Origin of the sequence: Clostridium sp. (genome assembly GCF_050717635.1) — a bacterium.
Lineage (GTDB): Bacteria > Bacillota > Clostridia > Clostridiales > Clostridiaceae > Clostridium_AD.
Genome location: NZ_JBOITO010000041.1, coordinates 1 through 57,671 on the forward strand (window position 1 = coordinate 1; position 57,671 = coordinate 57,671).

Genomic DNA, 57,671 nt, shown 5'->3' on the forward strand with positions numbered 1-57,671 from the left:
TTGATATTTTTTGTATTTGTCATTACTTACATTATATCATTTTTAGGAGGATTTTTCTACTTATTAATGCTTTTAAACGTTGATATATCAAAGGTTTATCTATATTTTACATGTGCGAAGTTTGAGTAATAGATAAATCTCATATTTTAGGTTCCATTGAAGAATTCCAAAATATGCACAATCTTTATAAGAAAAAAATCTTAGAAATGTATAAAAACAGGCTGTATATAGTAGATCTAAAAGGCACTAAAGTAGGTCAAATTAATGGCTTATCTGTAATCGATACGGGAGATTGTACTGTTGGACAACAACACAAAATTACCGTAGCCACCTATGCTGGCAAAAAAGGTATTATTAATATTGAAAGAGAAGCAAATATGAGTGGTAGTATTCACAGTAAAGGAATTCTCATTCTATCTGGTTTTGTGGGAGAATTATTAGGACAAACTATTCCACTATCATTTAATGCAAGTATTGTATTTGAACAATTATATTCTGGTATTGAAGGAGATAGTGCCTCTGGTGCTGAACTTATTGCATTATTGTCTAGTCTCTCTGATATTAAAATAAAACAAAGCCTAGCAATTACAGGTTCCATAAATCAAAAGGGTGAAATCCAACCTATTGGTGGTGTAAATGAAAAGATTGAAGGCTTCTTTGACATATGTGATCTATTTGGTTTAGATGGAACTCACGGAGTAATTATTCCCTATAGCAATGTTAATGATTTAATTTTAGATAAAAAAATATTAACTGCCATTGACAATAACTTGTTTCACATTTACGCAGTTAAAACACTAGAAGATTGCATCGATATTCTGTACGATTTCGACTTTCATAAAAATGACAGTACCTCCATCATGGATACTATTAAACAGCGTATAATAGCAAAATTACAAAAATATAATAAAATCATTTTAGAAGAAAAATGAAGTTCTAACTTGCCGACTTTCTTTAATAGATAGTCGGTTTTTATATTTATAATCCACATTATCACTGAGTGAAATATTATTATGAATTATCAGATTTGATGTTATAATAAAATTGTAGAATATAAAGATAAATTTATAAATTATAATTTTATAGGTAGGTGTTTATTTTGATGAAAGAAATAATAATTAAAAAAAGAATTTCAGAAAAGACAATAGCACATCTTCAGCTTTTACTTGTAGCCCTAGGTTGGGCAACGAGCACCATTCTAATTAAATTATATATGACTGGATTACCATCCTTCCATTTCATGATGGCCCGTTTTTTTCTAGCCACAGTATTTATTTTAATGACTTCTTTTAATAAGGTTAAAAAAATTCAAATGAAGGATATAAAAATTGGTTCCTATTTAGGTATACTTACCTTTATCGCTTATTCCTTTGGCGTTATATGTCTTAAATACACCAGCGCTTCAAAATCCGGATTTTTAGTAGCACTCCCTGTGCTTTTTATTCCGATTATAGAAAGCGCAATCAGAAAAAAGACGCCTTCTAAGTATACAGTAATTAGCGTCATTCTTTCCTTAATTGGACTTAGACTTATTTCAGGAATAAATGGAACTGGCTTTAATCTAGGTGATGGACTTGCCCTTGGCGTTGCAATCACCTATACCCTATATATTATACTATTAGATCGTTTTGGAGACGATAGAGATGCCTTTGTTTTAACCTTTGTTCAATTATCAGTAGTTACCATTGCAAGTTCTATAGGAGCATGTTTTGAAGGCTTCAACCTTTCACTCCTTTATCCAAATTTTGCACCCATTTTATTTATCGGCATTTTTTCCACAGGTATTTCATTACTTTTACAAACTAAGGCACAAAAGGTTGCCAGTTCAGAAAGTGTAGGAATTATATTACTTGGGGAACCTCTATTTACATTACTTATGGCCTTTTTTATTCTACAAGAAAAAATTCTTTTGGGTGGTTTAATTGGGACAATTCTTCTACTTTTTTCTTTAGTAATTGCAATTATTAAGAAAATATAAAACTCTTTTTTTATTAGCGAAGTGAATTCTCTTATGATATAATATTGCGAAACAAAAATATATTTGTACAAACATCAAAGGAGAACATATATGGATTCAGCAAACAATAGTCGTAATAATAGTCGATGGGTAATTTTATTTATAGTAGTAATGGTAACTTTTATGGCTACCCTAGACAGTAGCATTGTAAACGTAGCATTACCTGTCATGGCTAACTCTTTGAATGTAACATCAGGTGGTATTCAATTGGTAGTGACAAGTTATTTAATTATAATTTCAGCAACTATATTGATTTTTGGAAGACTTGGAGATATGGCTGGTAAGACAAAGGTATTTAAGTTTGGATTAGCTTTATTTACGCTAGGTTCTTTGTTTTGTGGAATAACAAACTCATTTTCAAGTTTAATTTTAGCTAGAGTAATACAGGCAATAGGTGCTTCAGCTGTTATGGCAAACAGTCAGGGGATTATCACAGAAACATTTCCAGCAAATGAAAGAGGTAGAGCACTAGGAATAACAGGAACCTTCGTTGCTCTAGGAGCCTTGGTAGGACCAGCACTAGGAGGATTTATAGTAGACAGCATTAGTTGGAAATACATATTTTTAATAAATATACCCATAGGTATATTAACTTTTTTTTATGCTTTTAAATTACTTCCTAAAGGTCACAAGAAAGTAAAGGGAAAAATGGATGGAGTCGGAGCATTACTTTTTATGTTTGCTGTAGTTCCTTTATTTGCAGCTCTAGGTAAAGGCCAAGAGGTTGGATTTACCCAGCCAATAATTTTACTAGGATTTTTAATAGCGATTATCTCCTTTATTGCATTTATTATGGTAGAAAAGAGAATCGAAAATCCTTTACTGCAACTACAAATATTTGAAAATAAATTGTTTTCACTCAGCATATTTTGTGGGTTTATCTCATTTTTAGCTATATTTTGTTCTATTATTATTCAACCCTTTTATCTCCAGAATGTGATGAAGTTCTCACCTGGATTCACTGGATTAATACTTATGATTTATCCCTTGATTTTGTCTGTAGTGTCACCAGTTAGTGGTCATTTGTCTGATAAAATAGGTTCAGAGATTCTAACATTTATAGGGCTTATGTTTACAAGTTTTGGGCTACTATTAATGTCAACTTTAAATGAGCAGTCTTCGGTAATGAGTATGGTATTTTTTATAGGAGCTATGTCTATAGGTAATGGTTTATTTCAATCCCCTAATAATTCCCTTATAATGTCCACAGTACCAAGGGATAAGCTAGGCGTTGCAGGAAGTATAAATGGTCTCGTAAGAAACTTAGGAATGGTGTGTGGAATAGCCTTATCTACTACGCTACTATATAACCGAATGAGTTATAAAATTGGTCATCATGTAACTGATTATGTAGTTGGGCGTAGTGATGCATTTGTTTACGGTATGAAAACTGTATATATAACTGCAGCTGCTATTTGCATGATTGGAGCCATTTTAACCTTTTTAAGATTATATAGAAAAAAGGTATAGCAAAATTCTGCTATACCTTTACATTTCTATGTCCTTCCAACACACCTTAAAACTAATTTTCCAAAGGATCACATTAAGTATTAAAAGCACTCCAGCATAAACACAAATAAATGTGGCATTATTTCTAATAGCTATATGAATTGAAGCAAATATTCCAATTACCACAATTGTAACTATGGCAGGCACTATAAGCTTACCACTATCTGTAGTAGCAAACTTAACACTAAACGGCAATGACTTATTTGATACTTTAAAATACAGTAAAGCTACTATTAAAAGAACTAAAAACATTACTATTAAGTCTATAATTATTGACGGCCCTTTTAGTATTAAAAACACTACTGCCTCTAATATATAAAGTGGTATTATTAACTTAAATATTGTTCCTTTTATCGCACCTTTTAATATTACTCCTGGATTTTCTACTGGCAATACCTTGTATATAAAGGCGCCTTTATAATTATCACTATTATTTAAGAATGCTGTACAAAAACACAGTAAGTATATACTTATATACATTAATAAATGAATTTTTGAGCCATAGCCTGTTTGAATATTATCCATAATGGATTTACCAGTTCCTCTATCCATAAATATAAACAAAACCGGTAAAAATACAGCCATTGCAAGTGATGGGTAAATCTTAAGCTTTAAGTTTCTTTCTGTAGCTATCATATTTTGAGTGAATTTAAACATGCTCTTTTCAATATTGTCTTTGCAAACAAGGCTAGCTATAAATTCTTTTCTATTTTCACTTTTTTTTGTTACGATTCCTCCATTTTCATTTAACTTTTGAAGATTCTTTTCAAAATAAGGGACTACTCTTTTAACATAAAATATAATCAAAATAACTGGTCCTATTATTGCTAGCAAAAATAAAAACTTTAAGAAAGGTTCTTTATTCCCATCGACTAAAATCCCAAAGGGCGAAGCAAACCACATAGATGGAAGTAGTGCATGCCAAAATTTAGGTACATATACAATATTCATATTTGTAGCATCAAAAACTCTTAAAGCTAGCTGATACCCAAATGCAAATATAAAAGCTAATAGTATTTGAAAATAATTTATTATGTCCTTTAGCTTTTCTCCATCAAAAAATTTTAAAACTAAAGTATACAATAATGCTGTTACCGATATAACTAATAAAACAGCAAGTATGCACTCTACACTAAATATTACAAAAAATAAAGCTCCATATTTTAGCGAACCAATAGCTAGTGGAATTAAATTTAATGACAATGATAAACCCATTAAATATATACATATATGAGTGGTCTTTGCCGCATTGAATGTCTTATTATCTATAGGCTTTGGCAATAATATATTCTTCTCCACAACATCTAAAAGTACTGCTGAAAAGTCAGATATCATAAGTGATACCATCATAAATAGATTTACGCCTATTACAATATTTGTAGTTATAATAGATGACTCTCCAATGGTCATTATAAATCCAATAAAACAGCTTATAACTAAATTAAATAACAATAAGTTTATATAATTATTTTTGTCACGACTTTCATCTACCTTTTTATTATTTCCAATGACAGTACTTACTCTACGAGCATCCATGGTTAATTTAATCTGTAAAATCATTCTCATAGTCTTATAGTTAACACCAAATTTTTTATATAACAATTGAAATTTATCTAATATTTTGAGTACGGTGAAATTTTTCATAATTACACCTCTTCAATTAAAGAAACAAATTCTTTAGCAATCTCTGCATGTTCATTAAAGCCTGTTAGTTGATTAAATATTTCTTCCAGTGAACCTTCCTGCTTATTCTTAAGCTCCTCAAAACTTCCATCTGCCACTATTTGTCCATTGTTTAAAAGTATTATTCTATCGCTTACTTTTTCAACTACATCCATTATATGTGAAGAGTAAAATATAGTCTTTCCTTCTTTTGCAAGGCTCTTCATTATCTCTTTGAATACCATTACACTATTTGCATCTAAACCATTTAAAGGCTCATCGAAAAATAATATATCTGGGTTATGAATTAAACTACATATTATAAGTAGCTTTTGCTTCATGCCTTTTGAATATGAGGATATTCTAAAATTTATAACGTCTTCCATTCCAAATAAACCCATTAGCTTCTTTACTCTTTCAATAAGATTTTTCTCATCTAATTCATATATCCCGCCTAAAAAGCTAATATACTCATAAGCAGTTAAGCTTTCATATATATCTGCAAGCTCTGGAACATACCCTATTTTCTTCTTATACTCTATACTTCCACTACTTATATCTTGTCCTAGTATTTCTACCTTTCCCTGATAGCCATCTAATATCCCAAGCATTATTTTTATAGTTGTACTTTTACCAGCACCATTAGTCCCTATGTATCCTATAATCTGCCCTCTAGGAATCTCTAAATTTATTCCATTAAGCACCCTTTTACTTCCATAGCTCATTTGCAAATCCACAATTGATATTATGCTTTCTAAATTCTCCACCATACCATCCCCTTGAACGTATATTAAATTGCTTATCTTATCTATTATACAACTTAATTGGGTTGATTGGGAAATTTTGAATATAGTAATGTAGTTTGTTTAATACGAATTGTATCTTTAAGATTAGTAAAGCGATGTATATATTATCATACTAACTATTTGTAAATTACATTAATATTGTATATAATTTAATAAGAACAAAATAGTATAATGGTAAAAGGTACAATAATAAAGGAAAGTTTAAAGTGGTGATGAAATGGAAAAAACAAAAAAATTCACTAGGTATAATTCACTAATTATAATTATGGTAATTATATTTTCAGTAATACTTGCAAAGTTATATTATTTGCAAGTATACAAGGGACAATATTACAAGGATAAAGCAACTATTGCTTCTAATACTCATAAGATTACAATAGAGGCGCCAAGAGGACTAATACTAGACAAAAATGGAATAACCCTTGCAAAAGAAGTGCCAGGTTATAATCTTTCATACACTGATACATCTAAATCAAATAAACAGTTATTTACAACACTTCAGAAAGTATTTAAAATATTGGATGAAAATGGAGAAGTTCAGACAGATAGTTTCGCCTTGAAAATTAATCCATACAGGTTTGAATTTAATTCAAGTGATCCTAAGTCCATACAAATCCTATTATTAAGATTTATAAAAGATAGGGGTCTTCAAGGAGATATTTTAAAAACCAAATTTAAAAATAAAAAAGAAACTGATTTAACTCCATCTGAAGTTACTGAATTTAATAATGCTCTCTTAAAATTTACTCCTAAGCAGATATACAATCAGCTTCTTAAGAATTATGGCGTTATAGAAGGAATATCAAGTTTACATATCGATGCTTACCCAGCTCTAATAAGAAGATATTTAGTTGTAAACGACGATATTAAAATGAATTATTTTACTCAATATAAACCCATTAGCATAGCTACTAATTTAAAGAAAGATACTTCGTTTATAATCGATCAAATTCTTTCAGAATTACCTGGAATTAAAGTAGATTATCACCCTATGAGACAATATCCATATGGTCAGCTTGCTTCTTCAGTTTTAGGATATATAAGCAAAATAAGTCCTACTGCTTCGGCGAAATATACTGCAAAGGGTTATGACACAAGTGTAGATTATGTGGGAACTTCTGGAATTGAAGCTGCAATGGAGAGTAGTCTTAAAGGCGTTAACGGCCAAGAAGAGATAATTGTTGATAATCAGGCTAGTGTAAAGAAAGGATCTTCACTCAAAAAAGCAACTCCAGGAAACAACGTTCAGATTACAATAGATGCAAATTTACAATATGCCACAGCAAGCACTTTGAATAGTGAGATGACGAGATTACAACGTCAAGGAGGTTCTAAGGGTGACTTAGATGTATCAAATGCTACAAGAGGTGCAGCTGTTGTAGAAGATATTCACACCGGTGACATATTAGCACTTGTTAGCTTGCCAGGTTACGATCCAAATGATTTTTCTACTTCTCAAGGATTAACACAGGCTAAATCAGAAAAATATTTTAATCCGGACTATGAAAAGTTAGCAAAAGCTAATGGAATACCACAAAGTTTAATTAATTTTATGTTCCCAATAGATAAGAATATTAAGGGAAATACTACAATTAGAAATGACAAGTACGACTACTTTCCGAAATACTTATATAATTATGCAACTATGTCACTAATTCCTTCAGGTTCTACTTTGAAGCCAATGACTGCAATTGTAGGTCTTCAAACAGGGGTTATAGATGGTAATTCTACCTATGATGATAAAGGTGGATATGACATGGGAGGCGAAAATAAAATAGGAGGACCAAATTGGAATAGGTTCGAATCAGATGGTTCAAATGGTGTTGTAAACGTAGTAAGGGCAATAGAAAAATCCAGCAACCCGTTTTTTATGAATGTAGGTCAGAAATTAAGGGAAAAATTTGGTGATGATATTTTAGCTAAATATGCATGGATGTTTGGACTAGGGGCAAATCCTAAAGCAGTAAACCCTGGTACTGGAATAGAAATAAGCGAAAATTTTGGGCAAATATACAATACGGTTTCCCAGAAAAATCTCTCTGCAACGCAATATCTTTATAACATTGAGGAAAGTTTAACTCTTGGGGTTAGTGTTGGAGGAGTCAAATCCCCTTCAATAGATTTGTATGATAGAGAAAATGATAAGCTTATTGAATCAAGTGGTAAAAAACTTTCAGAAATAAAAACCGAGATTAAAAATGCTATAAAAAGCTCTGTAAAAAATGGAACTTATTCTAAAAGTAACTACCAAAAGTTATTTAAAGAATTAATTTCTGCGGATCCTAAGTATAAAAAAATAAAGTTTACTGATGCAAATATAAAAGCAATTTTAGACAAGATATATTTCCTAGCAGTTGATGAAGGACATCGTTCTTTAAGTAGACCATATAATATGTTTATTGCATCTATTGGTCAAGGCATGGATAATTTTACACCTCTTCAGATGGTAAATTATATAGCGACCCTAGCAAATGGTGGAACAAGATATAAACTTAATTTGGTTGATAACGTAACAGATTATAGTGGAAAATTAGTATCACAAACAAAACCTGTAGTTTTAAATAAAGCGGATTTGAGTGCAACAACTAGAAACCTAGTTATGCAAGGAATGAACAATGTTACAGGTCCTGGAGGTAATACTGATGGTACTGCGTCCGAAGCACTTCGTGATTTCCCTATACCTACAGGTGGTAAAACAGGTACAGCACAGTTTAATAATCCTGAACTTCAAAATAAGATTGGTAGATCGGATTATGCGTGGTATGTGGGCTACGCACCAGCACAAAATCCTGAAATTGCAATATCTGTAGTTATATTTGATGGAGGTTATGGTTCCGATGCTGCAAATGTTGCTAGAGGTATATACGAGAGTTATTTTAAAAATGATCCTCGAATGGCAAAGTATAAAAACAAGTATGACATAGAATTGAAGTCAATGGACGATTACAGCGAATATTAATAAAATACTAAATAATTAAAAGCTAATTGGTTTCTAATTGGAATTTTAGAACCAATTAGCTTATTAAAATGATTAATCTCAATAGAAAACCCCCAATATTTTTAATTGTATGAATATTCACAAAAACAGATTGATTTTATATGAGAAATGATGTAATATTACTAAAAGGTGAAAATTAAAAAGAGAAATTTATGAAGGATTAAAAAAAATACCGCAGACAGAATTTATCTGAATTAAAATTTAAAAAGGAGGGTGCTTTTAACGAAGGCAACTAAAAATATAGCAAGTACTATTAACATTTAAATTGAATAGAGGGGGAATTAATAATGAAAAAGAGATTAGGAAGTTTAATTATTTCACTTACACTAGTTATGTCTTTAGTGTTGGTAGGATGTGCTAGCGCCCCAAAAACAGAAGCACCTGCTCCCGAAACACCTACTACTGAAACTAAACCATTATCCATAGGGTTTATATATGTAGGACCTGTAGGTGACGAAGGATGGACTTACGCTCATGACGTAGCTAGAAAAGACTTAGAAAAACAATTGGGTGTAACGACAATGCTTAGAGAATCAGTAAAAGAAGATTTAGCAGAAGTAGAAAAAGTATGCGAAGATATGATTAATCAAGGAGCTAACGTTATTATAGGAACAAGTTTTGGATTCATGGATGGCATGGAAGCATCAGCATTAAAACATCCTGATGTTAAATATCTACATGCATCTGGATACAAAACTTCAGAAAATATGTCAAACTACTTTGGACGTATGTACCAAGCAAGATACCTTTCAGGGATAGTTGCAGGAATGAAAACTAAAACTAACACAATAGGATATGTAGCAGCTTTCCCAATTCCAGAAGTTATAAGAGGTATAAATGCCTTTACTTTAGGAGTACAATCTGCAAATCCAAAAGCAATAGTAAAAGTAAAATGGACAAATACTTGGTATGACCCAACTAGAGAAAAAGAAGCAGGAAAAGCTCTAATATCTGAAGGGGTAGACGTACTTTCTCAACATCAAGATACCGCAGGGCCACTACAAGCAGCTGAAGAAGCAGGTATATTTGCTATTGGTTACAATACAATTATGGAAGCTAAAGCACCTAAAGCTTATATGACATCACCAATTTGGGATTGGACACCATATTATGTTGCACAAGTAAAAGCTATTCAAGATGACACTTGGAAATCAGGAAGTTATTGGGGAGGTTTAGATGACAAAATAGTTAAACTTGCACCATTAACAGCTAATGCACCAGAAGGGGCACAAGGGGCAGTAGATAAAGCAACTGCAGCAATTTTATCAGGGGAAAACAAAATATTTGTAGGACCTTTAATGGATCAAACTGGAAAAGTTAAAATTGAAAAAGGTGTAGAAATGACAGACAAAGAAATGCTACAAATTGATTGGTTTGTTAAAGGAGTAGAAGGACAAATCGCAAAGTAAAATAATATTAGCTTTAAAACATATATTATTAACCTATAAGTATTTGAAATATAGTAAGTATGAAATTTATACTTACTATATTTCATGTTTTATGTATCCAGAAAACTAAAAAATATGAAGGGCAGGGAATATGAATATGGATAAAATCCCTTATGTATCTATAGAGAACATCAGTAAAACCTTCGGAAAAGTTATTGCTAATAGAAATATGAATTTAACTGTACATGGAGGGGAAATCCATGCATTACTAGGTGAAAATGGAGCAGGTAAAAGCACTCTTATGAATATGTTATCTGGAGTATACACACCGGATTGTGGTACTATTTCTATTCATGGAAAGAATATGAATTTCACATCTCCAAAGGATGCTATAAAGGTTGGAGTTGGAATGATATATCAACATTTTAAATTAGTAGAGGAAATGACTGCAAAGCAAAACATATTACTAGGCCAGAGCAGTGGAATATTTTTTAATAATAAATTAGAAGTAAAAAAAATCAATGATATATGTGAAAAGTTTCAATTAGAGGTGAATATAAATAAATATGTTTGCGATATGGCCGTAGGTGAGAGGCAAAACCTTGAAATACTTAAGGTACTCTATAGAGGTGCCGATATTTTAGTGTTAGATGAACCTACTACAGTATTTACAGATAGTGAGATCCAGAAATTATTTAAAATAATGTTAAAAATGAAAGAGCAAGGATGCGCAATTATATTTATAAGTCATAAAATGGACGAAGTAATGGAAATATGTGATAAAATTACTGTTCTAAGAAAAGGTGAAGCTGTTAAAACTGTGGAAAAAGCAAATACTACTCCAAAACTTTTAACAGAACTTATGATGGGACGAAAGGCAGATTTATCTATAAATAGAGTAGATAGAGAGGCAGGAGAAGTAGTTCTAGCAGTAAAGGATCTGAGAGTGTTAAATGCTGAAAAAGCAGAGGTAATTAAAAGCATTAGTTTTTATTTGAGACAAGGAGAAGTTCTTGGAATAGCTGGAATAGCTGGAAGTGGTCAAAAGGAATTGTGTGAAGCTATTGCAGGAATTCAGAAGGTTGCAGGTGGTGAGATAGTACTCGAGGGGGAAAACCTAGTTGGAAAATCACCAAGGGATATTATAAGTAAGGGCATAAGCATGAGCTTTATACCAGAGGATAGATTAGGAATGGGACTAGTTGCATCTATGGGCATGGTGGATAACCTTTTACTAAAGGATTATCATAAACAAAAAGGGATATTTATAGATAGGAAACCAGTCATTGAAAAGGCAAAAAAAATGGTGGATCAATTTGAAATTAAAACACCAGACATATATCATCCAATAAAATATTTATCCGGTGGGAATATTCAAAAAATATTAGTTGGAAGAGAACTTAGCATGTATCCGAAAATTCTTATTATGGCTTATGCAGTTAGAGGACTAGATGTTAATACATGTTATACAATTTACGATCTTATAAGTAAAGAAAAGGAAAAAGGTACAGCTATATTATTCATTGGAGAAGATTTAGATGTATTAATGCAATTATGTGATAAGATTATGGTAATTTGTCATGGAGAAGTTACTGGAATTGTCGATGCAAAGTTGGCTTCAAGAGAAAAAATTGGCATGATGATGGTAGGGAATTCAGTAGATGAGGGGGCAATATAGATGAGATTTGTTAAAAGAGCAGAAATCAGTAAAGCTGATAGTTTTAAAATAAGAACTATTGCAATCCTCCTATCACTTTTAGTACTAGCTATATTTCTACTAGTAATTAAACTTAATCCAATAGATGTGTACGTCGCAATTATAAAAGGAAGTTTTGGATCAGAATATACTGTCAAACAAACACTTATTAAGGCAATACCCTTAATAATTGCTTCACTTGGTATTTCTATAGCCTTCAAAATGCAATTTTGGAACATTGGTGGCGAGGGACAAATATTAATGGGCGCACTTTTTGCTAGTTATTTTGCTTTGAAATTTCCACAGATGCCTCAAATTCCACTATTGCTAATAATGTTTTCTGCAGGGATTTTAGGTGGTGGCTTGTGGGCATTAATTGCAGCAGTTCTTAAGGGGAAATGGAAGACTAATGAAACCATTGTAACCTTAATGCTAAACTACATTGCCATAAAAATCATTACTTATTTGCAATATGGACCTTGGAAAGATAAAAATGCAATGGGTTTTCCGAAAATACCAAATTTCTCTCCAAATGCAACTCTTCCACAGTTTTTCGGTATACATATGGGATGGGTAGTTGCATTAATACTTGTGATTATAGTGTACATTTTTATGAAATATACTAAAAAAGGATATGAAATATCGGTGCTTGGGGAAAGTGAAAAAACAGCTATATATTCAGGTATCAAAATTAAAAACACCATGTATGTAGCTATATTTTTAAGTGGTGCCCTATGTGGAACTGCAGGTGTAATTCAAGCTTCAGCGGTGAGTAGAACACTAACTCTACAAGTTGCAGGTGGAGCTGGATTTACAGCTATAATTATAGCTTGGCTATCTGCACTCAGTGCACCCATTATTGTAATAGTATCTATACTTTTTGCAGCACTTTTAGAGGGAGCCTCATTCATTCAAACAGCCTTTGGAATACCGGAGGCAGCTGCACAACTAATTCAAGCGGTAATACTATTTTTCGTATTGGGCAGCGAATTCTTCACTAGATATAAGGTAAGTTTTAAAGAACAATGTTATGTAAGTGAAATTAATATACCGAAGGATAATACTTATGAGATTAATGAGGAGCAAGCTAAAAAAGATGATGGCACCATAAAGGAGGAGAATGAGAATGGATAATATAATATCATTTTTGGCAGCTGCGGTTGTAGCTGGCACCCCTCTACTTTTTGCTACATTAGGTGAAATATTAACTGAAAAAGTTGGAAATCTTAATCTTGGTGTAGAAGGCATGATGCTAGTTGGTTCTGTCATCGGATTTATGGCTGGACTAAATACAGGAGATCCAATCATAGCAATGGTATCTGCAGCAATTGCTGGTGCACTTAGTGCATTAATTTATGCATTTTTAACTATAAGTCTTAGGGCTAATCAAGTTGTATGCGGTCTTACATTAACAATATTTGGAACTGGATTTTCAAGTATGGTAGGTAAAAACTTAATTGGACAGGTAACACCTGATAAAGTTAAAGCATTTTTTGCACCTGTAAGAATTCCATTAATTGGAGATATACCTATTATTGGAGATATATTTTTTAATCATGACAAATTTGTTTATTTAGGATATATTGTAACCGTACTTTTATTTTTATATCTATACAAAACTACTAAAGGATTAAACACCATGGCAGTTGGAGAAAATCCAGCAGCTGCGGATGCTGCTAGTATAAATGTTAATTTATATAAATACGTTAATACTTTAATAGGCGGTGCTCTTTGTGGTCTTGGAGGAGCATATCTATCTCTTGTTTATGTGCCAGCTTGGCAGGAAAATGTAACAGCAGGTAAAGGGTGGATTGCAGTGGCTTTAGTAATTTTTGCAACTTGGAGACCTCATAGAGCAATTCTAGGAGCATACCTTTTTGGAGGGCTTGATATTATTGGATTTAGGTTACAAGGCATACCAAATTTTCCAATCTCTCAATACCTTATCGATATGATTCCTTATGTAGCTACAATAGTTATTCTAGTAATAGTATCTAGGAAGAAATCTAGCAAGAATTCACCCCCAGCAGGACTTGGGAATCCTTATTTTAGAGAAGAAAGATAATAATACTTTTTATTGTTTTTAAAAATTTTTTTTTGACAGATATACACTTCGATCAATAATTAGAACTAGTGAAAAAAAGTTCCCTTTTACAGGCACTATTTTCCTATGCTACTTCAACTATACTAGTATCAGTAGTAACTACCTTAGCATCTTTCTTTCCAGTTGAGTTACCATTAGCTGACTCAAAGATGTTCTTTGCAATGACTAAATCCATAAGAGCGTTTACCTCAGCTTCTGTAATAATTGGAACTCCATCTCCGTCAGCCTTGATATCATCTACAGTTAACGTGAAATACTTACCTTCTGTTTCTGTTAAAAATCTCATAACTAATTTATGCATATCACTTTTTCCTCCTTTAAATTATTTGACCTGGATACTTTTAATAAGCTTATTCCATAACTAAATTGACTTGATCTTCTCTGTCTAGTCTGAATAATGGATAAGTTTTGAGACTAGAGATAGCTTCTCCTACAGCAAAAATGTCCTCGTCCACTGCTGCAACTTTTAGATTACTTAATCTCTTGGTTGCATATTTGTCTTTACCATTGATGTCAACCCCTACCTTCATAGTAAGTTTTAGCGCACTGGCTACCTTTGTTGATACAACTGCCATTTAAATCACTCCTTCCTTCATTTTGTTTTCATTGAGTATATATGACCTTCAAAAATTTTGTGCGGAAATTTATTAAAATATATAAATTTATTTATGTTCTCCAAATTTATTGACTACAAACAATTAAAAATGGTGTTTAAACAGGGTTTGAGAATAATAAATAATACAATATTTTATTCTATGTGCTATTATTAATGCTAAATTCACCAATAAATCAAATGATAATATGATTCTATTAAGTATGTGATTAATAATCAGCAAAAAAATAAAGGCGGGAAAATCATCCTTCCTTTATTTTGCAATATTATAATGTTACGTTATATATGAACATTATGGGTCAGTCTTTACTGTGGTAACTTTATAAACATTTTTTTCATCAGCCTTTACAGCAATATATAAAACTTTATATTTTCCTGTAAATCCTTTAGCACCATAAACATCATACCATTCCCCATAACTCTTGATTACTGGATTAACAATATTATCTGTTGACTGATACTTGAGTCTTATAGAGTTAGCGATAAAAGTTCCTACCTTAGAATTTATATAATTATATATCGCTTTTTCTTTATCATTATATAAGATGTGTATATTCAAAAATGTACCAGTTGAGAGAATAATAAAAATAATTGTATAAATAGCTAATTTTTTTTTCATGTCTATCCCCCCAAATAAATAGTTTCTATATTGTATTTTTTATAGTTGTTCACTAAACTATAGATTAATTTTATACTAATAATAGCATAAATTTCAAGTATAAGGAATTGAATTGCTATAGCTTTTATTTTTATATTATACCTAAAGGCGCTCTGATAATGCAACAGAAACCTGTACAAAAAAACGTACAGGCTAATCATATAATAATTTCATCTTATTCACTTCATCTTTAATCTCATTAATTAATTCCATGGGTTCTATAACCGTAGCCTCACTACCTAATTGTAATAACCATCTTATTAATCCTATTGATGACTTTGCTATAAATTTAGCTATAAAGTAGCCTTCTTTATCATTACCTTCTTAGTTCCCAACTATAATACTGCAAAGTTTTCACATAAATAGAATTTATCGTTGTTCCATTATTTTATTTCCCAAGCAATATATTAAATTTTACATTATTTTCTTAAAGACAGAGGGAACCTGCTGAAATATATATATATTTCAGCAGGTTCCCTCTGTCTTTAGCCGATTTTTTTTAAAAAATACAGCTCGTTTCTAAATTTTATTTATTAAAAGCTTTTTTAATACCTTTAAATATATACATTACAGCAACTGCTCCTGGATCAGGTGTTCCTAAAGATTTTTCCTGGTAATAAGCCGCCCTTCCATGTACAGGTTTTAAATCTTTCGTCTTTTCAACTCCATTTTGTGCTGCTTCATATGCTTTTTCAAATCCCACACTTAATGTTTTGTTTTCATCTAATGATATAGCTAGGGATTCTACTGCAGGTTGAAGGGCATCTAACATTGTTTTGTTACCTACCTTTGTTTTGCCCCTTTCAATAACTCCTTTTACAGCAGCTCTGCCCATGTTTACCGCATCTTTAAGACTTATTTCGCTAATTCCTGTTACTGCCATAGTAGACGGAACAGTTAAATTCATTTTCATGCCTAACTTCATAAATATTTTACCCATATCTTCAGTTTCAATTTTATCTAACTCATCATAAATAGATTGAAACCCCTTTGTCATTGTTATTCCAAGATCTCCATCTCCCATAGCCGCATCTAGTTGTGTCAAATAGTCTTTTTCATCCTTGAGTACATTAACTATCTCACCTAATATCACTTTCAGAAATTCTTTATTTATTTTCTCCATAAGTTCTACTCCTTTGTATTTAAATTATCTAATTTGTTGAAAAAATGGAGTATATGCTGGCTGATCTAAAAGTTCCTTAAGTTCATCATCTAACTTCAACAAAGAAATTGACATACCAGCCATTTCAAGTGAAGTAGCAAATTCTCCTATATAAGGTCTATATATTACAATACCTTTATTTTTAAGTATTTCATCAGCTTTTCTATAGGCAATGTATAGTTCCTCTAATGGAGTAGCTCCAAGTCCATTAATTAAAATGGAAACTTCATCTCCCTTATTATATGGGAGATCAGAAATTAGTCTATCCATTATATATTCTACTACTTCATCTGATTTTTTTAATTCAGTTCTCAGTATTCCAGGTTCTCCATGTATACCCATTCCTATTTCCATTTCATTTTCATCAATTGAAAAAGTAGCTTTCCCTGCTTCTGGAACAATGCAAGGCGTTAATGCAACTCCCATAGTTCTTGTATTATCAACTGATTTTTGAGCTAATCTTTTCACTTCTTTTAAAGTATTCATCTTTTCAGCAGCCGCTCCAGCTATTTTATACGCATAAAATATTCCAGCAACGCCTCTTCTTCTTTCTTCCTCTCCTTTTGGAGCAGAGGCTATATCATCTGTTACCAGTACTTCTTCAACTTCTATATCTTCAATTGAATCAAGATCTGAAGCCATTCCAAAATTCATTATATCTCCACCATAATTTCCATATAAATGAAGTACACCTGCACCTGTATTTATAGCCTTATCCACTTCATGCATACACTCAGCACTTGGAGATGCAAATACATTTCCTACACTAACTCCATCAGCTAGTCCATACCCCACATATCCAAGAAAAGTTGGAAGATGACCTGATCCTCCCCCTGTAGCTATTGCAACTTTGTTATCTTTTTTATTGTCAGCTCTAACCACACATTTAAAGTTATTATCTACTATTTTCAAATAATCATGATGAGCCGCAATTATTCCTTCTATTGTTTCTCTTGCAAAATCTTCTGGTTTATTTATTAACTTTTTCATTACAGTTATACCTCCACCTATGCTTTGCCTTAAAGTTTTACTTCAGAAGGATACTTCCACTGCTCAAGTTCCTGCGCAGAAAAAGCATCTGGTTCTCTACCACCATTCAACATAAGCGTTCTATAATATATTTCAGCTAATTCTTCTACATAATGAGCCTTTAAAAGTGCTTCTTTAAGATCTACATCTACTGCTACTACTCCATGTTTTTCTAAAAGTATCATGTCTGATTTTTTTATAGGTTCAATTACACTATCTGAAAGAGCTCTTGTTCCTGGTCTTCCATAATTAGCTACTGGAACTACTCCATCCTTTAATCCAAAATTAGCACATTCATATATTATAGCTGGTATTTCTTTTTTTATTACAGCAAAAGAAGTAGCAAAACGAGAATGTGTGTGTACCATAGCAAATATATCTGGTCTTGTTTTATATACTTCAAGATGCATTAATAGCTCACTTGATGGTCGTACGTTTGTTTCCACTTCTATAACCCTAGCCTCCAAGTCTATAACACATATATCATGATAAGTTAATTCTTCTCTATCCACACCTGATGGAGTTATTACAACATAACCTGTTTCTTTATCTCTAATACTAAAGTTCCCTGATTTATGCTTACATAACCCAGTCCTATCAGCTTCCTGTGCAATTATAACAACTTGTTTTTTTAAATTTTCTAACATATCATATCTCTCCTCTTATATTATATTTATATTCATGTTTATATTTTTGTGCTATGTTACCTTTATTTTATGAATCCAACAGATCCTGCATATCTCTTTTCTTCATATCTTTTGCATACCAAAAGAATAGACCAAAGAAACCAATTAGTGAAGCAAGACCAACTACATCTCCATGTATTATATTTAATCCATGAGCAAGTGCCCATCTCAATTCAGGCATTTCCACACCGAAGAAAGCAATAAACTGTCCTGCTGGAATTTCTATAGTTCCTACTGCTTTTGCAAGACTTGTTGTAATAGGTGCAATGCTTGTAGCAACTAATAAATACATTGGTGTTGCTATTAAACCAAGAATAATCATTCTAATTAAATTTCCACCCGTTACAACTAATGCAGGTACAACAACAATTATATTAACAATACCTGCTAAAGGAATAACATTGTTTACGCCTGCTTTAGACATTAATACAGCAATAACTAATTCAAAAGGAACTAATATAATTGCAGCAACCCATATTTCTGCTTGTCCTGCCATAAAAGGCCAGTCAAGACCAATATAAATTTCTCTGCCTTTAAATCTTTTCTTCATGAAAGTACCTGCAGCATCAGCTATTGGTGCAAGTGCCTGCATAAATAATTTTGCTACCATTGGGAAAAGAACAAGAGCCGTAGCAACTTGCATTGCTGTATTTAAAATTCCTTTAAGATCAAATCCACCAAACATGGCTATTAAAGCACCAACTATAAATCCCATGACACTATTTTCACCAAATACGCCTATCTTCTCCTTCATTTGTTGCGCATTTACATTGATCTTATTTATCCCTGGCACAAAATCTAACAGTCTATTTATAGGTGCAAGTACAGCTGCTTGAATTAACATAGGGTGAGTGCATGCAACACCAGGTATTTTTGTAATTTTATATATTTGCTTTTGGGTTATATCGCCACTTTTAAGTTCAACAATGATTTGTATTATTACAGCAACAAATGCTAGTGGTATACTTCCAGTTACTGATGCAACCAAAGTTGCTGTAAAAATCTTACCCCAAACATTCCAAAGATCTACATTCAAACAATCAGTCCATTTTAAAGCTAACATAAGTACATTTATACCTATTTGAATAGGAAATACAGCCAGTGCATAAGGCCAAGCCCATGCTATTGCCGCCATTGGAGCCCACCCAACGTCTATTGCAGATAAATTAATACCTGTGTTTTCAACAAATGCACTAGCTGCAGGGCTAATAGAATTAAACATAAATCCTAAAATTATATTCATACCAGTAAATGCTACTCCTAATGTTATTCCAGCTATTATTGCTCTTTTAGGTTTCATTTTAATAGTCAAGCCAAGTATTATCATAACCATCGGTAAAAATATAGCTGAACCTAAACTTAATATATACTTTACTACTGAACTCATATCTTTTCCCCCTATTAAATTGACTTTATATTCCTGTGTATCAAAGGTAACGAGATTTTTTTATCATTTACACATTTCCTTAAGTTTATCAAACTCTTCATCAATTCCAATACCAGTTAAGAATGGTATTCCACTTAGTGTTGGTTTTCCCCAATCCTTTAAACCAGTTTGGACAATAGAAACATAAATATCACACTGGTCTATAATACTTTCAAGAGATTTAATATCAACCGCATCAACGTTTACATTAAGTCCTTCATCTTCACACATACTTTCAATTTTAGAAGCAACAGTTTGTGAAGTAGCAACTCCTGATCCACATGCAACAATAATATTTTTTCTTTTACTCATAATAAAATCCTCCTCTTATTTTTAGTTTTAATTATTAACAGCTAAGATACAATTTGAGATAATTTATCTATCACCTCTTTCGTAGTTGTTGAATTATAAATGCTAAGTAATTTATCTTTATCAGAAAAAATCGACATCAACTTACCTAATGTTTGTACTTGACGACTTGGATTTTTAATAGCAAGCATAAATATTAATTTCGCTTCAACATCGTTAACTCCACCCCCCATTTCTTTAAAACTAACTGCTTTGTTTAATAATGCAACAAGAATAGCCGGTTTCTCAACATGAATTGCATCAGTATGAGGTATTGCTACTTTTACACCAGCAGTGTTTAATCCCGTCGGATAAATTATTTCTCTTTGTAAAACTCCTTCAGCAAAGGAATCCTTTACATAACCTTGCTCTCTTAATATTTTTGACATGTTTTTCAATAGTTCTTCTTTACTTTCTGCCTCGTAATTAAGTAAAATCAATTTTTCATGAAATAAAATCTCTTTTTCATCCATAATTATATGCTCCTTTACTAAATGTTCTATCTGTATATATTTCAAAGCAAGTCTTATGCCAACATAGTGCATAATACTTTAAACCTGCTGTTTTCTTAATTGTTGTAAAAAAACATGCACTAAAATTATAAATTAATTTTAGTGCATGTCCTTTGTTTGAATATTGTATACATTGTGAATATTATTTAACTACTTGTTATTAATCTTTTCTAAGATGTTTTCATATACACTGTGTGGAATAAAGAAATTACCAGTTCCTGTTCCTAGATTTATTGCAGGTCTGTTTAAACCATGAAAGTCTGTTCCTCCTGAAGGTATTAGATTATATTTATTAATTAAGTAGTCTAAATAATCAATATTTTCTTTACTGTAAGAAGGATAATATCTCTCTATTCCATTAAGTCCTAATGTTATTAAGTATTTTATATGCTCTTCCATTTGAACTTTGCTAAGCCCTTGCAATCCTATTCTTTTATTATAATGTGCTAAAAAAGATAGCCCGCCTGATTTTTTAATAATTTCTATAGTTTCTTTAACTTTAATTAATTCATCCTTAGCATACGCAATTGGATCCAAGTATTTGTCCCAAATATCTTGTGCATTATTACTTATACCACTTTGAATAAAATATTTATGTATATCATACCTATCTAAATATTTATTTAAAGAATTCTTTTTTAATACATCAATATCTATATAAATGCCTTTTGTCTCTAATATTTTAAGTATACTTTCTACACTTGCCTGTCTTGCTTTTTTCATCCTAGTGTAAACTTTTAGAAATTCCACATTATTTGTATCAATACCTAATCCAATAATATGAAGTATCCTTCCATCCTCATACAGTGAACTTATTTCTATTCCCTTAAGAAAATCAATATTATATTTTAAGGCTTCCTCCTCTGCTTCATGAATTCCATCTATGTTATCGTGATCTGTCAAAGCAATTGCTTTAACTCCTTTTTTAAATGCAAGTTGTATTATTTCTTTAGGACTGTATGTACCATCAGACATATATGAATGCACATGTAAATCAATATTATAACTCATTAAATCGCCTCCACACATCAATATGTATTATTATACTTCATTTTTTATGTTTATCAATTTAAAATATACCATTGCTTTTTTCTAAATGATGTAATATTATTATTAAAAAGGAGGCATAATTATGAAAATTGTTTTCTGGTATGTAATCGTTGTGATTGATGTTTCTCTCCTAATCATGTCATTTATTTATAATAATATTTTCTTAACAATATTGTCTTTTATAATTGCTTTAGTACTTAATAAGTTTAAAAATATTATTCCTATTCCTAAGTTATTTCAAAATTTAAATATAATATCCAATAAAAATAAAAAATCTAATAAAAAAAATATTGGTGGGTGAATTTCTTGAAAAATATTGATATTGTTTTCAAATATATATCAGAAAAAATCACAATAGATAATATGGTTGATTCCATAAAAAATCATAATACCTATGGAGTAGATGCTGCTGAAATACAAGAATATTTAAATATAGTCAGAAACAACGCCAGTACTATATTAAGTGAACTATGGAAAACATCAAAACTAGTAAAAATAAATAGTAGACCTGTGACTTTCGTGCCAAAAACCATTATTGAGGCTCTTAATGTAGGCAATACTAAACTTTTAAACAATACATTTACAACTACTGAATTAGAAAGTTTTATTAATAATATAAAAACAGAGAATATCCCAAATGATCCCTTCCAACATTTAATAGGGAGTACTAATAGTCTTTTAACTCAAATAGGTCAAGCTAAAGCAGCTGTCATATATCCACCTAAAGGTCTTCACACCTTAATTTTAGGTGAAAGTGGAGTTGGGAAAACTACCTTTGCTCATGCCATGTATGAATTTGGAAAATCTAAAAAAGACCTTTCCGAAAGCATTTTCCCCTTTATATCTTTTAATTGTTCTGACTATTTTAACAATCCACAGTTGCTATTATCACAATTATTTGGTCACTGTAAAGGTGCATTTACAGGTGCTGAAAAAGAAAACATTGGTTTAGTTGAAAAAGCCAATAACGGAATACTATTTCTTGATGAAATTCATAGACTACTCCATGAGGGACAAGAAATGCTTTTTAATCTTATGGACAAAGGAGAATATCACCGGTTAGGTGAAGCTGGAAAAAAAAGAAAAAGTAATATATTAATTATAGCTGCTACCACTGAAAATCCAAGCGGTACACTTTTGTCTACATTTTTGAGAAGAATCCCTGTACTTATAACTCTCCCCCTTTTCGCACAAAAAGATATCAGTGAAAAAATAGAAATAATTGAAAGTTTATTTTCATATGAATCAATAAATTTGAATATGAAAATTAGAGTTTCACCTGAAGTGCTTAAAGCTCTTGCCCTATATGAATTCAAATTAGGTAATATAGGTCAGTTAAAATCTGAAATAAGACTTCTTTGTGCAAAATTTTTTCTTGAACATCTTCAAAGCAACCAGGAACTTATTATAGAATTTAAAATGTTGGATAAAGAATTACGAGATTTTGTTTTTAATTATAATAATATAAGCGATGATGTTAAAACATATTTAAATATGTTTACAGAAAACCTTATTATATCTCCTTCTTCTGGTAATGATTATCAACCTAGTAAGTCAAAAAAGGATATCTATGAACTTATAATTAAAAAAGTTGATGATTTGAAACTTAAGGGACTTGCTAAAGAATCAATTGACCTAGAAATAAGCACTCTAATTGAGAATCATTTTAGTAATGTAATGAAAACTTTTAATTCAAACAGGTTAAATATAGATCAATTATATAAACTTGTTTCTAAAGATATCGCAGATGCATCTGCTAAGCTAATAATTATTGCACAACAGGAACTTTCTACTAAGTTTAACAATAAATTTATTTTTGCATTTGCATTTCATTTACAATCCCTTTTGAAAAGAATTGCAGATAAAAAACCCATCGTAAACCCTAATGTCTTAAAAATAAAAAAGGACCATCCCGAAGAATTTAGGGTTGCAAAGGTATTAGTCAATCTATTAAATGAGAAATTTAATGTTATTATTCCTGAAGATGAGAAAGGTTTTCTTACCATATTATTGGCAAATAATAAATTAGATGTTATAAAACCAAGTAATATTGGACTTATTGTTTCATGTCATGGTGATAGTACCGCATCTAGTATGTCTAATGTAGCAAATTCACTTTTAAATACGGATTTAGTTAAGGCAATTGATATGCCTCTTGATGTTAATATAACTGAAACTTACAATAGGATAAAAACTACGGCATTAGCCATTAATAAAGGTAACGGTATTCTTTTTCTTGTAGATATGGGGTCTTTAGGTAACTTAGGTAAAAAGCTTATGAATGAAACGGGAATTAAAATCAAAACTATAGCCAATGTATCCACTCTTCTAGTTATAGAATCACTAAGAAACATATTATACAAAGATTCTACTCTTGAAGATATTTACGCCTCTTTGATTAATAAAGATATACCCTACTTTCCAATAAACAAACTTTTAGATGAAAGCTTCCAGAAACAATTCATAAAATTTTTAGATACAAATACAAGTACTAAAAACGAAACTACTAACGATAATAAAAGTGTTTACGAAACTTCTAAGGAAATGCTTGAGCAATATGTTAAATATATAAATCCAAAACTAGCTATAATAAATATAAACAAATTTATTGAAGCTATTAAATTAAATTATAATAGTGAACATCAAGATGATATTATTGATTTTATAGTTCACCTTGGCTGCATGTTAGACCGGTGTATACATAAAGATATTGTAATATTTGAAAATATAGATGATTTTAAAAAAATTCACATTAATCAGTTTCAACAAATAAAGCAGGCTGCAAGTATTCTTGAAAAAGAATATACAATCAATATTAATGATGCTGAGCTATGTTATATTATAAAAATTATAAACAGATAACTGTAAGTTATTCTACTTGCTCAGTGCATAAAAGAACTCCCCTGCCAAAGGCTATGGGAGTTCTTTTATGCTTGTAAATACAAAAGTTCACAATTATTGTTTCTAGACGCAAGCCTTATAGAATAAACTGAAAATAATTTTTAACTTTTATTGCAATTCACTTATGGTTTCTTTAAAAAGCACAACTTTAGAAACATTATATTGCAAATTATCTTATATTATGATAAAATATTTTTGTTTAATGAATGAGGAGGAATGGAAAAATGAACAATAGTTATTATATAAGCATTGCTTGTGGTATCGTTTCACTTTTGTGTGCATTTTTATTAGCCAAAGGTGTCACTAAGGAAAGTACTGGTAACGATAGGATGAAAGAAATAGCAGGGTACATAGAAGAAGGTGCTATGGCATTCTTAAAAAGAGAGTATACTTACCTTGCTATCTTTATTTCAGTAGTCGCTCCCTTAATATTAATTTTCATAAACTGGCAAACAGCAGTTTGTTTCATTGCAGGAGCAATTTTTTCTATTTTAGCAGGTTATTTTGGAATGAAAGTTGCTACTAAAGCTAATGTTAGAACAGCTGAGGCAGCAAGACATGGACAAGAGAAGGCTCTTCAAATTGCTTTTTCAGGTGGAGCTGTAATGGGTTTATCTGTTGTAGGACTAGGAATAGTTGGACTCGGAATTTTATACATAATATTTAATAACAACGTAGATTTTTTAACAGGCTTTGGACTCGGAGCTAGTTCTATAGCTTTATTCGCTCGTGTGGGCGGTGGAATATATACTAAAGCAGCAGACGTTGGAGCTGACTTAGTTGGTAAAGTTGAAATAGGAATCCCAGAAGATGATCCAAGAAACCCAGCAGTAATAGCAGATAACGTTGGAGATAATGTAGGAGACGTAGCTGGCATGGGTGCCGACCTATTTGAATCATATGTTGGCTCTATAATATCAGCATTGACTTTAGGTTCATTATTATATAAAGATGGAACAGGCGCAGCATATCCTTTTGCTCTAGCTTCAATAGGGATTTTAGCATCTATTATAGGAGTATTTATAGCTAGAAAAGGAAAAAATAATAATCCTCAAAAAACCTTAGATACAGGTACTTATATTGGTGGAGGAATCGTAATTGTTTTTGCAGCTGTTTTAAGTAAATATATGTTCAATGACTTTAAAGCATTTGTACCAATTGCTATAGGGTTAGCTGTTGGTATGATCATTGGTAAGATTACAGAAATATATACATCAGCAGAGTACAAACATGTAAAAAATATTGCATATCAATCTAAAACTGGTGCTGCCACAACAATTATATCAGGTTTGGCAGTAGGAATGAAATCAACAGTATATCCTATTATGTTTATAGCAGCAGGTGTTTTAGCATCTTATTATGCTATGGGAGGATACTCAAATACTCTTATGGGTTTATATGGCATTTCATTAGCCGCAGTAGGAATGTTGTCTACTGCAGGATTAACAATAGCTGTTGATGCTTATGGTCCTATAGCAGATAATGCAGGTGGAATTGCAGAAATGTCAAAACTTCCAGCAAGTGTAAGAGAAGTAACCGACAAACTAGATTCAGTTGGAAATACAACAGCTGCTATTGGCAAAGGTTTTGCCATAGGATCTGCAGCACTTACAGCTTTAGCGTTATTTGCATCATATGCACAAAAGGTTCAATTAACTGCTATTGATTTGCTACAACCTGTAACCTTAGTTGGATTACTTATAGGAGCTATGTTACCATTTTTATTTGGAGCTTTGACTATGGAATCAGTTAGTAAAGCTGCTAATGAAATGATCCGAGAGGTTAGAAGACAATTTAAAGTAATACCAGGTCTTATGGAAGGAACTGGTACTCCAGATTATAAAAAATGTGTAGACATATCTACAGCAGCAGCTTTAAAAGAAATGATATTACCAGGAATATTGGCTATTACTGTTCCACTAATTGTTGGAATGCTATTAGGGGCAGAAGCTTTAGGTGGTTTACTTGCAGGAACAGTAAGTAGTGGAGTTTTACTGGCAATATTTATGGCTAACTCAGGTGGCGCATGGGATAATGCGAAGAAATTTATCGAAGTTGGAAATCACGGTGGAAAAGGCAGTGATTGTCATAAAGCCAGCGTTGTTGGAGATACTGTAGGTGATCCATTTAAGGATACTTCAGGCCCCTCAATGAATATACTTATAAAGCTTATGACTATAGTTTCATTAGTATTTGCACCAGTAATATTTCAATATGGTGGAATATTACTAAAATTTCTAAAATAATTGAATACAAAAATGAGTAGGACTATTTTAAGTTTAAAATAGTCCTACTCATTTTTTTTAACAACAATTTATACATTAGACCAGCTACAAATGTACTCCCAGTCATTTGGTGTATTTATATTTTTAATTTCTTGCCACCTGCCTTTTAACCCAAGTTCATTTGCAGATAGCTCAAAATGGCATTTGGCTATGCCAATATCATTTTTTTGCATATCGTAACCAGTTACTCCATAGCCTTTTGTTCTGCAAAGGAAAAAGTGATATGCATTCTTATCTTTTATAATCCTCCAAGGTTGTTTATTTGAAGCAGAAGGTCCAAGTCTTACCATCTCTAATGGAACAGCATATTGTCCCTCACTCTCTTCTTTTAGTGGCACTAAACTATCTACCTCAAAAAACAAGTCACTCCATGGTTTTCGTTTATTAGCACCAATAACTGCTCTCATAGCTGATTCAAAAAGTCTAGGCTTTTCTTTTTTTATTCCTACAGGAGAAACAATTGCTATGAATTCATTATAAGATAAACTCATATTTTGTTCAAAATTACCCTTATTAAAAGTTCCACCGAGCCAACATGTTTGAAGTCCCAAATCCGTTATATAGAGCACAATTTTTTCGAATAAATACCCAAATTCAAGTGCATCTTTTTCTTCTTTATCTAATATTCCAATAATAAATGAATTCGCACCTGATATAATACCATACGTCCCTAGTTTTTTTGCTTTCCCACCATCATTATCATTATTTTGTATAAATATAAACCTAACCCTTAACTTTGTTTCTTCATTAATTTTTGTAATATAATCATTTATCTTTCTAATGGTTATACTTTCAATATTTCTTTGATCATATGACCTGCTTGATGTCCTCATCTTTATAAGTTCAATAACTGACTTTTGAAATTCCATAATTGCTCCTTTTAAATTATTATTGAGTTTAGACAATTTAAATTATAATTTGTTTATATACTTATTATACATTAATTTAAAGTATAAGGAATATGATTATTTAAAAATGGATGCCCGCTGATATTCCAGCTGTAGAATAAGTGAGAGTATATGCAATCTAAAAGTTTTGTGCGGTATTTTATTTAATTTATGATAAAATAAGATATATTGAGTGAAGTTTGGGTAATAATGACTGCTGCAGCTTTTGCTTATAATAAAATAGGATTAGATGAAAATTGTAAAGGAAATAAGAACAGCACTGAAAGAATTAAAAATTGATGGGCCATACATTTTAATGCCCCACTCTATATCTGGCATATATTCTATGTACTATGCTATAAATTACCCGAAAGAAGTGGAGGCAATTATTGGTATTGACATGTCTACACCGAATCAAACAAAAAACCATAAAAACGCTAATATGTCACCAGATTTGACGTTGCTTAATACGTTTGGAATTGTAAGGGGTATTACATATCTTTTGCCAAGTGTTGACGATGGCATTAACAAAAACAACTATTATTCTAGTGAACAAGTTAAAATTAATAAAATTGCAACAGCCTGGAACAGCAGCAATATATCTGTGATAAATGAAAACACAGAACAACTATATGATGTGAAATATCCAAATAAATTACCTGTTTTATCCTTTTTATCAACGGATTCGGTGCACAGCAATAAAGAATGGTTGCCACTTCATAAACAATTAATTTCAAACTCTGATATTCAAAAAATTGAAGTTCTTAGTGGAAATCATTATTTACATTGGACAAACGCAGATAAAATCGTTAAAGTGTCAAACGAATTTATTTCTACATACATAAAATAATGTATGCACCAAACGCAACTATTCTGCTATATTAAACCTTTAGTTTTGAAAATACTCAGTGCGTGGATATATAAGTTTAAAGTAAAAACCTAAGGCTAGATTACCCTAACTTTAGGTTTTAAAATATGTAATTTTAGTATTTATAATCTTAGAATTGCACTAAATTCTCATGTTTTATTGCTTGAGGAGGTTGTTCTAGCCATCCATTATCAATTAGAATATCTGTACCATGTTTAGCATATTTTATATCTTCACTAACATATTTAATATACTTAGCCTGCAGGTCACTCCGCATATTATCTGCTATAGCTATACCTAAATTACCTATCCCTGATGATGCTAACGCTGCTGTATGAATCATCATTAACTTTTCTGAAAAAGGCGCAATTGTGGAGTCAGTTACACATGAATCAGAAGTAGAAGGGATTGGAATACCTTCATCTGTTAAGAGCGAAGTTAATTCACCAATTTGTTTTGATGCAACACTTTTACCTTCGAAGAAAAAGTCAGAATTCTTTTTTATTTTAGAAACTTGCCCAAATCCCGTTGTTATTGCTCTTCCAACTATATTTGAAACAACAATGGAAAAAATGTGAGTTATTTCGCATGTAAGCAAAGGTCTTTTTTCTCCAAACCAATCATATATAAAACTTTGAGCTTTTACATATTGAACCTCTTTAGGCACATCTATTCTTGGAGCTCTAATAAAAACACCCATTGATAATCGAACATTTGCTGAATGATTAAAAAATTCAACATTCATATTAATGCATTTTGAAAAGTAATCTCTAATATCAGAACGAGCTATATGATTTAAAATTAAAGCGTAATTATGCAATGCAAATCTTGCTATGAAACCCAAGTATTGCAAATAGAAAGAATCAGTAAACAAACGTGGAGCATTTATATTAACATCGCTGTCGCTAATTCCATCTGGTATTGATAGTTCCTCTTCATTAAAAAAAATAGTTAAATCTTTAATATGTTCATTTGATATATCCAAACATTCCTGTAAAACACCACGAATTTCTTCACATTCTACGTGGTTTAGAAAATACTTCATGATAGATACTAGCATTGAAGAAATCATGTATGACTTCCATAACCCTGTTACTTCTGACGCAATTAGTGGTATTTTTTTTACATCATTCATAATAAAACCCTCCTATTTTATAGCTGATAAATTTAGTATTCTCTTTTTATAAATTAATATGTTTTTATTTATGAACATCTTTCTTAAACATAGTCAATATTTTAAGTAAAACGTTAATTAAATATAAAAAACCGCCTGGATAAATTCATCTTACCCAGACGGTGGATATTTTCCTTTAATTATGCTCCCTATGGTAGGAAGAGTTGCAGGCCACATTTCAGTAATTGGTTTTCTAATTCTAAAGAGTTATGATTTACTTATAAAAAATACGGCTAATGCACCTGGTCCACTATGTGATCCCACAGAAGGTCCAATTTCTCCTATCATAAAATCCGTTATACCAAATTTTTCAGATAATATTTTTACTAATTTATCGCATTCTGTTTTATCTTCTGAATATGCCAGCATTGTTGTAAAAGCTGTATCTATGTTCTTACCTCTTATATATTCTACTATTTTTCTGACTCCTGCTTTTCTACCTTTAGCCTTCTCAATTGGCTCAAGCAACCCGTTTTTTATTGTGAGTATAGGTTTTATACCAAGCATCCCTCCTATATTCGCCTTTGCTGGAGAAATTCTACCGCCTCGTTTAAGCATTTCCATTGTATCTAAATAAACAATTGATTGTTGCCTTTTTATTAATTGGTTTATATAACTTATTATTTCATCTATATTTTTACCTTCCCTAACTTTTTTTGCAGCCTCAACTACTAGAAAACCTAAACCAATAGTTACTGTTTCAGAGTCAATTATATGTATCCTATCACTTTGTATACTATCTTTTGCTATGCGTGCAGAATTATTGGTTCCGCTAAGCTCTCTTGAAAGAGTTATACATAATATATCATTTCCATCAGCTAGTTCTTTTTCAAATATTTGTTCAAAAGCATAGGGTTGTACTTGTGCAGTTTTCGGAAAAATATTCTTTTCCTTTATTTTTTCAAAAAAAGTAGTACTATCTAAGTTAACTTTATCTAGATATATTTCTCCATTTATGTCTACAGTTATAGGCGCAAATTTTATATTATATTCTGCCATTAAATTTATATCTAAGTCACTTGTGCTATCTGTTACAATTGTAATATTGTTCATTTCAGCAAAGCTCCTTTCATATTATTGAAAAATTATAATGCGTTTATATTTTTATAATATTCGCGTTTCATACCGTTTATTCTTATCTTTTTTTAAAACAGAAATATATATATTTTTTTCAGCAGTTCCCCTCTTTGGCTTTCACCATTTTTTTGTTTGTATTCTTTTCATACTGTCTTAAAATTACAACAAGTTATATAATTTCTCCCTATATCTATCTTCATTAAATAACTCTTCATTTTTTAAAATATAATGTAGTTCCTCTACTAGAACTGCTCCAATCATTTTCTTTACAATATCTTCTGCATATCCACTAGCTACTAATTTTTCAAAAACTTCATTTGTACATTCAGGATTATTATCCCTCATTTGATTTTCAACAATTTCTGTAATGTGATCTTTTAATTTATCATTTTTCAAGATTTCATTTCCCCTTTATATGATTATTATTTAATACAAAACTAATATATCATTATATCATAAGTTATATATATTCTTCCATAGCAATGCTTTATATTCTAGCTAACATAGCTTAAATTTAAACAATAAAATATTACTATTCTGTAGCCCTCATAATCAGACTGGATGAGTATGGACTTAAACGAGCTTGAGAAACTAATGCATGAAGAAGCTATGGTATTCTTTGACGAAGGATATTTATTTGGTGAAGAAGGAAATGGATACGAGCGTATGAATAGAGCATCCATTGGGTACGTTTTTTGACATTTGCCACGTGGGTGGTACCATAAAATTGAGGAATTAATTAAACTTATAAGTTGTAGATGGTTTAAACCTATAAAATTTGAAAAATAGTAAGTTAAATGTTAACTATCCCCTTGGTGGGGTAGCTAATAGGGGGAGTTTTTTATTAGTGTGTGAATAATTAGAGGGGGGTATAATTGGGAAATGATAGTATAATTAATATGATTGTCGAAGAATGTTGAAATATAATGACACAAATGGTATAATTATAGTATAGCAGGACAATAATAACTAATAGTACTTATATTTATGAAAAAAGTATTAAATTGGATATAAAAACTTATGTTGCTTTTTTTTTAAAAATCGGGAAAATGTCAGCAAGTGTTACTAGTTTTTGTGAAACCAACGCATCTATAAAGCAACAAAATGAGCAAAGAAATACTTTTGCAACTGGCAAGAGATCTATAAGTTAATTTGATTTTTCCTTGTTTCTCTTCTATGGAACCGGAAAAGAAAGGAGTACTTGTATGTTAAACAAAGCTAAAACATTAAAGAATTACAAATTGAACAGCCTCGATGGGGAAATAGGTAAGGCGAAAGAATTCTATTTCGATGATCAAAACTGGAGCATTCGATATCTGATGGCCGATACAGGAAATTGGTTAACTGGTAGACGGGTGTTAATCTCACCTAATTCAATAGTCTCCATTTGTAAAGAAGAGGAATACATCAGCATTAATTTGACCAAAAGTAAAATTGAGAACAGTCCAACCTTGGACAGTCATAAGCCAGTCTCGAGACAATTCCAGGAAAAATTGAATGGATATTTTGATTTGCCAATGCATTGTGTTGGGCAACAAATGGTAGGCGTTTGCCCACCAGATGTGGGCGCATATCCCTTGATTGAGACTAAGAATAACAAAGAAAAGGTTATAGAATCTACTATGTCTGATAATGAATGGGATCCACATTTACGTAGCACACATAAGGTGAGTGGCTACGACATTCAGGCCATGGATGGTAAGATTGGCCACGTTGATGATTTTATTATAGATGAAGAGACATGGGAGATACGTTATCTGATAATTGATACACAGAATTGGTTGCCAGGGAAAAAGATCGTGCTTTCAACACAATGGATAAGTTGCCTTAGTTGGGACGAGTCAAAAGTATTCGTAAACTTTCTGTGTAAGGATATCAAGCAGTCACCGGAGTACACGGAAGAATCTATATTAAACCGAGACTATGAGATTAGACTATATGAACATTATAATCGTAAGGGATACTGGCAGGTTGAACAGGATGTCAAGAACAATTCTCGTTAGGTAAAATTAGCATTTATATTTAAAAGTTTATTATTCCCTTCAAAAATAATCGAGAAGATGATTGTTTTTGAAGGGAATAATATTTGTTGTAACTTTGCTTTATGGGACTTAGGTCATCGGCATATGGAAACAGCAAGCTGTTGAGAGAGAGTTTAACATAAAATGGGTCATTCATCTACTGGAGAAAAGTCTGCTTCTATTGTATTCTTCACCTGCTGCAACAAAAATCTGTTTCGATAGCGTTATGAGTGTATCTTTATCAAGATACACAACATGGCTTAATTCCTCAGTAAGTTTTTTGCGATATAGGTTTTTCCACTTGCTGGCGGTGATGTTACTAAAATTAATTTTTTCACAACAATACAAAAGGGAAGTTCATAAAATGAACTCCCCTTTTGTATCTTTAAAATAGTTTATAAATAAATTCAAATAATGTTTAATCACTACTCCTCTGGTTCATTATTTTAGTGCGAGAAAAAAACAGGGTTTTTAATTCCCTGTTAGCATTTTAACTATAATAAATTTATCCAATCTCTCCTACCATATAATATTCTAATAATAGTAACTGTTTTACTTTCATCATTAGCAATATAAAATACAATATAGTTATCCACCATAATTTTTCGTATCCCTATATAAGCTAATCTTTCATAATTTACTAATGCATTCCTTAGTGGCATATCTTCTAAAGAACTATTTCCTTTAGCAATTTTTGAAATTACTTTTTTTTGCAGTTTCAGTTTCTAAAAGTTCTTTGAATATATAAGCACCAATTTCATATAGATCCTCTTCAGCAGGTTTAGTAATTTGAATATTGAAAGTGCTCATTTTATAAGACTTTCTGTATATCATCCAATGCTTCTTTAAAAGGTCTCACCATTTTTTTTTGCATTGCATCTACACCATCCTGAATCTCACATGACTGAAGGCACGTGGTTCTTATCTTCTTAAACTTCCATAATACTCTCATTTATAGGGATTGTATTCCTTCTATATCTTACATCATACTATGACTCATCTAATTACAATAAGACTTTTACTACCAAAGACTACATTTAGCCCATTAACGATAGTATAATGGCTCGGTTCAAAACCATGTTTGTTAGTATTTATATACCCATACTGGATATTAATTTATTACCATTTTCTTTTAATATTCTAAGTCTATTTATTTCTCTATCATGTAATTTCTTAAAATTATCATAACTCTCAAAACATAAATTTCTATTAATACTTTCTAAATCATTGCTGACATTCATTATTAAAAATGCAGAGTAACAGTCTCGTTGATTTCCAGTAGAAAAATTCCATCTATCCTTTAATTCTTTTTTTATGTAATCATCAGTAAAATGATTGTACTGACTAGCCTTCACTTTATGTGTATTTATTTTCAATATTTCCAGTTCATCATATTTAAGTTTTCTATTAATTATCTCTATTAATTTAGAAGACGCTTTATTGGATAAGGATTTACCAAATCTTTTCTTCTTATTAAATTTACCAGTCCTCTCATTAATAGTGGTTTTCTTACTTCTTTTTTGTAATCCTTTAAAATTCACGTTTTCAACTAAGATTCTATCACCTAATGAAATTATATAATTTGCCAACTTCTCGTGGGATTGTTTTCTAATATCAGTTTGTTTCCTTTGAATATCCTTTAATTCCATTTGAGTTTTAATATATTTTTTAGACTTAACCCATATTAATTTCTCTTTCTTTCCATTAATTACAATACCAAATTTTATAGTTCCATCACTATTGTAATTATTCGGATTATTAGCACGTCTTTGCCTATCTAATTTTCTTGATAATTTAGTTTTTATATCCTGAATGTTATTAATCTCAGGACATAATTCTAATAATTTAACATCATATTTGCTAGATATTGCAATTGTTTGAGTTCCTATATCTATTAAAGCATTACCTATCCCTATACTTCTTTTTACATCACCATTTTCTTTATTATATTTTACTGGCGATATACCTTCCATTATTAATTGCACATAGTACTTATATTTACCGCGAATAAATTTTCTTATTATTCTACAATACTTAATTCTATCTTGAATAGCCTTTTGAGCATAAATATCATTAGATTTTATAATTATTGGAATATTTAATCCATTCCATTTAATAATCCCGTCTCTATAAGTTATCCCACTTTTATTCCATTTACCTTCAACACTTCTTAATTCATCATATTTAATAAAATTAACCCTTTGTGCATCTTTAAATATTAGCTTTTCTAATGCTTTAGAGGCTCTACTCGCTAATGCTTGAGCAGTTTTATTATCTATATTCTTATTAAATGGCTTATACATTGGTGTCATGTAATTTATAAGTGAATATTCATTAATGCCGTATCCTCTTAATAAATCAGTTAACTCTTTGTATTTTTGTTTTCTTAGTTGTTCATATATTTTAGATTTTTTACTCTCTTCATCTTTAAAATATAATTTATTGATTTCTGCTAATTCTTTTCTTATTTTTTTATATACCTTTAATTCGCTTAAAGCATTAAATTTTTTTAACCCTAGCCCTAAAATAGCATTGTAAAGTTTTCTACATATTTCAAATCTTTTATTTAAGATTATTTCGTCTCTATTATTTGTATCTAAACTAAGAGTTAAAACATAATTAGGAGTTATTTGTTTTGCCAATGGATATTCACCTCGCTTTCTATTTTTTCTTTTGACCATTTATATATTCCTTTATATCTTCTTTTTCATTTTACTACTTCTTTTCTAGTATTATTATGTCCTATATATGCATTTATTACAACAAAAATACGAACATATATTCTGTTCATAAATTATAAAAAGTTTTTACTTTCGCAAAGAACCACTAACTCATCACTGAAGTAACGAGTGTGCGTGGTTCAGTTATCAAATATATATAAGAAACTTTGTTTTTCTATTAAATCTAACTCTCCAATCTCCACTTCAGCTGCACTAGGACCTTCGTTATTGTAAGGACATTTAAATGATTTTTTTGACCATGGTTCTCCGTCTATAAAAAATGAATACATATGTTCATTATCGAATTCAAATGCCTCTTGAATTAAATTATGTAAATCATGTAAAGTGTCATGTGCAGCTAATTGTATCTTTGACCATGTTTGCTTATCTAATGATACTTTGAATGTGTATATCCCATCTTTAAACTTAATTACCTTTCTAGGTAGTGTTTTTTCTAGCTCTACATCATCAAATATACCTTTGAATACAGTAAGAAATTCTTCATCAAATTCTATGTTCCAGTCGCCATATTCTTTTCTATGGCTTATATTCCACTCTGTTAAATTTCTTTTTTCATCTAATATTTTAATTATCTTCTCGCCCAATGGAGTTATTATAACTTCCTTCATAAAGAAAATTTTGGAAATACTGTACTTCAATTTCATTTCAGCATCTTCTATAACATCCATAACTCCAAAATAAGATAAATATAATAATATGGTGCTTATATCCCTTGCAAATTCATTTATTAAAAACCTCTTATTTGCTTTTTTTCCAATAACCATTTCCATTTTTATAGCAACCTTCATTGCATCTAAACTATTATAAGATTGAAATTCTAGTTTTTCAAAATCACAATCTACCCATAATATCTCTAACAAAAAAATATATTTTTCTAACTCATTTAGCTGTTTGAACATCTCAACCTTTTCTGTAGCTTTTAATGCTCATTTACCGCCACTTATTTTTGATTCTGAGTATAATTCACTTAAATACTCACACCTTCACCATAAATTATTTTCCATATTTCTTACAAAATACTGTTCTTTTACTCTTTCATTAACATCCACAGCACTTTTTATACTTCTTACCGCTTCCACAAGGGCACATATCATTTCTTCCTACTTGCACTGTAGATATTCGTGGCAACGTATTAATCTTAGTTTCATTATATATTTGCTTACCCATGACTTTCATATCCCTATACCGTTTCTTTAAGTTTTCCCGTATTTGTTTTTCTTCTTTTTTAAATGACTTTAATATATCATTCATATAATTATTAGTACATGTCATAGATTCAACATCATATTTTCCATTCTTTAAACTATATCTTAATGTAAAAATATTTTCACCAGTATTATCCACTTCATTAACTACTATAAAAGAAATAAAAACTTCATTACAAGGACACTTAGGATTCATACAATATTGATCCTCAATATAAATCAAATTGCTTATTTCATCTCTAAAATTTATTATTGCTACATTCTCAAATATTTCACTAAATGCTACGCAACTTCCATTCAATGTAAGATTAATTGCATTCTGGCTAATAGGTTTTACAATAGTTTCATCTTCAAGTCCCTTGCTTATTTTATCGTTTTTATTAAATCTGTCCTTTATTAACAAATCAAAATCAGTTATAAACTCAGCTATTATTTCATCAGCCTTAACAGATAAATCATAATATTTTTTATTTATTACTTTAAGCGTATCAATATTTAATGTTACACTAAAAAGTAATTTTCCTTCATTATTTCCTTCGCTAACCTTTAAGAATTTAAGCGCTACCTCTCTACAGTCACACTTGGGATTAATACAGTAGCTTTCTTTTATAATCATACTCGATGAATAAAACTTTGATTTAACTATAAAATCTTCTGAAATTTCGTTTTTCATTTTTATATGTGTTTTTCAATTCCAATACACATATTTCTTCAGGTGAAAAGTTTTCAGGATCAATGATGCCTTTTCAACAATAAAAAAAGGCACTCAATTAATAGTACCTTGTTTAATATGAATTAATATTTATATATTTATTTTCTACCCGTAGATTCTTCTAGTATATAAATTGTTTTTATTAGGGAGTCGGTGAATTCTTCATTAGAAGAGTTTTTGAAGATAAGCAAATCATCTTTTATATAAGGGTCATCCAAGGCAACAGGAATATCAAAATTAATATCTGCAATATATTCATTCCAATGTGCAAGTTTCCATACATCCCTATCAGAATTTCTCTCAATCATTCTTTGATGGGTTACATCTATTAAAGTTTCTACCCAAATAACTACTAAAGATGCATTCTTATCTTTTAATATTGCTTTTAGCCTCTTGATATAATTCAAATCTCGTATTTCCTTTGTAAATGGTGCATTAATTAGCACAATATCATCATAATTCAAAGCTTCCAGTGCAAGTGCTACTATTGTATCGTATTCAGAGTCACGTATATTTTCATTAAAAAAATCTGAGCTTCTATTGTATTTTTCACCTGCTGCAACAAAAATCTGTTTTGATAATGTAATTAATGTATCTTTATCAAGATAGACAACATGGCTTAATTCCTCAGCAAGTTTTTTTGAGATATAAGTTTTCCCACTTGCTGGCGGTGATGTTACTAAAATTAATTTTTTCACAACAATCCTCTCCTAGTAAAAATTTTTGATTTTGAAACTTCTCAAACTTATTGAATTTTTTATATCCACATTTATTATACCTCTTTTTTCTGTCTAATATGTTATAAGTTATATGCCTTTATATTCATCTATGTTGGTTGTATTAATAAGGATTAAATTATACATTAACCAACATTAACCAATATTCATTATTAATTGAAAATAAATCTTTACAAACACTAATTACTATGTTATTATAAATGCATAACCAAAGAAAGAAAATTTAAATCATTACAAGAAGCGTGGAAGTAATTCCACAACTTATTAACTTTCATTAGATTAACTGAAATAATTACTAATAGAAAGGGGATAGTCCAATGGTTCAAATTGAAATTCCGCAGTGTTTAGAGGATAGTACGATTTTATAAATAAGAGGTCTTTAATATATGTAAAAGACACAGATGAATACTTTAATTAAAAAATAATGGCTATGCTCTACTTAATTTAAAATTAAATATGATATATTTTGAAAGGGAAGTTCATAAAATTGAACTTCCCTTTTGTATTTTTAAATTAGTTTATAAATAAATTGTTTATCATTTAATGTTTAACAATATATTTCGTATTTTATCAGTATATCTTTTAGCTAATCCTTCGGTACAAAATTCGAAATTCTCAATATTTGATACTTTAGGAATACCCATGTTTACATATTGAATGTCAAGTTTTTCAATGATAAAATGTTCATCTTCATCATTTTTAGTCCTTCCCCCATCAGTTAAATGTATCTTATTGTCATCATTTAATAGCAAAATATAATAAAAATCACCTTTTGTATAATGCGAATAAGGAAAATGTGTTTTCTTACCATAAACTCCTGTGTCAATCTTTACAATATCATTAAAGCTATATTGATTGCCTTGTGGTGATAAAAAAGTATAGTCTATTATTTTATTATTTGTTATAACGGTAACATTAAAGAGTATTGTATAAATCAAAATTATATTTAATATTATCAAACTAGCAAGAAAGGATTTTCTATTCTTTTTTATAAATCTTTTATTAAAATTAATTATAAATTTTCTAAAACTCTTATTTAAAAAGCAGAAAAATCCAAATATAATATAAAACTCATAAATAAAAACTAAAACAGAAAAAGGATATTTAAAAGTCCAGATTATGTACTCTTTGGGTAAAAATAACTTTGTTTGAATAGTTGTGATCAACACCCAAACGCCTAATGTTAATATTAGTATACTAATTAGTGAAACCAAGCCAATAATAATTAATTTTAATACTTTTAATATCTTCAAATTGAACTCTCCTCTCATACATTCTTGTCTTCTTTATAATTGTGAATTTAAAACAAATAAGTTCTGTTGCTTTTGAAACCATGAATCGTCTGGCAGCAAATAATGAACTTTTAATAAATATCGACTATAATGCTGTGCTGGATTTAGGTGGAGATTTTGCGCTTCGACTTAATTATACATGCTTTTACGATAGGCTTGTAAAGTACTGCTGAAATCATAATGTGACTCATGAGGTATTGCCCCCTAGTAGTTTCAATAAAGATAGGCTCAGCTCCACAGTATATCTTAATTAATTTTTATTTATAAGATTTCTACTTCCTATCAATTTCCAAAACTGTCTGAAGAACTACATTTATGCCACTCAAACATTCTTTAAGCGATGTAAATTCGGGTTCGCAATGGCTATGTCCATCCTTACTTGGAACAAAAATCATAGTTGTAGGTATTATACTTGCAACATACTGTGCATCATGTCCAGCACCACTGTACATTTTTTCACTTGTATAGCCATGTGCATCGACACTCTTTTGAACTAAACCCACTAATTCTTCATCAAATTCAATTGTATCACGCGCCCACGCCTCTTGATACTTAACTTCACACTTATCAAATTCCTTAGGCATATTCTTTATTATTTCAACAACTTGTTTAATAACCTCTGGATCTTGATGTCTTGCATCTAATGAAAAATCAACCAAGTCAGGAATAACTGTATGTACACATGGGTGGCAAATAATCTCACCAGTAGTATATACAAGCTTACTGTCAAGTTTATCAAGTTCTTCATGTAAATATTTAAGAACAGAAGCTGCAGCCAGAAGAGCATCTCTTCTGTATGGCATTGGTGTAGTTCCAGCATGATCAGCCTGTCCATACGTCCTAATTCTATAGTTAACCATTCCTACAACGCCTTCAACAACGCCAATCTGCTTCTTATCAGCTTCAAGGACAGGACCCTGCTCTATGTGTAGTTCCAGCATTGCCATATAGTTTTTAGGACTCAGTCTATTTATCTCGTCCCCTATATACCCACTCTCCTGCAAAGCTTCACCAAATGTCTTTCCTTTCGGACTCTTAGACTCTAACATCTTATCTTTTTCAAACTTACCACAAACAACTCCAGAAGACATCATTGCAGGAGCATAAAGTGAACCTTCTTCATTGGTCCATATCATTGCTGTAATTGGATGCCTATGAGAAATCTTTTCTATAACTATTGTTTCAACTACTTCAAGTGCTGTTATAACTCCCAGAATACCATCGTAATTACCACCATTTCTAACTGAATCACAATGTGATGCGATTACAATTCCCTTAAAATTCGCTTCTGTTCCAGGAAGAGTTGCATACATATTCGCCATATCATCGGTAACAGTCTCAACCCCAACTGCCTTCATTCTCTTAACGAATTCTTCTCTAGCCTGAAGTGCTTCTTCTGACAAAGAAAACCTTGTGATACCTCCATGTCCAGCATCACCAAATGTAGAAAATGTTTCAATCTTATTTTGCACTCTGTCTTTATTACAATTTATCATATTACTAACCTCCATTTATAAGACAAATAATTCATTTAGATGTAATTGATAGAATCACCCCATAATTCTGTACATTATATCATACTTAGGATAAATATTTGAAATTATAACAATTTCCCCTCTATTAATCACAGTAATTACCAAGGATCAGTCTCCATTATGTTATTATAGGTTCATACTCAAAGAAAAAAATTTTAAATCATTCCTAGACGCGTGTAAGTAATTCCACAAATTTATTAACTTTCATTAGATTAACTGAAATAATTACTAATAGAAAGGGGATAGTCCAATGGTTCAAATTGAAATTCCGCAGTGTTTAGAGGATAGTACGATTTTATAAATAAGAGGTCTTTAATATATGTAAAAGACACAGATGAATACTTTAATTAAAAAATAATGGCTATGCTCTACTTAATTTAAAATTAAATATGATATATATTGAAAGGGAAGCTCATAAAGTGAACTTCCCTTTTGTGTTTTTAAAATAATTTTTAAATAAATTGTTTATCATTTAATTGCATAATATAATAAAAATCACCAAGGAAATGGAGTTATGGTTGGCATTATAGCTATTCCTATCTCCTACCATATAGTATTTTAATAATAGTAACTGTTTTACTTTTATAATTATCAATATAAAATACGTTACTACTCAGGCATTGCAAATCAACAAAATACTTATATTGGCAAAAAAGATATTGGCTATCCGATGTCGAATATACTACCAGAGAGATTAATAATATGATTTGATTGGTGGTGAATATTAGATGGATGATACAAAAATTAATAACTATAATAATGGTATAACTGAAATTATTACTTTACTGAAAGAAATGAATAGTGGATTAATAAATCAAATTAGCGATCTCAATGTTGAAGTGATTAACTTAAATCATTTAATAAGCTCACTTAGGGATGATAATAACTTACTTATTGCACGAAATATTGAGTTAGAAACCATGCATAATAAAAATAGTAATAACAGTAGCAAGCCACCGTCAACAAATAACAATAAAAAGCCGTCAAATAGCCGAACAAAGACCGGTAGGTCCTCAGGAGGGCAAGTTGGTCATAGTGGAAAGACTCTTTTGAAAATTGATAATCCTGATAATATTATAGATATAAGGAAAAAAACTTGCAATTGTGACTGTAATTTATCTGGTCTTGAAGGTAAAATTCAAACTAGACAAGTAGTAGATTTACCTAAGATTGTTATGAATGTTACCGAGTATAGAACCCACGAAGTGGTATGTCCAGATTGCAAAGAAGTTCATAAAACTGATTTCCCATTAACAGTAACTCAACCCGTACAATATGGTGAAAACCTGCAGGCTTTAATGGTATACCTTTCAAACTATCAACTTGTACCTCTTGCTAGAACAACTGAAATCATTAAAAACCTTACAGGTAAAAATATTAGCCAAGGAACTATTGTGAATGCAAATAATCGTCTTTATGATAGCCTTGATAAATTTGAAGAGACTATTAAAGAACAACTTAAGAAGGTTGAAGTCCTTCATACTGATGAATCAGGACTACGTTTAAAAGGTAAAATAAATTGGGTTCATGTTGCTTCCACAAGTAGCATTACGCATTATGCTATACATAAAAAAAGAGGAGCAATTGCTACCAATGAGATAGGTATACTTCCAAGTTTTGAAGGAACCATGATTCATGATCATTGGAAACCATATTATACATTCACAAACTGTACTCATGCTGAATGTAATGCTCATAATATGAGAATTTTAAAAGGTATACATGAAAACTTTGACCATGTATGGGCTACTAGCATGGGAAGCCTTTTAATTGATATAAAAAGAGACGTTGATTCTCTTAAATCTAAAGGAGTAACTTTTATGGCTGAAAGTTAATCAATTACATGTACCTTAAATGCAACAATATTATTAGAATAATAGCCCTCATATTTTTCTTTAAGGAATTCACTACTTGTGTCCCGTTCTATAGAAATAAGCGTAAATTTGGTTTTGTCATTATAATATGCCTCTGCTGCCTGTTGCGCAATATTAATTTCTTTAGCCGAATAATTTGACTTTTTAATGTTATCATCTTTTTTAACAACAGGTTGTGGGGATGTTTTTTTGATAAGAGGTTCAGGACTTAAAATAAAGTCATTTTTGTCTGAAATTGTATATGCATTCATTGAAGCAATGATTTTTCCATTATCCTGTAATTTAATATTTATTGCTTTCGTAACTGTACTTCCATTTTTAAAATTGACTTCCATCACAATTATATCATTTCGCAACTCGTCACTTAAATTTGAAATACCAATATTATTATCAGTAAGCTTACGAATAGTATCATTGGGATTCCAATAAATCACAAGATAGTTATAATCCGATGTATTTTCACCATAATTAATGGTGAAGTTTTTTGACATGCTATAACTTTTTCTTGTTTCAGTCCAGTCTGTAAAGTCCATATATTGATTTTTACAAAAATATTTAATGCTTTCAATATTCTTGCCTTTGACATACATTTGAAGGAGTTGCCCCCGCATTTCACCATCATCTGATATACTCCCAGTGGAAAGATCTACACCTTCACTTGCAATTTTGGAGTCGGTTTCATAAGCGTATATCATAATTTCTGTAGAATTACCCATAAATGGAATTAAACCTAGCACTATCATTAGGCAAACACCACAGGCAACTATCGGACGCATAAACCTTTTTTTAATATGAAAGTGTTTTGATTGTTTTGGGTTTTCGTCATTAACCATGATTTTACTTTGTTTCAGTATTTCATGAAACATTTTTTCCTTCACATCTTCCGTTGGTACAATAGCTTTGAACAAATTATTAATATTATTATTCATAAAAGTTACCTCCTAAATCAATTTTTAGGCGCTCACGTCCTTTAGCTAGGTGAGTTTGTATAGTGCTTTCGTTCCGATTTAACAGTCGTGATATATCTTTCACCCTGTAGTTTTCAAAATAGTAAAGATATAAAACCGTTTTGTATTTTTCAGGCAACGCAAGAAGCTTTTCCATCACTTCCCCTGGCTGTTTTTGATTATTTAGTATTTCCGGTAAAGAGTAAGCGGCCACTCTGTGAGATCTCCAAAAGCTTTTAAAAACATCTTTGCAATAATTTTTAGATGTGATTATTAGCCATGCCTTTTCATGCTCATGGTCATTAAAAGTAATATTGGATTTTATGAGTTTTAGAAATACAGATTGAACAGCATCCTCAGCATCAGTAGTATTTTTTAAATACATATAGCACAATCTATAAACCCTATTAACATTCCGCTTATATATTTCATCTAATATTTTATCCGAACGGAATAAAGAATGTTTTTCCATATTTTCACCTCCTACATACAACACAATTGAATTGGAACAAATATCTTAAAATGTTAGAAAAATTTTATAAATAACTAATTTTTTTCTATTACCGTTACTGCAACTACTAAAAAAGGGAGTTCACTTTCTGAATTCCCTTTAGTAATTTAAATATTTAAAAATCAGTGGATCTTCTGATTTTCACGCTACCAGATTTTATAAACAATATATATAAGTCCAATTAAAAATACAATTGGCATATTAGGAATTATCGCACCAGATATAGCTTTGATCACTCCTCTTAATAAACAAGCAAAACCTGTTACCACTTCACACTTTAGGAAAATGAATTTTACTGTTAACAAATGGCTTTATACTGCTAAAGAAACAGAAAGATATGCATAATAGATGGTTATTATTTACCACTAGAATTAATGTTAGATCTAGATATTAAAAAGGGTGCTTAAATGATTTGTTTTATGTCTGGAGATACATCGGAACCAGATCTCATACAATGGTAATATATCTACATGAATTCATCCCGAACAAGATCTTTACCAATAGAAAACATATATTCATGATTCACTATTTCACTTTTAAACTTTATTTTATCATCCTTCAACTTTAACATACTTTCACATCAATAATTTTTCACTAAGAAAATCTTTAAATTCTTGTATCTCGCAACCAGGCTTAAAAACAAAAGCACCCATATTATATCTTTTATGATATTCCTCATCAAATAATTTCTTTGACTGCTCTCCTTTTATCGGTGCTAATATATAAGTTTCCCTGACTACTCTGAAGTCATCACCTTTTCTTAATATTCCATCCCTATACTTGTGCATTTTAGCAAGTGCAATACCTAAATTAGCATCTACCCTATACTTAGGATCTAACACCAGAAGCTCTCCGTTAAACTCCAGTATAATATCCGGTATCATTCTTTGAGTATAAGTATAGTAAGGTTTTGAGTTACGTTGAAAACACTTTTGATAATATAATATACCTCCATTTTTAAGCACAATCTTGCTTTCGTTATGCTCACAGAGCTCCAATAATATGCCATCTACATTTTTTAAATAAATGCCAGAAGTATCTTCTAATACTTCTAATTCCCTACAAACCTTAATTACCTGCATAAATGCCCATATTTCATATATTTGAAAAGTATCCTTTAGCGGGAAATTCGTTTTTAACCCCGCCTTCCACTTTTTATGATTATATAACTCATGAAACCAGTTGTACCATAATCTATAAATTGGATGCTTTCTAAATACCTGGGATATGGCAACCTTTCCTTTATAGGGACGTACCTTCGCCAAATAAGAATTTGAAAGCCAATAGTTAACTAAATCTAAGTATTGCCTTGCTTTTAATTTAATCTCTTCATACTCCACTCTGTAATACTGTCGGAGCATCATTTGGAGTTCCATAAGTTGAAATTTTATAACCATATTTTCATATATGTTGTAAGTTTCTTCTGAGCTAATAACCTTAATGTAATTTGGCAGCTTATTTTCAGTTCCACCAAATCTAGGTCCATTTTTCTCTATCCAATTTTCAGTTTTTGTACCAATTCTTTTAACTCTTTCTAAATCAGTTATTAATTCATTCTTTATAAGCACCTTAAGTGGAGCCTCTTCTATTTTAATAAATATCCTCTTAAGCTTCACCATACTTCTTTGTATATAATTCCATTGCGCAAAGGAAATTTTTCTTTGCGCTCCATGGGTATCAATAGACATTCCAAGTCCTGAATACTTTAAACAAATATTTGCTTCCTCTAATATGTCATAAATCATATTTTCATACTGCTCTAATGTAATCTTTCTACTGTCTGGATATACAAACGATTTTACTATTTGAGTACTGCCATCTATATTTATGTTAAAGTCAATTATTCCTGAGGCAAAAGGAGTCTGTATAGTACCAGAAAATCCATTGAAATTATGGTCATTGCCACAGCTTTTTAGCATCAATAGTGGCACTGCTTGCATAGTAATATATATTAATTTTTCATTATTTATTCTCCAAGAATACACTTTGGCTTCCTCTAAATAAGCTTCCTCAATTTTAACCCAAGTCTTTTCCACTTCATCAAATATTTGCACCTCCTGGCCATTTGAAGTTCCAAGTGTGCTAATTCTATCTCCAGAACTGAGCTGTTCCATAGCGTTCAAGTTCTCCTTTCATTATTAATAGATGTTTTTCAACCTCTGAACCTTCACTAAAGTGTTTATTCGTCCACTGTAGTAATTTACCAATTAGATTTTCTATACTTTCATCTCCCCTAATCTTCGGAAAAACTTTTTCACAAATTACTCTATCCAACATACTTTTCCTCTCCATTTGAAGGCCACTTTGCAATTTTGCATTTGCGCTTATTTTACTTATCATTTCATCCATGGAACGATACCCAAAATGTAAATTATAAGGCTTTAATATATTATGTAGTTCTGATAATATGTTATATTCACTCTCAAATTTATCCCTTACAGATTGCTCCTTGGATTCCCAATAATTTGCTAAATTAACATCTGATAATGTCATAACAAATGCCCTATCCAAAACTTTATCTGAAATAGTATAAGTTGTTTCATCTACATTTACAGTACCAATAATATATATATTAGGGGGTATTACAACTTCCACTGGAATATTTTTAATATTATTTTCACTATGTAACCTTACTGGTTTTCTTGATTCCACTGCACTTAAATAATCACTTAAATAATACTCTACTCTTGCAAGATTCATCTCATCCAGCACTATAAAATGAGGCTTATCTCTTTCCTCTAGTGCATTAAGTATACAATTTAAAAATTCAGTCATTACATATCTCTTTTGCAACGCACTATAATAACCGAATAGCGCTGTAGAATCTGTCCAGTCTGGCCTTACAGGTATTACTTTTAAATACGGATTCTGATCTTCGTATGCTAGTCCATATACAGCATTTGCATAAATACTGCAAATCTGAGTTTTACCAGTACCGGATATACCATTTAATATGACAAAATGCTTATCACCTAATGAAGTAAGGTTTAGATGAAAATCCCTAATAGTATCCACAGTAAAAATAAATTTGCTTTCTTCAAAAACCTTTATAATTTCAGTCAACTCAAAATTACTTTTATATTCAATTTGATCACTTTCCCCACCTTCATTACCTTCCTCACCTTCATCCCCTGCTATTTCAATAATGGCTTCTTTGGGCAGAGCTATTACTTTACTAGTATCCGCAAATATTAATGCTGCTTTTAAAAGACGTTCCTTAACCTGACGAATATTTTCAGTAAAATTCATGGTGGAATTATCAAAGGTTGCAATATAGTATTTATTGTCTCTAACTTCAAAACCATGGGTTCTAAGCGACTCCATTGCTTCTGTTAAAAGAATAGCATTGTTCTGTGCTTGCTTTGAGAAGCTTTTCTTTATAAACCATTCCACTTTATCTTTCTCAAACAGCATTCTTGGACCTGTATATATTTGTTCAAAACCATTTACATACACACTTAACATCTCATATGTTGATTCTGCACTATTCCTTTTATAATAATTTATAACTCCGCTAGTGACCATCTGTCCATTTTCATTTAGCATGTACTTTTGAAAATACCCCGCTCGTGAATTACGTTTTTGAGTTTCACCAAACTTAACTTCATATTCATGTTTATAAAGACTTATTTTTAAATCTTCACTAAAGCCCTTTATTAGATTTAATACACCTGAAGACTTGCTCCGCTTAACAGAATTATTCAAACTGAATTCTCTTAATTTTTCAAGTTCACACCATACTCTCCATAGAGAATTAACTAATTCGCTCTCATCGTCTATAGTTTCAAAAGATGTCTCAAGTCCAATAAAAATCGGAGACCTCTTTCTAGATTTTGATGTTTTCTTAATAGTTTCCACAAGTTTCTCTTTAGGAATTTCCTCAAATGGAGCTTCTATTAAAAATATTTTAATATCTTCACTCAGGTTATTTACTATTCCCTCAAGATCATTTGACCTTAATACTTGCCACAAATAATCAAACTCTATTTCCATACCTATTCGAACTACTCTACTTTCTCCATAGCAAGTAAGTCCTAATATGAAAAGTTCTACATCGTTATCATATTTTTTCATTAGAGCAGAAAAATCCCCTGTCCCTATAAATGTATCTCCATCAGCATAATTAGTATGTATAGAATCATTATCAGTGTTTCTTAGAGTATCTGCATAAGTTTTCAGCTCATAATTCACTAATGAACTATCTTGTTTACTATAGCTATTCACAAAATCATGCATAATGCCATCCAAAACAGGTTGAATCTCAGACAAAACTCTTTTGTATCTCTCTGGAGTATTTTCCATATTTAATATTTCTTCAAACCGTTTAATGTTTATCATAAACCTCTCACCCCATATTGTAATTATTACTTTTAATTTTACAATATTAAGCATAAGTTGTCCATTGTATTCCAACTTCTGGTTACTGGTTTCATACAAAGCTTCAATAGGCCTGGAACCATAAAAGAGGCAGGAATACCTGCCTCTAAATAGAACATCTTGATTTACCTGCCCGTTTTATCATTATAATATTTTTGATTTGGACTTGTAGGTTTATTAGGTAATGTATCTTGTACCACATCAATTATACTGTATATTTTATTATATAACCTTTATATCGCCTTACTATAAATTTATATCAATCCACCTTAACAACCGGATGCCTCAAGATAGTTTTCATCTTTTCAGGTGCAGTTTTTCTTGGATCAGACAAATAAATTTCATGATGCCTACGTATTCTTCCATCAGGGTAAGCAGTTGAAATTGCATCTATTAAGTTATTTTCACTTATATAATTTTCAATCAGTTTAGCTGATTTTGGTTCATCGTCAAATGGTCCAATGTGCATTATTTGAACGCATAATCCCTCACTAAAGTTCTCTAGATATGCCTTTGAAATATCAATTTTAGGTTTTTTCCTTTTAAGTTCTTCACATGCCCATTCGAAAACCTCTTTAGTCACAAATTCTGGTTGCCGTATCATTGAAGTCCAAAGATATTTGTCCTTTAGTGTGAAATCCATGTTATCATCTTCTACCCACCATAATCCTTCTAGCGGTGGTACAACATAATCAAAATAACCTTCTGGATCATAGCCATTCCTCTTACTCATCTTTATTGTATAAGCCAATCCATATAGTAGCTCCACTGCCTTATGATATTCTCCATCTTCGTTATTAGGGTTACCACTTCCATTTACCATGATAAAGGTCATAGTGGGTACATCAACCACCATTGGCTTTTGCTTTGGCAAATACAAATCCTTATATTTTTTCTTATAGTCTATCTTCTCTGTAATCATGATTTACGCCTCCTGTTTAATTGGAATAATAATTTCCGTAATATAGTTGCTGGGATTACCTTTAAATATCATTCCAGGTCCTTTTATATATATTTCTCTAGATGGTATTAAGAAGTTAATGTTGTTTTCCTGCGCATAGTCAAAAATAGCTTTATATGCCATGTTTATGCTTTCATAACTTCCTGTATGTCTTGTTGAAACAACTCTAATTTGTGGTAATTCTTTTGTAGTAATGTTGGGGTCATTAACTTGTTTTGATATAGGAACACAGACTTCTATATCTGCTTCTTCTTTATATTCACCATCATAATAACAACTAAAAGGTTGATCCTTTGCAGCACTTTTTATTACTTTGTATATTCTACTGATATACATACCAATATCACTGTACTTACCTTTATACCTAATAGATGCCACCTTAACAGCTGGAATATCCCTTACCTCAATCTTGTAGTTCACAATATCATCCTCCAATAAATTTGGTTTAATATAGAGGTTGATTTTTTTTAGCAATGCTTTCTCTTCCGTAATTTTCTTCTTAATCATATCTTTCTTTTCTTCTAAGATATAGTATATATCAGCTTTATCCTGATATATACTTATAACATCTTTAATTTCAGAAATCGAAAAATTCAGCTCCCGTAACATCACAATTAGTTCTGCCTTCTTAAACTCATTATCGTCATAAAACCTGTATGAATTTTCTTCACACCGATAAGAAGGTTTAAGAATATTTTCTTCATCGTAATACCGTAAAGCTTTCACGCTTAGATTTGTTATTTTTGAAAATTCTCCTATTTTATACACTGTATCACCTCTATATTGATATCATAAACTATCCCCTGCACAGGAAAGTCAAGTACTATCTTGTGATAATTAAAATAACAAGAGAGAATAGGGTACTAGAAATATTTAATGTTGCCTATGTTTATTTTACCATATCATTCTATATTATTAAAAGTTATATTGCCTTTACCTATGCAGAAATAAGGCTTGGATGGTTCATTAATTTCCCCATACATTTTCACAAAGATGTGCAGATTAATCTTCTTTGCTTGTTTCCTTAAAAAGGAGATATTATTTCTAATTTCTAATTATTTTTCTGATTAGGAATTTAGAAAAGGGGATGTCTCAAAATGATTAATTTAATCATTTTGAGACATCCCCTTTAAAACTCATTGTAATTTACAATTATTGGTTCTAGACACGACCCCAGAGATAAACTGGAAACACTTTCTTCTTGCTACCATCCAAATATCCCGAACAGATATATTTATATCTATTCCAATTTCCTTCTTACAATGATATTTGCTCAAACATCACTTTACTATATGCCCTAATATCGGATGGGTTTAGCATATTGTATTTCTGTTTAACATTTGTAAAATAACTGCTAATCAATTGCCTATCTATTTCTCTATCTGTATTTGACGATATGGGTAAATCGCCCCTAGTGATTAGCCAAGGCGTTTCTAAATGAGTAAATGCCTCTAAGGTTTTACCGCTATAACCGCCTAGATTTTTTATTACATTATCAATGATAGTTTTTTCTGAACCAGATAAAATTATATCTGTTATTAAATCATTACATTTTATAGGGTCGTAACAATATCCCCTGTACTTATTATACACAGTTCTGTAAACAGGACCATGTACCCATGCTTCGCAGTTTTCTTCAAAAATAAAGCGATTCATAAAAGCATAGTAGAATCCCTGAACGTAGTATAATAATTTTTGCAGTGCCAAGGGTGTTATATCTTCACACTTACACAAAAGATAGTTTATAGTAACATCAATTTTTCCTATTTCAGAAATCTGTTCAATTCCCAAAATACTTTGTGCAGCAATCTTACTTTTTTCGTAAGCAGATTGAGACTTCATTTTTTCCTTATTTTCTTCCAAAATTGATAAATAATAATTAGGGTCTTCATAAACTTTTTTCAAAATTACGGAATATTGCTTTGTTGGCATATCTCCATCATAATAACGAGTAAATGTTTGCTCGCCCCATCCCATTAGTAATGAAAAAGGTCTCTTACCAATGTTGTATTTTCGCGGAATTTCTAATATTTTTTCTAAAGAAATAATATTATGCTTTTTCCTAAATTCATTGTAAAGCTGTATCAAATTGTAGTCGTTAACCTCACTAACATATATTTCATTAGAGCATTCATCACAAGTTGCTGTTTTTCCAAAATAGGGATAAATCTCGCCTTTTAGTTCTGCACTCATATATTCTATTTTTTCGGTATAATCCACATCTTTTCTGCAATGTTCGCAAAATACATTTAAATTATTCATAATATAATTCTCCTTTCAAAGGTGCAATCATTTATCTAAAAATATAATCGATTGGCTTGTTCCTTTTATGAAATGAAATTGTAACTACCCGCTTATTCTTTACATATTCAATAATATTAAATTTTATATAAATATCCACAAGCTCTTCTTCACCAAATACATCAAAGAGAGTCCTTTGAGGACAAAAAACATATAGTATTTCGTACTCATAACCAATATTAGTATTTTTTAATGAATGACAAAAATCTGTTGTCTGAATGCTTAATAATATTGCCTTTTGTTTAGAATGATTTATATTATAATCCTGAATAAAGTGAATATTTTCATTTCTGTTATTATTTTGCTCCACTGTGAACTTATTATTGTTGACACATTCCTTAATCTTTAGCAAAATAACATTGCATTCTTCTTTAGTATAATCTTGATTATAGTGTTCGCTCATTGCATCAACTCCAATCTTTACGATCTCATTGTACTATATTATATGCTATTCGTCAATAATTATGCACTAATTGGTACATTTTTTAAATTTATTATTTTATTTTTATACTAATGAGCACCACCGAGTAGTTTCGAAAAAGTAATATGAGTATTGTAAATGCTTTATTTTTGGATTTATTTATAATGATAATTATATGATATCAATTCCGATATGTGGCTATTCTTCTAATAAACCTTTAGAAACTTATCAAAGTCTGATTGAAACAGTCTATCCTGTACAATTCGATTGATACCGTCTACTAGATCTAAATCCAACCGCAATTACTGCCTCTAAATTATAAAATTTCAAATTATATTCTTTTCTATCAGCACCAGTTCGTCGGTATTTGTATAAAATGTACCTCAATTATATCCGTCAATATTGGTAAAATACTTTAATTGAAAAATAAGGGAGTTCACAAAATGAACTCCCTTATTTGAATATAAAGTATTATCTTTTTTCAGAATAATACCTCTGTTTTGGGCTTGTGGGCTTATCTGGCATTGTTAATTTCATTAATTCCACTTTAATCAGAGGATTTAAAATGTTCTTTCTGAAATTTTCTCTATCACTAAGTCTCATAAATTCTTGCATTTCACTTCTGGTTCTTGGTATTACACAAAACTCCAATAAGCCAGGCAAATGGGATAATACGATTTTCTGTGTAGGCTCCCTGCTTTCTCATATACATCTCAGAAACAAGATTCGTATTATCAGTTATGTCCATATCTTATCTTCATTCCGATCAAAAATTTTTCCATTACACCTATGAACCTGAAAACTCTCTGGCATCAAACAAAGCATACAATTTTATTTATAGATACATGGCAAAATTATATAACTCTAATCTTAATTCCCCCTAATTCGACGAAATTAAAAATGAATAAGGAGCAAGTAATTATTAGCTTTCAGTAGAAATATGGGTTTCTACTACTGATGCCATTGGTATAAAATTAAGGACTATATTTACACCCACACACCCTCAATCTCCCCAAATCCAACTATCCTTCCATCAACCCTAACTTCCCTATGCAAAAGCATTTCAATAACTCTACCATCCACAACATAGCAGTCCGTTTTTCTCAGAAGTTTCACTCCCTTTTCCTTTGATATTTTCTTCAAAAGTTTATAAAGGTCAATCTCCTCCCTATTTTTAAGTTTAAGCTCATGGATATTCCCTGCATTTTTTAGTAAATACAGTGTGGTGTAAGTAATAAGTTGCGTTCCATACTCCACAGGTTTAATATTATTAATTTCAATTAACCCCTCTAATTCAAACCTTAAATATTCTTCTTCTGAGTTACCTCTTCCAACTGGAATCTCGCTACACATAAAGCGTTTATATCTTTTCATTTCTTTTATCTTGCCATAAAAATTTATGCCACTGCCCTCACTAAATGATTTTTTAGATTCGTAAAAAGCTAAATACTCAACACCTAGTCTAACATTAGACAATCTCCTAGCAGGTATATGGTAAAACTTATTTTTAACATAAGCTTTCAAATGATCTTCATCTTTCACATTAACCACCATAACATTTTTAAGCTTGAACTTTGCATAGTCATCAAATTCATCAACTGCAACTCTTTCCTGCTTTGCTTCAATTGTTGATAGACATAATATTTTCTCTAAGTGATTTCTAATTAAACTTGTACTACCTGGAAGCATGGGAAAAGCTCCTATATTCACACTTTCAATGCTTTTATAATATTTATTATGCGAAAATTCACTCTCATCACTATAAGGAAACATAACATAAGCACCAAAGGTTTTATACTTAAATTGCATAGTGTCACCCAGTTCTTCAACAATTGCATCTCTATATCTATGCATTACATTAATGTCGTCCTCCATAGGCCCTATATCACCATTACCTTCTACACATAATCTATACTTAGCATCAAATATATAAATTCTCCTTCCCTCATTATTAGAATAAGTCATACTAATATTTATCTTCATTAATGATTATAAAACCCTTACTGCTTTTCGCTAATACATGAGGATGCTTCCTTAAATAATTCAATGAATTTCTAGATGGTTTCTTAGCTTTCTCAAATTTATTAACCACATCGCTATTCAGCATAATATGTTTAGGATTTTTCTCGATACGAATTAAAGCCCTCTCCAAGTTGTTAAATATAATTTTTAAGATATTAACAAACTCCGCTGCTGTTTGATGTTTAACATCAGAAAGAGCCGAACTATGATAGGTTTTACCTAAGAATTCAAAAGCTAAAGAAGCTATCTCCTCATTTACATCATTCATAATTTCAAAATAATCTTTTCTATAATCCATTTTTGTTGGAAAAACTTCAATAGTAAGCTCCAAAACTATTCTACCTTGTTTTTTAATTTTAAAAGTCGAATACCCAATCTCTCCACCGAAGGAGAAAGCCCCTATAAGATTATTCCCAATAGAAGTTATTTTTTTTCTTATATCACTACTAATATGATATATCTCGATACTACTTTCAGTATTTTTCTCCAGCCAAATTTGATAAATTCCATCCTCAAAAAAACAAAGAAACATACTATACCCACTATTTACTGCAAGCTCTCCATTTGTACATAACGTTTTTGTTTCTACTTTTAAATACTCTTCACTTATGACCTTTATAAAAGCTGGAATATTTAAATTAGCCTTAATTGCCTCAGCTTTTTTATTGCTTATGCTACCCATGAAATTCAGTGTAAAATCATCTGTTTTAATAGAAATTATATTTACATTATCCCCAGAAAGAAGCGAAACCATCTTCATACCCTCTTAACATCTTTATAATTTTATCTGCACTTTCAATATATAAAGCATTCTCTTTAAATTTTTCAGCAGCATCTAAATATTCTGTACCATCAGCTATTTCTCCATTTGGACTACAAAAATTAAAAAGCTTAATAAGTATTTCTTTTACTATGTATTTGCTACCAGTAATTATAGGCAGCACCTTCTGCATAATCTGATAATCGAAGGCGTTATCCTCTGAAAGTAACCCAGCTATTTTATTTTCAAGCGTATAAAAAACTATCTCATCACGAACTCTATACCCAAAATGCTTATTCCCTATATTTAAAATAACATTTATAGCTATAATTTTATTATTGATTTCAGTTACATAATCCTTATCATATCTTACGGCATCCTTAATAGTTAAAAATGAAGCCTTCAAAAAATTATTCTTTAAAAATTTAGCTTGAATATCCTCATCTGAAAACTCAAGACTTTGTAGATTTACATCAGAAAACTCAATAGTATAGAAGCCTCATAAATAATTTTAGTAAGTTTACCTGGTATAAATTCTTCATTTATATTTTTATAACCAAAAAGTTCCGTGCTATCATTCCAATCTGGTTTAACAGAGATCATGTTAAATCTTCCATTCTCCTTAGTTGCTCCAATTGCTTCTGCAAATAATCTTACAAGTTTAGATTTTCCTGATCCACTTATACCTGCTAGGATAACAAAGGGTTTTGTTTTTAGGGAGAGGTAGAAGTTACATAACCTTTCATTAGTATAAATAAAGCTCTTTGAATTTATGTAATTCTTTAAATCCTTTATATTTTCAATCATGGTATTCTCCTTATTTTTCAGCTTTTTAACATACTTTTCTTTTGTAATTCCCTCTGAACCTCCACCTTTAAAAACTTTTATGAAATACGTCTTATAAACATTAATCATTTTAAATAAATCTTTTTTCAAATCTTCATCAGAAGGTAGATCAATTGAATTATATCCTTTATAAAAAACACTTCCATGTTCGTAATCTTTATTACCAACATTAAGACTATTGTCCATATTGAACCCTGAATCATCTATATTTACCCTAGCTTATAAAACATTATCTGACCTGTGTAAATATAAATTCAATGTTCTTTTCGCTAGATTAAACTCTATTTAAATCTTTAATAATTAAAACCAAGGCTAGAGTTTGTTTTTACATTGCTTCAAATAAGATTTTTTCCATTAACTATACATAATTAACACAAAAGTAAACTTTTACTTATATGTACCATATAGACGTATACTAAATTGCTAATTACAAATACTAACCTTGAAGGAATAATAAAAAAGGGTTGGTGTTACTATGGAATATAAGCAATGTAAATACTGCAGAAAAACTAAGAATCTAATAGAGTTTAATTTAAATAAATCCTCTAAAGATGGTCATCAAAAATACTGCAAGGAATGCAATAAATATCTTAATAGAAGATATAAAGAAAGAAAGGCTTCCAAAGAAGGTAGAGTTATGCTTCCTTATAAATCTAAGCAATATTCAACTATAAGTGATGAAGAATTACTGCAAATAATAAAGGATTTCTTTAATGAATTTAAACGAGCACCTACAACATCTGATTTTGATAATAGTAATAAATATCCCCATTTCAAAACATATTATAGGCACTTTATTTATTATAAAACCGATACTAAGGTATCTTGTTGGAATGACATCTTAAACTTAGCAGGTGTATCTCCTTTAGATTTTAAAGACTTTTGGTCTGCATGGCAGTATCTAGTTGAAATATCAGCTTCAATTTTAGAGGGAGACTGTTTATTTCAATACTGTGGATTTGGCTTAGATTTCAAACCATATATATATATTCCACTTAAACATAAAGTAATTGATGCGGCAACTTCTAACTATGCTTGTAAACACAAAAGGAAACAATATAAAAAAGCTACTGACAAAGGTGCATCAGTAGAATATTGGTGTTTAAATAAAAATAATAGGCCTGGTTTAAATCTTCCAAATTTGAAATATGTTTTTGCAGATGAAATAATTATGAGGTTATCAGCACTAGGTTATCATGAATTATGTTATGATATATACTAGAGACTTTATAGGTAATCCAGACTACCCCTCTTCAACAACTATAACTATACTCTTTGGGACATTTAACAATGCATTAAAAGCAGCTGACTTAGATATAAATACTTTAGCTAACTTATCTTTCAATGAAAAAATAGCTAAGGATGATTTATTAAATCTTATTAATAAACTTGGACGGTTACCATTATGGAGAGAGTTAGCTCCCCCTAATACGACTTATACTCAAAAGGTTTATTTTAAGTATTGGGGTGGAATTGAAGATTGCATTAATTCCCTTGGACTTGATTATTTTAAATTAAAGAATTTGTCTATTGCCACCAAAGTAGAATTAAG

At 30.7% G+C, this 57,671-nt stretch carries 57 protein-coding genes and 1 pseudogene (1 of these 58 running past the window's edge); 19 read left to right on the plus strand and 39 right to left on the minus strand.

All coding sequences use genetic code 11. From position 1 onward, the window contains the following. Nucleotides 1–173 precede the first annotated feature (173 nt). The 3 genes from ACREWB_RS21150 (at nt 174) to ACREWB_RS21160 (ending at nt 3,487) form a co-directional block, all read left to right on the plus strand. Complete coding sequence (locus ACREWB_RS21150; protein ID WP_431549459.1) at nt 174–932, plus strand: S16 family serine protease; 759 nt, start codon at nt 174–176, stop codon at nt 930–932. Between the two features lie 170 nt (nt 933–1,102). Next, nucleotides 1,103–1,978, plus strand: a complete 876-nt coding sequence (locus tag ACREWB_RS21155; protein ID WP_431549460.1) for a DMT family transporter — start codon at nt 1,103–1,105, stop codon at nt 1,976–1,978. Nucleotides 1,979–2,068: 90 nt separating this feature from the next. Further along, on the plus strand, nt 2,069–3,487 hold the full coding sequence (locus ACREWB_RS21160) for an MFS transporter (protein ID WP_431549461.1): 1,419 nt from the start codon (nt 2,069–2,071) through the stop codon (nt 3,485–3,487). Nucleotides 3,488–3,505: 18 nt separating this feature from the next. Here the strand turns inward: ACREWB_RS21160 and ACREWB_RS21165 are convergent, their stop codons facing one another. Next, on the minus strand, nt 3,506–5,170 hold the full coding sequence (locus ACREWB_RS21165) for a hypothetical protein (protein ID WP_431549462.1): 1,665 nt from the start codon (nt 5,168–5,170) through the stop codon (nt 3,506–3,508). A gap of 2 nt (nt 5,171–5,172) precedes the next feature. Then, the gene (locus ACREWB_RS21170) at nt 5,173–5,958 is read right to left on the minus strand and encodes an ABC transporter ATP-binding protein (protein ID WP_431549463.1); all 786 of its coding nucleotides are present in this window, start codon (nt 5,956–5,958) and stop codon (nt 5,173–5,175) included. A gap of 253 nt (nt 5,959–6,211) precedes the next feature. Here ACREWB_RS21170 and ACREWB_RS21175 point away from each other — a divergent pair, with 253 nt between their 5' ends. The 5 genes from ACREWB_RS21175 (at nt 6,212) to ACREWB_RS21195 (ending at nt 14,141) form a co-directional block, all read left to right on the plus strand. Continuing rightward, nucleotides 6,212–8,953, plus strand: a complete 2,742-nt coding sequence (locus ACREWB_RS21175; protein ID WP_431549464.1) for a penicillin-binding transpeptidase domain-containing protein — start codon at nt 6,212–6,214, stop codon at nt 8,951–8,953. A 326-nt stretch (nt 8,954–9,279) separates the two neighbouring features. Beyond that, nucleotides 9,280–10,401, plus strand: a complete 1,122-nt coding sequence (locus ACREWB_RS21180; protein ID WP_431549465.1) for a BMP family ABC transporter substrate-binding protein — start codon at nt 9,280–9,282, stop codon at nt 10,399–10,401. Nucleotides 10,402–10,531: 130 nt separating this feature from the next. Next, on the plus strand, nt 10,532–12,058 hold the full coding sequence (locus ACREWB_RS21185) for an ABC transporter ATP-binding protein (protein ID WP_431549466.1): 1,527 nt from the start codon (nt 10,532–10,534) through the stop codon (nt 12,056–12,058). After that, a complete protein-coding gene (locus tag ACREWB_RS21190; RefSeq protein ID WP_431549467.1) occupies nt 12,059–13,210 on the plus strand; it encodes an ABC transporter permease in 1,152 nt (383 codons plus the stop codon). Next, nucleotides 13,203–14,141 carry an ABC transporter permease gene (locus ACREWB_RS21195; protein ID WP_431549468.1) on the plus strand — a complete coding sequence of 313 codons (939 nt, stop codon included), beginning with the start codon at nt 13,203–13,205 and terminating at the stop codon, nt 14,139–14,141. Before ACREWB_RS21190 ends, ACREWB_RS21195 begins: the two co-directional genes overlap by 8 nt. Before the next feature lie 103 nt (nt 14,142–14,244). On the opposite strand, the gene ACREWB_RS21200 is transcribed toward ACREWB_RS21195, so the two are convergent. From ACREWB_RS21200 to ACREWB_RS21250, 11 genes and pseudogenes are all read right to left on the minus strand, one after another. Further along, complete coding sequence (locus tag ACREWB_RS21200) at nt 14,245–14,481, minus strand: DUF2922 domain-containing protein (protein ID WP_431549469.1); 237 nt, start codon at nt 14,479–14,481, stop codon at nt 14,245–14,247. Nucleotides 14,482–14,530: 49 nt separating this feature from the next. Further along, the gene (locus tag ACREWB_RS21205) at nt 14,531–14,755 is read right to left on the minus strand and encodes a DUF1659 domain-containing protein (RefSeq protein WP_431549470.1); all 225 of its coding nucleotides are present in this window, start codon (nt 14,753–14,755) and stop codon (nt 14,531–14,533) included. A gap of 330 nt (nt 14,756–15,085) precedes the next feature. Continuing rightward, nucleotides 15,086–15,412, minus strand: a complete 327-nt coding sequence (locus ACREWB_RS21210; protein WP_431549471.1) for a hypothetical protein — start codon at nt 15,410–15,412, stop codon at nt 15,086–15,088. A 192-nt stretch (nt 15,413–15,604) separates the two neighbouring features. Continuing rightward, a pseudogene (locus ACREWB_RS21215) lies at nt 15,605–15,754 on the minus strand (WCX domain-containing protein); the annotation flags it as partial. Nucleotides 15,755–15,977: 223 nt separating this feature from the next. Further along, nucleotides 15,978–16,574: a dihydroxyacetone kinase subunit L gene (locus tag ACREWB_RS21220; protein WP_431549472.1), complete on the minus strand. Its 597-nt coding sequence runs from the start codon at nt 16,572–16,574 to the stop codon at nt 15,978–15,980. Nucleotides 16,575–16,598: 24 nt separating this feature from the next. Next, a complete protein-coding gene (locus tag ACREWB_RS21225; protein WP_431549473.1) occupies nt 16,599–17,603 on the minus strand; it encodes a dihydroxyacetone kinase subunit DhaK in 1,005 nt (334 codons plus the stop codon). 29 nt (nt 17,604–17,632) lie between these two features. After that, entirely contained in the window at nt 17,633–18,289 is a 657-nt protein-coding gene (locus ACREWB_RS21230) for a class II aldolase/adducin family protein (RefSeq protein WP_431549474.1), read from the minus strand. A gap of 67 nt (nt 18,290–18,356) precedes the next feature. Continuing rightward, the gene (locus ACREWB_RS21235) at nt 18,357–19,715 is read right to left on the minus strand and encodes a PTS galactitol transporter subunit IIC (RefSeq protein ID WP_431549475.1); all 1,359 of its coding nucleotides are present in this window, start codon (nt 19,713–19,715) and stop codon (nt 18,357–18,359) included. 63 nt (nt 19,716–19,778) lie between these two features. Beyond that, nucleotides 19,779–20,066 (minus strand): PTS sugar transporter subunit IIB, encoded by a 288-nt coding sequence (locus ACREWB_RS21240; RefSeq protein WP_431549476.1) that lies wholly within the window; start codon nt 20,064–20,066, stop codon nt 19,779–19,781. A 41-nt stretch (nt 20,067–20,107) separates the two neighbouring features. Next, a complete protein-coding gene (locus ACREWB_RS21245) occupies nt 20,108–20,647 on the minus strand; it encodes a PTS sugar transporter subunit IIA (protein ID WP_431549477.1) in 540 nt (179 codons plus the stop codon). 117 nt (nt 20,648–20,764) lie between these two features. Then, entirely contained in the window at nt 20,765–21,625 is an 861-nt protein-coding gene (locus tag ACREWB_RS21250; RefSeq protein ID WP_431549478.1) for a PHP domain-containing protein, read from the minus strand. A 121-nt stretch (nt 21,626–21,746) separates the two neighbouring features. Between ACREWB_RS21250 and ACREWB_RS21255 the strand changes: the two genes are divergently transcribed. The 3 genes from ACREWB_RS21255 to ACREWB_RS21265 all read left to right on the plus strand — a co-directional run bounded on the left by ACREWB_RS21255 (nt 21,747) and on the right by ACREWB_RS21265 (nt 26,811). Further along, nucleotides 21,747–21,965: a hypothetical protein gene (locus ACREWB_RS21255; protein ID WP_431549479.1), complete on the plus strand. Its 219-nt coding sequence runs from the start codon at nt 21,747–21,749 to the stop codon at nt 21,963–21,965. Between the two features lie 5 nt (nt 21,966–21,970). Further along, the gene (locus ACREWB_RS21260; RefSeq protein WP_431549480.1) at nt 21,971–24,526 is read left to right on the plus strand and encodes a sigma-54-dependent transcriptional regulator; all 2,556 of its coding nucleotides are present in this window, start codon (nt 21,971–21,973) and stop codon (nt 24,524–24,526) included. Nucleotides 24,527–24,789: 263 nt separating this feature from the next. After that, the gene (locus ACREWB_RS21265) at nt 24,790–26,811 is read left to right on the plus strand and encodes a sodium-translocating pyrophosphatase (RefSeq protein ID WP_431549481.1); all 2,022 of its coding nucleotides are present in this window, start codon (nt 24,790–24,792) and stop codon (nt 26,809–26,811) included. Between the two features lie 68 nt (nt 26,812–26,879). On the opposite strand, the gene ACREWB_RS21270 is transcribed toward ACREWB_RS21265, so the two are convergent. Further along, the gene (locus tag ACREWB_RS21270; protein WP_431549482.1) at nt 26,880–27,719 is read right to left on the minus strand and encodes a nitroreductase family protein; all 840 of its coding nucleotides are present in this window, start codon (nt 27,717–27,719) and stop codon (nt 26,880–26,882) included. Nucleotides 27,720–27,987: 268 nt separating this feature from the next. On the opposite strand from ACREWB_RS21270, the gene ACREWB_RS21275 reads away from it, so the two are divergent. Continuing rightward, on the plus strand, nt 27,988–28,587 hold the full coding sequence (locus ACREWB_RS21275) for a hypothetical protein (RefSeq protein WP_431549483.1): 600 nt from the start codon (nt 27,988–27,990) through the stop codon (nt 28,585–28,587). A gap of 148 nt (nt 28,588–28,735) precedes the next feature. Here ACREWB_RS21275 and ACREWB_RS21280 read toward each other — a convergent pair whose 3' ends face one another. The 3 genes from ACREWB_RS21280 to ACREWB_RS21290 form a co-directional block, all read right to left on the minus strand. Continuing rightward, nucleotides 28,736–29,740: a DUF3231 family protein gene (locus ACREWB_RS21280; RefSeq protein ID WP_431549484.1), complete on the minus strand. Its 1,005-nt coding sequence runs from the start codon at nt 29,738–29,740 to the stop codon at nt 28,736–28,738. Nucleotides 29,741–29,986: 246 nt separating this feature from the next. After that, nucleotides 29,987–30,832: a DegV family protein gene (locus ACREWB_RS21285; RefSeq protein WP_431549485.1), complete on the minus strand. Its 846-nt coding sequence runs from the start codon at nt 30,830–30,832 to the stop codon at nt 29,987–29,989. Between the two features lie 183 nt (nt 30,833–31,015). Beyond that, nucleotides 31,016–31,252, minus strand: a complete 237-nt coding sequence (locus tag ACREWB_RS21290) for a hypothetical protein (RefSeq protein WP_431549486.1) — start codon at nt 31,250–31,252, stop codon at nt 31,016–31,018. A 165-nt stretch (nt 31,253–31,417) separates the two neighbouring features. On the opposite strand from ACREWB_RS21290, the gene ACREWB_RS21295 reads away from it, so the two are divergent. The 3 genes from ACREWB_RS21295 to ACREWB_RS21305 all read left to right on the plus strand — a co-directional run bounded on the left by ACREWB_RS21295 (nt 31,418) and on the right by ACREWB_RS21305 (nt 32,859). After that, nucleotides 31,418–31,555, plus strand: a complete 138-nt coding sequence (locus tag ACREWB_RS21295) for a hypothetical protein (RefSeq protein ID WP_431549487.1) — start codon at nt 31,418–31,420, stop codon at nt 31,553–31,555. A 305-nt stretch (nt 31,556–31,860) separates the two neighbouring features. Beyond that, nucleotides 31,861–32,007 carry a hypothetical protein gene (locus ACREWB_RS21300; protein ID WP_431549488.1) on the plus strand — a complete coding sequence of 49 codons (147 nt, stop codon included), beginning with the start codon at nt 31,861–31,863 and terminating at the stop codon, nt 32,005–32,007. Between the two features lie 54 nt (nt 32,008–32,061). Continuing rightward, nucleotides 32,062–32,859, plus strand: coding sequence for a PRC-barrel domain containing protein (locus tag ACREWB_RS21305; RefSeq protein WP_431549489.1), 798 nt, complete (start codon nt 32,062–32,064; stop codon nt 32,857–32,859). A gap of 512 nt (nt 32,860–33,371) precedes the next feature. On the opposite strand, the gene ACREWB_RS21310 is transcribed toward ACREWB_RS21305, so the two are convergent. From ACREWB_RS21310 to ACREWB_RS21345, 8 genes are all read right to left on the minus strand, one after another. After that, nucleotides 33,372–33,539: a type II toxin-antitoxin system RelE/ParE family toxin gene (locus tag ACREWB_RS21310; protein ID WP_431549490.1), complete on the minus strand. Its 168-nt coding sequence runs from the start codon at nt 33,537–33,539 to the stop codon at nt 33,372–33,374. Between the two features lie 22 nt (nt 33,540–33,561). Next, entirely contained in the window at nt 33,562–33,687 is a 126-nt protein-coding gene (locus ACREWB_RS21315) for a hypothetical protein (RefSeq protein WP_431549491.1), read from the minus strand. Nucleotide 33,688: 1 nt separating this feature from the next. Further along, complete coding sequence (locus tag ACREWB_RS21320) at nt 33,689–33,829, minus strand: hypothetical protein (protein ID WP_431549492.1); 141 nt, start codon at nt 33,827–33,829, stop codon at nt 33,689–33,691. 139 nt (nt 33,830–33,968) lie between these two features. Then, a complete protein-coding gene (locus ACREWB_RS21325; protein WP_431549493.1) occupies nt 33,969–35,519 on the minus strand; it encodes an RNA-guided endonuclease TnpB family protein in 1,551 nt (516 codons plus the stop codon). A gap of 218 nt (nt 35,520–35,737) precedes the next feature. Beyond that, complete coding sequence (locus ACREWB_RS21330) at nt 35,738–36,517, minus strand: IS1096 element passenger TnpR family protein (protein ID WP_431549494.1); 780 nt, start codon at nt 36,515–36,517, stop codon at nt 35,738–35,740. Between the two features lie 139 nt (nt 36,518–36,656). Beyond that, on the minus strand, nt 36,657–37,496 hold the full coding sequence (locus tag ACREWB_RS21335; RefSeq protein ID WP_431549495.1) for an SEC-C metal-binding domain-containing protein: 840 nt from the start codon (nt 37,494–37,496) through the stop codon (nt 36,657–36,659). Between the two features lie 137 nt (nt 37,497–37,633). Further along, on the minus strand, nt 37,634–38,233 hold the full coding sequence (locus ACREWB_RS21340) for a P-loop nucleotide/nucleoside kinase family protein (RefSeq protein ID WP_431549496.1): 600 nt from the start codon (nt 38,231–38,233) through the stop codon (nt 37,634–37,636). A 575-nt stretch (nt 38,234–38,808) separates the two neighbouring features. Beyond that, nucleotides 38,809–39,525 (minus strand): hypothetical protein, encoded by a 717-nt coding sequence (locus ACREWB_RS21345; RefSeq protein WP_431549497.1) that lies wholly within the window; start codon nt 39,523–39,525, stop codon nt 38,809–38,811. 41 nt (nt 39,526–39,566) lie between these two features. Between ACREWB_RS21345 and ACREWB_RS21350 the strand changes: the two genes are divergently transcribed. Continuing rightward, complete coding sequence (locus tag ACREWB_RS21350; RefSeq protein ID WP_431549498.1) at nt 39,567–39,737, plus strand: hypothetical protein; 171 nt, start codon at nt 39,567–39,569, stop codon at nt 39,735–39,737. Between the two features lie 99 nt (nt 39,738–39,836). Here the strand turns inward: ACREWB_RS21350 and ACREWB_RS21355 are convergent, their stop codons facing one another. Continuing rightward, on the minus strand, nt 39,837–41,060 hold the full coding sequence (locus ACREWB_RS21355) for a Zn-dependent hydrolase (RefSeq protein ID WP_431549499.1): 1,224 nt from the start codon (nt 41,058–41,060) through the stop codon (nt 39,837–39,839). Nucleotides 41,061–41,827: 767 nt separating this feature from the next. On the opposite strand from ACREWB_RS21355, the gene tnpC reads away from it, so the two are divergent. Next, entirely contained in the window at nt 41,828–42,934 is a 1,107-nt protein-coding gene (gene tnpC, locus ACREWB_RS21360) for an IS66 family transposase (protein ID WP_431549500.1), read from the plus strand. Here tnpC and ACREWB_RS21365 read toward each other — a convergent pair. The 13 genes from ACREWB_RS21365 to ACREWB_RS21425 form a co-directional block, all read right to left on the minus strand. Then, a complete protein-coding gene (locus tag ACREWB_RS21365) occupies nt 42,931–43,902 on the minus strand; it encodes a hypothetical protein (RefSeq protein ID WP_431549501.1) in 972 nt (323 codons plus the stop codon). The genes tnpC and ACREWB_RS21365 overlap by 4 nt on opposite strands. Next, the gene (locus ACREWB_RS21370; RefSeq protein ID WP_431549502.1) at nt 43,895–44,392 is read right to left on the minus strand and encodes an RNA polymerase sigma factor; all 498 of its coding nucleotides are present in this window, start codon (nt 44,390–44,392) and stop codon (nt 43,895–43,897) included. Before ACREWB_RS21370 ends, ACREWB_RS21365 begins: the two co-directional genes overlap by 8 nt. A 614-nt stretch (nt 44,393–45,006) precedes the next feature. Then, the gene (locus ACREWB_RS21375) at nt 45,007–46,545 is read right to left on the minus strand and encodes a DUF2357 domain-containing protein (protein ID WP_431549503.1); all 1,539 of its coding nucleotides are present in this window, start codon (nt 46,543–46,545) and stop codon (nt 45,007–45,009) included. Then, nucleotides 46,520–48,769: an McrB family protein gene (locus tag ACREWB_RS21380; protein ID WP_431549504.1), complete on the minus strand. Its 2,250-nt coding sequence runs from the start codon at nt 48,767–48,769 to the stop codon at nt 46,520–46,522. The genes ACREWB_RS21375 and ACREWB_RS21380 overlap by 26 nt, the downstream gene beginning before the upstream one ends. A gap of 298 nt (nt 48,770–49,067) precedes the next feature. Beyond that, nucleotides 49,068–49,730, minus strand: coding sequence for a GyrI-like domain-containing protein (locus ACREWB_RS21385; RefSeq protein ID WP_431549505.1), 663 nt, complete (start codon nt 49,728–49,730; stop codon nt 49,068–49,070). Between the two features lie 3 nt (nt 49,731–49,733). Next, on the minus strand, nt 49,734–50,537 hold the full coding sequence (locus ACREWB_RS21390; protein ID WP_431549506.1) for a MerR family transcriptional regulator: 804 nt from the start codon (nt 50,535–50,537) through the stop codon (nt 49,734–49,736). A 489-nt stretch (nt 50,538–51,026) separates the two neighbouring features. After that, nucleotides 51,027–52,031 carry a type II toxin-antitoxin system antitoxin SocA domain-containing protein gene (locus ACREWB_RS21395; protein WP_431549507.1) on the minus strand — a complete coding sequence of 335 codons (1,005 nt, stop codon included), beginning with the start codon at nt 52,029–52,031 and terminating at the stop codon, nt 51,027–51,029. A gap of 31 nt (nt 52,032–52,062) precedes the next feature. Continuing rightward, entirely contained in the window at nt 52,063–52,473 is a 411-nt protein-coding gene (locus ACREWB_RS21400) for a hypothetical protein (RefSeq protein ID WP_431549508.1), read from the minus strand. 489 nt (nt 52,474–52,962) lie between these two features. Next, the gene (locus tag ACREWB_RS21405) at nt 52,963–53,154 is read right to left on the minus strand and encodes a Fic family protein (protein ID WP_431549509.1); all 192 of its coding nucleotides are present in this window, start codon (nt 53,152–53,154) and stop codon (nt 52,963–52,965) included. Between the two features lie 324 nt (nt 53,155–53,478). Then, nucleotides 53,479–54,474, minus strand: coding sequence for a DUF8743 domain-containing protein (locus ACREWB_RS21410; RefSeq protein ID WP_431549510.1), 996 nt, complete (start codon nt 54,472–54,474; stop codon nt 53,479–53,481). Further along, on the minus strand, nt 54,458–55,273 hold the full coding sequence (locus tag ACREWB_RS21415; RefSeq protein WP_431549511.1) for a DUF2357 domain-containing protein: 816 nt from the start codon (nt 55,271–55,273) through the stop codon (nt 54,458–54,460). Before ACREWB_RS21415 ends, ACREWB_RS21410 begins: the two co-directional genes overlap by 17 nt. Then, a complete protein-coding gene (locus ACREWB_RS21420) occupies nt 55,242–55,679 on the minus strand; it encodes a DUF8727 domain-containing protein (protein ID WP_431549512.1) in 438 nt (145 codons plus the stop codon). Before ACREWB_RS21420 ends, ACREWB_RS21415 begins: the two co-directional genes overlap by 32 nt. A 62-nt stretch (nt 55,680–55,741) precedes the next feature. Further along, nucleotides 55,742–56,305: an MrcB family domain-containing protein gene (locus ACREWB_RS21425; RefSeq protein WP_431549513.1), complete on the minus strand. Its 564-nt coding sequence runs from the start codon at nt 56,303–56,305 to the stop codon at nt 55,742–55,744. A gap of 289 nt (nt 56,306–56,594) precedes the next feature. Between ACREWB_RS21425 and ACREWB_RS21430 the strand changes: the two genes are divergently transcribed. Together ACREWB_RS21430 and ACREWB_RS21435 are read left to right on the plus strand one after the other, a co-directional pair. Continuing rightward, nucleotides 56,595–57,341 (plus strand): homing endonuclease associated repeat-containing protein, encoded by a 747-nt coding sequence (locus tag ACREWB_RS21430; protein ID WP_431549514.1) that lies wholly within the window; start codon nt 56,595–56,597, stop codon nt 57,339–57,341. Continuing rightward, nucleotides 57,328–57,671 carry the 5' portion of a hypothetical protein gene (locus ACREWB_RS21435; RefSeq protein WP_431549515.1) on the plus strand. It continues 166 nt past the right edge of the window, so the window shows 344 of its 510 coding nt (coding positions 1–344); its start codon is at nt 57,328–57,330; its stop codon lies beyond the right edge, outside the window. Before ACREWB_RS21430 ends, ACREWB_RS21435 begins: the two co-directional genes overlap by 14 nt.

What these genes read in the sequence shown, in the direction of transcription:
- ACREWB_RS21150 (WP_431549459.1), top strand. Translation starts at nt 174, where the DNA reads ATGCACAATCTTTATAAGAAAAAAATCTTAGAAATGTATAAAAACAGG.
- ACREWB_RS21155 (WP_431549460.1), top strand. Translation starts at nt 1,103, where the DNA reads ATGAAAGAAATAATAATTAAAAAAAGAATTTCAGAAAAGACAATAGCA.
- ACREWB_RS21160 (WP_431549461.1), top strand. Translation starts at nt 2,069, where the DNA reads ATGGATTCAGCAAACAATAGTCGTAATAATAGTCGATGGGTAATTTTA.
- ACREWB_RS21165 (WP_431549462.1), bottom strand. Translation starts at nt 5,170, where the DNA reads ATGAAAAATTTCACCGTACTCAAAATATTAGATAAATTTCAATTGTTA.
- ACREWB_RS21170 (WP_431549463.1), bottom strand. Translation starts at nt 5,958, where the DNA reads ATGGTGGAGAATTTAGAAAGCATAATATCAATTGTGGATTTGCAAATG.
- ACREWB_RS21175 (WP_431549464.1), top strand. Translation starts at nt 6,212, where the DNA reads ATGGAAAAAACAAAAAAATTCACTAGGTATAATTCACTAATTATAATT.
- ACREWB_RS21180 (WP_431549465.1), top strand. Translation starts at nt 9,280, where the DNA reads ATGAAAAAGAGATTAGGAAGTTTAATTATTTCACTTACACTAGTTATG.
- ACREWB_RS21185 (WP_431549466.1), top strand. Translation starts at nt 10,532, where the DNA reads ATGAATATGGATAAAATCCCTTATGTATCTATAGAGAACATCAGTAAA.
- ACREWB_RS21190 (WP_431549467.1), top strand. Translation starts at nt 12,059, where the DNA reads ATGAGATTTGTTAAAAGAGCAGAAATCAGTAAAGCTGATAGTTTTAAA.
- ACREWB_RS21195 (WP_431549468.1), top strand. Translation starts at nt 13,203, where the DNA reads ATGGATAATATAATATCATTTTTGGCAGCTGCGGTTGTAGCTGGCACC.
- ACREWB_RS21200 (WP_431549469.1), bottom strand. Translation starts at nt 14,481, where the DNA reads ATGCATAAATTAGTTATGAGATTTTTAACAGAAACAGAAGGTAAGTAT.
- ACREWB_RS21205 (WP_431549470.1), bottom strand. Translation starts at nt 14,755, where the DNA reads ATGGCAGTTGTATCAACAAAGGTAGCCAGTGCGCTAAAACTTACTATG.
- ACREWB_RS21210 (WP_431549471.1), bottom strand. Translation starts at nt 15,412, where the DNA reads ATGAAAAAAAAATTAGCTATTTATACAATTATTTTTATTATTCTCTCA.
- ACREWB_RS21220 (WP_431549472.1), bottom strand. Translation starts at nt 16,574, where the DNA reads ATGGAGAAAATAAATAAAGAATTTCTGAAAGTGATATTAGGTGAGATA.
- ACREWB_RS21225 (WP_431549473.1), bottom strand. Translation starts at nt 17,603, where the DNA reads ATGAAAAAGTTAATAAATAAACCAGAAGATTTTGCAAGAGAAACAATA.
- ACREWB_RS21230 (WP_431549474.1), bottom strand. Translation starts at nt 18,289, where the DNA reads ATGTTAGAAAATTTAAAAAAACAAGTTGTTATAATTGCACAGGAAGCT.
- ACREWB_RS21235 (WP_431549475.1), bottom strand. Translation starts at nt 19,715, where the DNA reads ATGAGTTCAGTAGTAAAGTATATATTAAGTTTAGGTTCAGCTATATTT.
- ACREWB_RS21240 (WP_431549476.1), bottom strand. Translation starts at nt 20,066, where the DNA reads ATGAGTAAAAGAAAAAATATTATTGTTGCATGTGGATCAGGAGTTGCT.
- ACREWB_RS21245 (WP_431549477.1), bottom strand. Translation starts at nt 20,647, where the DNA reads ATGCACTATGTTGGCATAAGACTTGCTTTGAAATATATACAGATAGAA.
- ACREWB_RS21250 (WP_431549478.1), bottom strand. Translation starts at nt 21,625, where the DNA reads ATGAGTTATAATATTGATTTACATGTGCATTCATATATGTCTGATGGT.
- ACREWB_RS21255 (WP_431549479.1), top strand. Translation starts at nt 21,747, where the DNA reads ATGAAAATTGTTTTCTGGTATGTAATCGTTGTGATTGATGTTTCTCTC.
- ACREWB_RS21265 (WP_431549481.1), top strand. Translation starts at nt 24,790, where the DNA reads ATGAACAATAGTTATTATATAAGCATTGCTTGTGGTATCGTTTCACTT.
- ACREWB_RS21270 (WP_431549482.1), bottom strand. Translation starts at nt 27,719, where the DNA reads ATGGAATTTCAAAAGTCAGTTATTGAACTTATAAAGATGAGGACATCA.
- ACREWB_RS21275 (WP_431549483.1), top strand. Translation starts at nt 27,988, where the DNA reads ATGAAAATTGTAAAGGAAATAAGAACAGCACTGAAAGAATTAAAAATT.
- ACREWB_RS21280 (WP_431549484.1), bottom strand. Translation starts at nt 29,740, where the DNA reads ATGAATGATGTAAAAAAAATACCACTAATTGCGTCAGAAGTAACAGGG.
- ACREWB_RS21285 (WP_431549485.1), bottom strand. Translation starts at nt 30,832, where the DNA reads ATGAACAATATTACAATTGTAACAGATAGCACAAGTGACTTAGATATA.
- ACREWB_RS21295 (WP_431549487.1), top strand. Translation starts at nt 31,418, where the DNA reads ATGAGTATGGACTTAAACGAGCTTGAGAAACTAATGCATGAAGAAGCT.
- ACREWB_RS21305 (WP_431549489.1), top strand. Translation starts at nt 32,062, where the DNA reads ATGTTAAACAAAGCTAAAACATTAAAGAATTACAAATTGAACAGCCTC.
- ACREWB_RS21310 (WP_431549490.1), bottom strand. Translation starts at nt 33,539, where the DNA reads ATGCCACTAAGGAATGCATTAGTAAATTATGAAAGATTAGCTTATATA.
- ACREWB_RS21315 (WP_431549491.1), bottom strand. Translation starts at nt 33,687, where the DNA reads ATGAGCACTTTCAATATTCAAATTACTAAACCTGCTGAAGAGGATCTA.
- ACREWB_RS21320 (WP_431549492.1), bottom strand. Translation starts at nt 33,829, where the DNA reads ATGAGAGTATTATGGAAGTTTAAGAAGATAAGAACCACGTGCCTTCAG.
- ACREWB_RS21330 (WP_431549494.1), bottom strand. Translation starts at nt 36,517, where the DNA reads ATGTTCAAACAGCTAAATGAGTTAGAAAAATATATTTTTTTGTTAGAG.
- ACREWB_RS21335 (WP_431549495.1), bottom strand. Translation starts at nt 37,496, where the DNA reads ATGAAAAACGAAATTTCAGAAGATTTTATAGTTAAATCAAAGTTTTAT.
- ACREWB_RS21355 (WP_431549499.1), bottom strand. Translation starts at nt 41,060, where the DNA reads ATGATAAATTGTAATAAAGACAGAGTGCAAAATAAGATTGAAACATTT.
- tnpC (WP_431549500.1), top strand. Translation starts at nt 41,828, where the DNA reads ATGGATGATACAAAAATTAATAACTATAATAATGGTATAACTGAAATT.
- ACREWB_RS21365 (WP_431549501.1), bottom strand. Translation starts at nt 43,902, where the DNA reads ATGAATAATAATATTAATAATTTGTTCAAAGCTATTGTACCAACGGAA.
- ACREWB_RS21370 (WP_431549502.1), bottom strand. Translation starts at nt 44,392, where the DNA reads ATGGAAAAACATTCTTTATTCCGTTCGGATAAAATATTAGATGAAATA.
- ACREWB_RS21375 (WP_431549503.1), bottom strand. Translation starts at nt 46,545, where the DNA reads ATGGAACAGCTCAGTTCTGGAGATAGAATTAGCACACTTGGAACTTCA.
- ACREWB_RS21380 (WP_431549504.1), bottom strand. Translation starts at nt 48,769, where the DNA reads ATGATAAACATTAAACGGTTTGAAGAAATATTAAATATGGAAAATACT.
- ACREWB_RS21385 (WP_431549505.1), bottom strand. Translation starts at nt 49,730, where the DNA reads ATGATTACAGAGAAGATAGACTATAAGAAAAAATATAAGGATTTGTAT.
- ACREWB_RS21395 (WP_431549507.1), bottom strand. Translation starts at nt 52,031, where the DNA reads ATGAATAATTTAAATGTATTTTGCGAACATTGCAGAAAAGATGTGGAT.
- ACREWB_RS21400 (WP_431549508.1), bottom strand. Translation starts at nt 52,473, where the DNA reads ATGAGCGAACACTATAATCAAGATTATACTAAAGAAGAATGCAATGTT.
- ACREWB_RS21410 (WP_431549510.1), bottom strand. Translation starts at nt 54,474, where the DNA reads ATGAAGATAAATATTAGTATGACTTATTCTAATAATGAGGGAAGGAGA.
- ACREWB_RS21415 (WP_431549511.1), bottom strand. Translation starts at nt 55,273, where the DNA reads ATGAAGATGGTTTCGCTTCTTTCTGGGGATAATGTAAATATAATTTCT.
- ACREWB_RS21425 (WP_431549513.1), bottom strand. Translation starts at nt 56,305, where the DNA reads ATGGACAATAGTCTTAATGTTGGTAATAAAGATTACGAACATGGAAGT.
- ACREWB_RS21430 (WP_431549514.1), top strand. Translation starts at nt 56,595, where the DNA reads ATGGAATATAAGCAATGTAAATACTGCAGAAAAACTAAGAATCTAATA.